The organism is Streptomyces sp. NPDC048521 (assembly GCF_043199855.1).
Taxonomy (GTDB): Bacteria; Actinomycetota; Actinomycetes; order Streptomycetales; family Streptomycetaceae; genus Streptomyces.
In genome coordinates this window covers 229,923-281,906 of sequence record NZ_JBICWR010000013.1, presented here as the reverse complement: position 1 = coordinate 281,906, position 51,984 = coordinate 229,923, and the positions used below count along the sequence as shown (strand labels likewise).

Here is a 51,984-nt window from a genome sequence, read left to right as displayed (position 1 = left end):
AAGCTCGTCGCGCTGCCCGGCGTGGGTTCCGAGACTGCAGGTCAGCTCCTGGAAACCGCCGGCGACAACCCCGAACGTCTCCGCTCTGAGGCGTCCTTCGCCCACCTTTGCGCAGCCTCACCCATCCCTGCGTCCTCCGGTCGCACTCACCGTCACCGGCTCAACCGCGGCGGCGACCGCCAAGCCAACAGAGCCCTGCACACCATCGTTCTGGTCCGCATGAAGTACGACCTGCGTACTCAGAAGTACGTCGCCCGACGCACCGCCGACGGCCTCTCCAAGAAGGAGATCATCCGGTGCCTGAAACGCTTCGTTGCCCGCGAGATCTACCGTCTGCTACCCCGCCCGCAACTCACCGCTGAACAACTCTGCCCCACATCTTGACGATCTATAGGAGCATCCTCATCGTCGACCGCCAGGGCCTGCCCCTGTCGATCGGCATCTCCGCCGCCAACCTCCACGACAGCCAGGCCCTCATCCCGCTGGTCCGCGGCATCCCACCCATCCGCTCACGTCGCGGCCCTCGACGCCGGCGGCCCGCCAAGCTGCACGGTGACAAGGGCTACGACTGCCGCCACCTGCGGCGATGGCTCGCTTCCCGCGGCATTCGGCACCGCCTTGCCCGCAAGGGCATCGAGTCGTCCCGGCGGCTGGGCCGACACCGCTGGGTGGTGGAGCGGACCGTGTCCTGGCTGTCCGGCTGCCGCCGCCTGCACCGCCGCTACGAGCGCAAGCCGGAACACTTCCTTGCCTTCACAGCCATCGCCGCGACCCTCATATGCCACCGCCGACTGGCCAAGTGAAATGGCGTCTAACGAGTTGGTGTGTGATAGCGGGTGAGGCGTGTTTGGCCTGGCCGTGGCCTGTTCTTAGGTGTTGTTGGTGCGGTCGGAGACGAGGCTGGCGATGGCGCGGTAGGTGTCGGGCAGGCGGTCGCGGCGGTGGGTCCAGCGCGTCAGTTGCTTCCAGCGTTTGTGGTCGGCGAGGGCGTGTTCGACGGTGATGCGGTCGGAGGAGTGTTCGTGGCGGTCGCGTTCCCACTGTTCGACTCTGCCGGGCAATGCTCCGGGCCGGGGTTTCTGGGCGGTGTGATCGCTTGCCCGCGGTGGTCGCGGCTCAGGCCCAGGTAGCCGTCGTCCAGGAGGACCTCGACATCGGGGAAGTGCTGGAAGCAGACGGCGATGCCTTCGTTGCGGGCGGCCGTGGCGTCGTGCATACGTCCAGGCCGCAGCCCATCGGTCCATAATGTGCGGCCCCGCCAGTCAGCGATGACGGTGGCCTTCATCGTGTTCTGCTTCTTCTTGCCCGAGACAAACGCACGGCGACCGCCGCGGTTGGCCTGCGGCCTGCGGACCTGGATCTCGGTGGCGTCCAGCCGCAGCTCGATGCCTTCGGCCTGAGCGTAGGCGAACACGTCGGCCATGGTCCGTAACCGCAGGCCGGGACGGTCGGGGACCGCGCACCCCCGCTCGGCCAGGAGCGTACGTATCTCTGCGATCGCACGGGTGATGGTCGAGCGGTCGACACCGAACAGCAGCCCCAGCACCGAGTGCGGCAGGTCGTGCCCCAGATGGATCAGCGTGGCCACCAGCCGGTCGACGAACACCAGCTGGTGGCGAGCGCCGGCTCCCGCGGCCCGTTTCCTGGCCCCACCTCGTGCAGCATGACGGCGGCCCTCGAGACCGGCCTGCCACGGCACCGCCAACTCCTCAACCAGGTGAGCGAAATGACGCCGAGAGATCCCAGTGAACAGCCGATGCGTCAGCACCGCACGATTGACCATGATCGCCACAACCGGATCATGCCACCTGCCTGACACGAAGCCTTACCCGCTATCACGCACCAACTCGTAAGACCGCCGCGAGCCCCACCACCGGCGTCAGCCGCCGCCACGGCCCGATCGCCGAGGGACTGGACTACCCCAGCCGCTTCGTCGGTGGGCCGATGACAGCCGAGCCGGCCACCGCCACCACGCCACCCCGCCCGTTCGGCGACCTGTCCCGCAGCAGTTCGCGGTCGATCGCGAAGCTGGTCGTCGACACCTGGGATGGAGGTACGTCAACGCGACAGCAGCGCGGCCAGGCCGCCGGGCTCCTCCTGGACCACCTGGCTGGTTACCCCGGCCTGACCCGGCAGGAACGGTGGGACGCCAGCCCTGTCGGGCAAGGACTGGCCGACGTCAACGACCTGGAATGCCGCCGCAGCCCCAGCGTCAAACTCACCACCGGCCTGCGAGCCCTGATCTGCCTGCGCGTCATCCAGCCGTCCCTGGTGGCCTTCCGGCGCCACCACATGACCGGCTTCGCAGCCCACTTCATCTCCGCCCAGAGCGACCCGCTGCTGGACGAGTTCGCCAAGCAGGTCGAGGTGCACCAGCACACCTACGCGCACCGCACCGAGGCTCTGTTCGACCTGTGCGTTCTGCTCGCCGTCCAGGGGGTCGCGCTGAGCGACGTCACGGCACCCGCGCTGCTGCACTTCGCTCAGGAGAACCGGCGGGCCTGGTCGGTGGTGGACCCCGGGAACAAGGCCGGGAACCGGCTCCGCGGCCAAGGTGTGTGGCACGTGCTCCACGCCACGGGCCACCTTCCGCCGACCGTTCCGGCAACGATGCGCGCCGCTCTCATGCGGGGCCAGAAGAGCGTCGAGGAGCTCGTCGACCTCTACCCGATCCGCAACCAGGCCGTTCGCGGGCTACTGATCGACTACTTCACCCGGCGCCGCGCGGACACCGACTACGCCACCTTGAAGAACCTGGTCCTGCACCTGGCCCACCACTTCTGGGAGAAGATCGAACGCCTCAATCCCGACCAGGGCGACCTGCGGATCTCCCCGGAGATCTACGCCGCCTGGCGGCAGATGATCGCCGTCAAGGACAACGGCGCTCCGCGCGCCGGGGCGGACAGCCTGGTGATCTCCGTCCGCAGCTTCTACTACGACCTGCACACCTGGGCCGCTCAGGAACCTGAGCGGTGGGCTACGTGGGTCGCTCCCTGCCCGGTCCCGCCCTCCGATCTGCACGGGCTCGGTGCTCGCCGCCGGCGGATCAATGAACGCAGTGCCGACCGCACCCGCCAGCGTCAGCCGCTGCTGCCGGTGCTCGTCGAGCACGTCGAGTCCCGCTACGACCACTTCCGTCAGCTGCTCCAGCTTGCCGAGGAAGCGGTTGAGGGAGAGACATTCACGTTCGCCGGCACCAGCTACACGCGCGTGCTGAGCGATGCCGATCGCAAGCTCAGCCGGCACACCGCACCTATTCCGCCACGTCTGCGCAACAACGACAGCGGCGAGATGATCCACATTGCCGCCGAGGAGGAAACCACCTTCTGGGACTGGGCAGCGGTGGAGACGCTGCGGCACTCCGGCGTCCGCGTCGAGGAGCTGTGCGAGCTCACCCACCTGAGCATCCGCCAGTATCAGCGGCCCGGTGGCGAAGTCATCGCCCTGCTGGTCATCGCTCCTTCGAAGACCGACCGCGAGCGTGTGATCCCGATGTCCGCCGAGCTCTTCCACGTGATCGCCTCGATCATCCGCCGGCACGCTCGCACCGGGCGGCCGATCCCGCTCGTGACTCGCTACGACCCGCACGACAAGGTCTGGAGTCCTCCGATGCCGTTCCTGTTCCAGCGGCAGAACGGCACGGTTCCCGCGGTCTCAACGTCGGCACGATCCAGAAGATGATCGAGCGATGCTGCCTCGCCCTCGCCGAAGTGCACCCCGGCTTCAAGGGGCTGAAGTTCACCCCGCACGACCTCCGCCGGATCTTCATCACCGAACTCGTCAACAGCGGCCTGCCGATCCACATCGGCGCGGCCCTGCTCGGGCACCTGAATGTCCAGACCACTCGCGGCTACGTCGCGGTGTTCGACGAAGACGTCATCCGCCACTACCAGGAGCACCTGGAACACCGGCGCCAGATCCGTCCCACCGACGAATACCGAGACACCACCTCTGACGAGTGGGCCGAGTTCGAGGAGCACTTCGACCGCCGCAAGGTCGAGCTCGGATCCTGCGGACGCCCCTACGGCACCCCCTGCCAGCACGAACACGCCTGCATCCGCTGCCCGATGCTCTACGTCAATCCCAAGATGCTCGCCCGGCTCTCCGAGCTCGAAGCCGACCTCCTGCAACGCAGGACGCAGGCCGAGGCCGAAGGCTGGATCGGTGAGATCGAGGGCATCGACCTCACCCTCACCTTCCTCCGCGCGAAGCGCGACGAGACCCAACGCCGAGCTCAGCGACCAGCCGTCCACCTCGGCATCCCCGCACGCCGCCGTCCGCAGGAGTCCGAATGACGCGCCCCAGAGCGATGCCTCGAAGCAACGAGCTGTCAGCTTGTCTTTTAACCTCTGAGGCTGTCGCGCTCGATGATGCTCACAGGGCGCCTGGTCGTTTTCCCGACATCATAGTGGGTCGTAGGGCGGCGGTTCTTCGAACCAAGTGGCCTTCCTGGTCCAGGTGTTGAGGGTTTCGGTGCACTGGCCGGACAGTGCAGGAGCGGGCGGAGGTTCCGAAACCCTCGGCGGACTCGGGCCGGGGTGAGCCGTGCGGGCTCGGCCGGCTTCTCCCAGGGGCGGCGGAGGTCTGCCGCGGCTTCACGGGTGAGCCGGAGCTGGGTGTGGGCGGCGATGATCAGCCACGTCCAGCGGTCTCCGGCCTCGGGGGTGCGGAGTTTCGGCCGGGTCCAGCCGAGCGTCTGCTTCATCAGCCGGAAGGTGTGCTCGATGTCGAACCTGCGCAGGAACGCCTGCCAGCGGACGTCGACGTCCTCGCTGCTCAGCCCGGTGGCCGACGACCACAGCCAGAGGGGCAGCGGGTCTCCACCACCGGGCAGGCGGTCGACCTGGAGTCGGATCAACGTGCCCTCGATGATGGGGAGTTCACCGGTGTGGTCGATCCATGCGGAGCGGGTGGTCAGCCTCGGATGGATGCGGTCCCAGGCCATCGCGCGGGCGGTGCCGTACCGGTCGGTGACCTGGACCGTCGCCGCATCCGGCTCGCCCCAGGTCTCCGGCTTGGCAAAGCGGAACTCCTTGCCGTGCTTCGGCGGTCGCCCGCCCTGGGGATAGGACAGGGCGTACTCCTTGGGCGAGGGCGTCGGCCGTCGCATGACGCGGTCGGCGCGCATCCGTCCCAGGACCTCGACCGGGAGGCCGTCGAGGAGGTGGGCCATGCGCGGGGCGTCGTAGCCGGCGTCGAAGACGATCAGGATGTCGCGGTCACCCGCCCGCCAGCGGCCCATCTCGATCAGATCCACGACCACCCGGCGGACCTGGGCGGCGGTGACCTCGGCGACGTCGTCGTCCGGCCCGAGACGCACGGCGTCCAGGAGCTGGCACCACGACGTCCGGCCGGATTCCAGGGCCGCGACGAACGAGTACGGCCAGCCGGGCACGAACTGGTCCGAGGACCGTCCGCTGCGGCCGTAGACGTGACAGAATAGACGATCCGCGCTGGTCGGCGCGTCCGGGCGGAGCCAGTTGCTCACGTCGACCGCGAGGACCAGGCGGCCGTCGGCGGCCTGCGGCATGGGCAGGCCGGCCAGCACCTGGCGCAGCCGGGGCACGTCCACGTTTCCGCTGTTGAGCGCGTCGTACATCGCGCCGTGTCCGCGCCGGTGCTCAGCCACCAGCGTCAGGTCGACCGGCGCCGTCACCGGTCCGTCCGCGCACAGCAACGCGTCGGCGAGGTCGAACAGCTCGTCCCCGCGCGCGGTCAGGCAGTCGAATAAGTCCTCCCGGAAGCGTGACGCTTTCGCGAACGCCTCCCCCGGAACATGATCAGGCAGCAAGGGCCCATCACCGCGACGAGATCCGCTGGCTGAAGACCGCCGCGTTCGCCCACATCGACTACCCGCACGCCCGCCAAGCCCTCCAAGTCGTGCGCTGGAGGCGGGACATGGGTACCGGCAAGCTGACGATCGAGCGGATCTACCTGGTCACGAGCCTGCCGCCCGGCGCGGCCACCGGCAGCCATCTCGCGACCTGGATCCGCGGGCACTGGCACATCGAGAACCAGCTCCACCACGTCCGCGACTGCACCTTCCACGAGGACGCCTCAAAGATCCGCACCCGCAACCTGCCCCGCGTCATGGCCGGCCCGCGCAACCTCGCCATCGGCATCCACCGCCAAGACGGCCACACCAACATTGCCGCCGCCCTCCGCCGCACCGCCCGAGACCACCAGCGGCCCCTCACCGCCCTCGGGCTGACCTGACGAACCCGGACACAAGATCACTTCTCAAAGACCCTCCTGCCGTAGCGCGGACATGACCGTGTCCCGGCCACCACGAGGGTGGCCGGGACACGGTCATCCCCTCGTAAGGCTACGGTGCGAGATCGTCGCGACCCTCAGTGACGGCAAGCCCGACCTCGTAACCGCAAGCCTTGAAAAGGGCCTCGCCGATCAACGCGAGGTTCTCCTCCGAGAGATTTTCACAGGTATAGCGGAGAGAAATCGGGAAATCCCCGTAAAGACTCATGGCCATCAAAAGGATCGCAAGATCCTCGCGCCACTCTCCGAGTTCCCCGGAGTCGATCGCTTCTTTAATCCGGCGAACATCGAATCCCGCCCAGACTTCATCATTCTCATCGACTCCCCCCTGCGCGAGATTCCGCAGCTCGGGGCTGTCGAGCCACACACTATGACGCGTCAGGAGCCAGACAGCCGCGTCAAGAGACCACAGCCCGTCGGTGCCGCGGCGAAGGGCAGCCGCGAACTGGTCGGCGGAAAAAGAAGAGAAATCAGGCATGTCAGCAGTGTAGCCGGTCGGGCAGTGTCCGAAGACCGGCCGACCGGCTACCTGCGGGGCTTTACAACCCTATTTCGTTGCTGTTACTCCGCTTCGCTCACTCCTCCATCCCGAAGAGGAACTGCATGATGCGCCTCCGGGAGGCGTCGGGAACGCTCCCGCCGAGTTCGGGATTCGGGTTACCCGCGATCGGCACCCGGAAGGCTCCGTCTTTCCCAGCACCGGAGATCTGGTACTTGACGTACGGACCCTGGTGGACCTTGTCCGCGCTGGTGCTCTCCGGATCGCCTGCCTCCATGAACAGCATCACGTTGGAATCGCCGGGCTTGAAGATCCGCGTGCCGCGTCCGCCTGTCGCAGAAGTGGGCTTCATCGGCGCGGTGAACATCCCCGCCTTTTCCGCCAGCTCAAGAATGTACTCCTCGCTTTGACCGCGAAGGTGCTCGGGGTCCATGAGCTTCTTCATCGCCTGGGCGGACGTCAGACCGGCGACCGAACTGGCAGCGGCCATGGGTTCGAGGCGATTACCGACTCCGGTGTCGACCTGGCGTAGGCCGAAGTCCTGCAGCGATGTCGCGTTGAACCGCGCCGCGGGACATTCGCTCTTCTTCACCTCTCCGCAGTACGTGTCCCAGAACAGCTCGCTCATCGCGGCCAGTCCCTCGGGCGTTTCCGCGCCGTTCGCGAAGAACCTGCTGTGCGACCGCACCTCGTCGAGCGCTGCGTTCCACGCCTTCTGCCCCTTGTCCGACAGATACGTGGGGGCTTCCGACTGGATCGAGAGGTTGATTTCCTCCGCTTCCTCGTGCTTGATCATCGGGGTTTCGCGGTAGACGCCACCGCAGATCCCCGTGACATCGCAGCTGGTGTGTCCGTCGATCTCGACGAAGCTGGTGGGGTTGCCACCGCCGAACGCGTACCGGTTACCGGAGTACGGGTCGACACCGAGGCCCATGTCCGCGAGGGCGCCGTTGTACATGTCCCGGGTGGTGAAGCGGTTCAGGCCGGGGTCGTAGTCGCGGAAGCCCATGTCGTAGGTGCCGGACTTGGCGTCCCAGCGCTTGGCGTTGAAGCGGTACGGGTTGTAGGCCTCCTTGGTGGGATCGGCCGCATTCGGCTTGTCGATGCCCGTGAACTCGGACTTGTCGTCGGAGCCGTAGGCCGTGTAGCCGTACGTCGCCTTCGTGTCGCCGTTGTCGTCCGTGAGGGTCTCGACGTCGGTGTGGCTGTTGTAGCCGTAGTAGCCGTCCTCGGTCGTGCCGTCGCCGTTGTACGTGATCTGCGACAGGCGCTCGCCCCACGGGCTGTACTGATAGGACTTGGTCAGCGTGCCGGCGACCTTCTCGTCCAGAACCTCGTTCGACAGGCCCAGGTACTCGAAGTCCGTCGTCTTGCCGTCTGCCGTCTTCGACGCGGTGCGGTCCAGCGGGTCGAAGGTGTACGTGGTCGACTTCATCGAGCCCGTGTCGTCCATCTTCTGCGACTCGATGACGTGGTCGAAGCCGTCGTACACGCTCCGGGAGATGATCTGCCCGCCCGATGTGACCGATTCCTGGCGGCCGAACGGGTCGTAGTTGTAGTTCGCCGTCGTGCCGCCCGCGGTGGCGGTCAGCAGGCGGTTGCGGTCGTAGTTGTAGGTGGTTGTCGTGCCCTCGACCGTCTGGCTGATGACGTTGGCGTTGTCGTCGTGGACGTAGCTCTCCGTGTCCGCGCCTGTGCCCGTCTTCACGGCCTTGGAGAGGCGGTCGGCCGGGTCGTACGTGTACTCCGTGGTGGACGACAGGTAGGCCGTGTGGTCGTCGGCGTTCATTTTCTTCGCCACGTCCTGCGCCTTGTTCCCGTTGGGGTCGTAGGCGTAGGTGTGCGAGGAGACGAGGGTGCCGTTGGCCTTCTTTTCCGTCGTCGACTTGACCGCCGCATCCAGGTAGTACGTGTAGTCAACGGTGTTGCCGTTGGCCTTGGTCTCCTGGAGCTTCTGGCCGCGGTCGGTGTACGTGTACGACGTGACCTTGGGTGAGACATCGGTGGCGCTCTTGCCGACCGAGACCGTCTTCACCAGTTCACGCAGGTCGTAGGTGTACTTGGAGAACTGGTCTGGGTGCGTGATCGTGTCCGGCTGGCTGTTCGCGTCGTAGGTGTACGACGTGGACTTCTTCTCCTGCCCGGACAGCGCTTCGGTCACCTTCTGGACCTGGTTGAGGCCGGTGTAGGCGATCGTGTACGCGTCGATCTTGGCCGTCGACGAGGTGTCGTCGATTTGGGTCAGGTTGCCGTTGAGGTCGTAGGAGTAGGCGAAGTTCTTCTTCTCGGTGTCGGCAGGGTCGCCGCTGGTGTCGCGGACGAGCTTGACGCCGTCCGCGACGACCATGCCGCCGCTGTTCTGGAACAGCTGCAGCTTGGCCGCGTTGCCCTGCTTGAAGGCGTACGAGCCCAGCGCGACCCAGGTGCCCTGGTTCGCAGTCGCGTTCTGGTCGATCGTCTTGTCGACCGTTCCAGTGGCGTGGGTCAGGGTGTACTTCGCTGCCGTGGCGGCGCCCGTCACCTTTGGGAACTTCACATACGCGGTGTACGTGCCGTCCTTGGGGATATTGAGCGTCCACGTATAGGCGTCGGCGCCAGCACCCGCCGCGTGGGTGGCGTGGTTGTAGCCCTGCTGTCCTGCGATGTCTGCGGACGTCCAGGTGCCGGTCTTCGCTGTGTTCTGGGTGTCGGAGTTGTCGACCAGGACGACCGACTTGCCCACCGGGACGCCGTCGTCCGACCGCGACTTCAGCGAGCCGTCGGGGTAGAACGACCAGGACATCGTGCGGTCCGAGGAGCCGCCCGCCGAGGTCAGGGTCCGCTTGGTCTGCTGGCCCACCTCGTTGTAGTCGTAGGTCGCGGTGATGTCCCACGCATCCGTGGACGACTTCACCCAGCCGTTGTCGAAATAGGCGTAGGTGGTGTCGTTGCGGACGGTTTCGCCGTCCGAGGGTGGCAGCGAGGTCTTCGCCACCCGGCCGACCTTGTCGTACGTCGTCTCCGTGTAGACGTTCGGGTCGTTGTAGCGGGGGTCCGCCGGGTCGTACGGCTGGTACTGCTTGACCGGCCGGTTCAGCTCGTCGTACGACGTGCGGGCGGTGAAGGCGTCGGTGGAGCCGGCCGCCGTCGCCCGCGGCGTGAGCACCTTGGTGGTGTTGCCGACCTGGTCGTACTCGTACTTCGTCGTGCGGTACGTGATCGACGTTGTGCCGTCGTGCGGGACCTTGACCTGGGTCTGCTTGCCGCGCTCGTCGTAGGTGATCGTGGTGGTGTTGTTCTCGGCGTCCGTGGCCGAGGTGACCAGGCCGTCCTTGTCGTAGCCCTTCTTCGTGGTCTTGCCGGCCGCGTCCGTGACGACCGTGACGCGGTGGTCCAGGTCGTAGTCGGTCTTGGTGGTGTAGTCGGTCGTGGCGGTGGTCGCGTTCTTCTTCGGGTCGATGACCTTGGTGACGTTGCCGACGTTGTCGTACTCGTAGGAGACCTTGTCACTGTTCGCGTTGACCACGGACGTGAGCTGGTAGATTTCGTCGTAGTTGTTCGTCGTGACGTAGTCGGTGGTGTCCGCCGTCGTCGCCGTGCCCTTGGGCTCGGTCGTCGTCTTCAGGTTGCCGACCTTGTCGTAGGTGTAGGTCGACGTGCGCGGGTCCGTGTTGTTGTTCGCCGGGGCGGTGGCCGACGTGACCTGGTCCGCGTTGTCGTACACCGCCGTGGAGACCGCGCCGTTGGGCGCCGTCGCCTTGGTGACGTTGTCGTTCTCGTCGTACACCGGCGCGGGAGCCGTGATCACGACACCTGCGTTCTGGTCCTTGGGCTGGGTGCCGACCAGCGGACGACCATAGACGTCGTACGTCTGCGTGGTCACCTTGTTGTTGGCGTCGGTGACCTGGGTGACCTGGCCCCGCACGTCGTACACGAACGTCGTCGCGTTGGCCTTCGCGTCGGTGATCGTCGCCGGGTAACCGGTCGGTCCGAAGCCGCTGTACGTCGTCGGGTTGCCGTTGGCGTCGGTCGCCTTGGTCAGTTCACCGTAGGTGTCGTACTCGTACTGCGTGGTGTAGTCGTCCGGCACCGTAGTGGTCGCGACGCCCTTGGGGTCGGTGACGGTCTTCAGGTTACCGAAGCTGTCGTACCCGAACTGCCAGGCGCGCCCCTCCGGGGAGGTCTTGCGGAACAGGTCCGCCGAGAAGCCGTCGGCGCGGGTCTGGTACTCGTACTTCGCCGCGTTCGCCGGCCACTTGGTGGAGTCGGTGACGCAGGTGGCCGTCTGGTCGGGCACGCCCGCCTTGTTGTTCTCCGCGTCGCGCTTCCAGAGCGGGTAGCCCGTCTTCTGGTCGTAGCAGTACGCGGTCGTGGCGCCGTTGTCCTCCTCCAGGTACGTGACGTTGTTGTCCGCGTCCCAGCTCATCTTCGTGGTCTGGGACTTGGCGTTGGTGGTCTGGACACCCCGCCCGAAGTCGTCCGTGACGTACTTCGTGGCATGCGTCTCGGCGTCCGTCACCGTCGTGTCGGTGAACTTGGTGTTCGCCGTGTCCGCCGCATAGGCGAAGCCCGTGTCGTAGCCGAGGCGGTCGGTGATCGTCTTCGTCCACCAGTGGTACTTCGGATCGTCGCCGGTCTGGGGCGCGTAGTACGCCAGCTGGGTCGCATGACCGCGCGGGTCGGTGGCCTTGACCAGCTTGACGTTCTTGTTGCCCTGGGTGGCGTCGTAGGTGAACTTGAAGTCCTTCGGCTGGCTGGAGCCGTCGCCGTCGGTGAACTGCCCCAGCAGGCCCTGCACCGTGTAGTAGAAGGAGATCTTGCGGCCGGAGATGTCCGTGATGGACTTCACGTGGTCGTAGATGTCCGGGTCGGTCAGGTTGGTGCCGGTGACCTTCGCGCCGGTGGTGTCGATGTAGCTGTAGGACGCGTCACCCTTCTTGTAGTAGTCGAGCGTCAGGGACTGCCGGCCCGCCGGGTCGGTGACGTAGGCGAGGAACTTCGCCGCCTTGCCCTGGGTCTTGTGCTGCTCGTAGGTGTAGGTCTGGGTGTTGCCGTTCTTGTCGACAACGGACGTCAGGTAGCCGTCGCAGCCGAAGTAGAACCGCGTGCCGTCCGGACGCAGCAGCGTCCACGCGTCCGGGACCGGGTCCTTGTCCGGGTTGCAGTCCAGACCCGCCTTCATCGTGACCTTGTAGTGGACGCCCGCAGGGGCCTTCCAGCTGCCGTCGGCCTGCTTGGTGAAGACGTGCGTGGTGCCGTCACCGTCGGGCAGGCGGATCTCGGTGGCGTTCTGAACCGGGTTGGGGTGGAAGTCCAGCTGTGCGCCGAGCCGGATCGGCCCGCCCACCTGTGCCGACCAACCCGCGCCCGCGCCACCCATCGTGTTGTCGGTGTCGAGGGAGTTGTACGCGAACCGCGCGAACGTCGCCAGACCACGGCCCGGGTTGGTGAACGCGTTGTACGACCACACGCTGTTGCCGGAGGCGAGGTTGTTCATCACCGTCGAACCGGCGCCCGTGTTCTTACCCGTGTAGGAGTAGAACTTCTCCAGTCCCAGCGCGTTGGAGGTGGGGTCCTCCACCGCCACGTTCTGCTTCAGGACCGGGATGCCGCCGGTACCGGCGGACAGCCAGCTGCCGTCGGAGACCTTCTTGACGTCCCAGCCGAGGACGTACTGGGTGCGCTTGCTGCCCGAGTCCGAGTTGATCGGCGTCTTGACCGTGGCCTGAATCGTCGCCGACTGGCCCGGAGAGAGCGCCGGGATAGCCGTCGAGGCCTGGTTGCCGCCCGTCGTCACGTCCGTGCCGTCGGGGAGCTTCCAGGTGTATGACAGGACCCGCTCACCGGACGCCCACGCGCTCGACGTGGTGTTGGTGACCGTGAAGTTCACCGTGTACGTCGAGTTCGGCGTCATGCGGGCCGGTGTGGTCGGCGCGTAGTAGGTGTCGTCCGTGGTGGAGTCGACGTAGATCACGCGCAGCAGCGGGCCGAGCTGGGGGTCGGCGGCCTCCGAGGCGAGGAACAGGGTGCGTTCCTGAGGGCCGGTGGAGGTCTCGTCCTTCAGCTTGATCAGGGCGCCGTGGTTGGAGGTCGGGGTCTTGATCCAGCCCTGGGTCAGTGAGGTGGCGTCCCACCAGTGGCGGCCCACCTCGGAGACCTGCGCGACGGTGTCGGAGACGGTCGCCGAGTAGTCGCCGCCCGCGGTGGTCCATGCCGTGCCGGTCGCGGCGCTGTTCCAGGTGGCCTGGGTTTCGTCGAAGTCCTTGGTCAGGCCGTGGAGTTCGTAGATCGCGCCGTCTGTGTCGGTGGTGGTCTCCGCGCCCCACAGGAACAGCCGGGACTCCAGCACCGTGGCCGTGGTCGGGATGGCGCTCGTGGCGAACTTCATCGCCGCGCGGGCCTTGCCGTAGGTGGTGGAGTTGTTGCCCACCTCCAGCCACTTCTGACCCACGCCGAAGGAGGCGATGGTGTCCTCGTTCGTGGTCGGCTGCCCCGAGGACAGGGTGGTGTCCGTGACCGAGGTGGTGCCCTGGATCAGCTGCATGGTGCGGCCCGCCTTGGGCACACCCACAATCCGGGTCGGAGAGCCGAGAAGCTGGCCGTCCTTGGTCTTCACCGCGAGCTGGTAGTAGTACGACCGGCCGATCTCCACCGACGACGAATCCGGCGTCGGGGTCGCGGTGGTGTCCGTGTACGCCGTCACCGACTTGTCGATCGGCGCCACCAGGGTGGCCGCGGACGGGGTGAACGACTGCTGCGTGGAGCGGTGCAGCTGGTACTCGACAATGTCCAGGTTCGAGTCACCGGTCGTGTTCGAGTACGCCTTCCACGACAGCTCCGGACCGGTGCCGTGGACCACGGTGGGCGAGTTCAGCGTGGTGCCGACCTTGCCGTACGTCACCGTGAGCCGCGGGATCGTCGCCGTCTCGCCGCCGTAGTCGCCGTCACCGGACTCGTACCGCGGGCCGCCGGTCGGGGCAGTCGCCGACTCGTCCGTCGCCTTGAGGACGAACCCGTTGTTGACCGAGGATCCGTTCAGCCACTGCTGGACGGTGTCGGTGACCGGGAACCTGTGCCACTGGTTGTACTCGCCGGTGTCCTTCACGATCGACGCCGGGTTCACCCAGCGCACCGCGTCCGCGATCACCGCCGTCGTGCTGCTGGTGTCCTTCAGGACGACCTTGCCGGCCGTTCCCTTGGCGAAGTTGATCTGCGAGCCACCGTTGAGGGAGGCCCACACCCCGTTCGTACCGGCCGTCTGGTTTACCGTGTACGTCGCGGTGGGATCACTGCTGGTCACCGTGTACGGGGCGGCCGTGGACCGGTCGGAGGCCTGCACATAGTGCGCGTCCACCCGGTAGGAGGCCGCCTCGGGCAGGTTCGGCTGCCAGGTGTACGTGTCCCCGAGGACCGCGTCCTTGTTGTACAGATAGTCGCCGTCGATGCCGTAGGTCGTCGACCCCGGCTTCCACGAGCCGACCGCCGCCGTCGTCCCCGCATCCCCGTCGTCCACCTGCACGCTGGTCCCGGACAGCTCACCGACCAGAGAACTGGTGTTGGACCAGGTCGCCGTCGACTCGGTCCACGATCCGGTCGCCCGGTAGGCGCCGATGGTGACATCGTTGGCGTTGGTGGTGTGCGCCTGGTCGAAGTACATCTCCAACCGGGCCGAGTCGATGTTCGTGCCCGACGGGATCTCGCTCAGCGGGAACTTGATCAGCGAACGGGCGATACCCGTGTCCGTCTTGCCCGCCGCCAGCTTCCACGTGGTGTTGAAGTTCGTCGACGCCTGGTCCGACAGGACCATCGTGTCCTGCGAGTCCGTCGGCGACGGCGCGATCGTGATCGTCGGGTCGATCACGACCGGGTACTGGCGGTCCTTGGACGCCAGCCACTTCGCGTCCGGGGTCACCGTCAGCTTCCAGGACGTGCCGTCCCGGGCCAGCCTCTGCGTGACCTTCGTGCTGTAGGTCCTGCCGAAGACGGACCTGTCCGCCTTCCTGGCGTCCGTCATGAACGGCGCCGGAATCACCATCACCGGCGTGTGCGGCAACTCGCCGTACAAGGCGACCGAGCCGTCCTTGCGCGCCCTCGGCGTCAGCCCGTCGGTGTCCAGGGTGAACGTGAACCGCACCGGGCCGCTGGGCGGTTCGGTGAGGGTGATGTTCTCCTTCACCCGGCCAGGTCCGACGCCGTACTCCAGATCGGCGCCGTTCACGGCGTCCTGGTAGGTGACCTTCGAGCCCTTGACCGTGGGCTTCAGCTTCCGGCTCGCTCCCTCCAGGCCCAGGGTGACCGAACGGCCGTCCGGTGCCTGGAAACGCACCAGCCGGCCTGCGTCGCCGCCGAACCAGCTGCGGCCCTCGTTGGTGGTGTTGGCGAACTCGAAGCCCTTCGCGTCCGTCCGGTGGACGGCCGTGTCGATCGGCTTCCAGGCCGCCTTCTTGCCCGAGCCCGAGCGATACGACGTCGGCACCGCCGACAGCTCCGCCTGCACCCGGCCGTCGGACAGCTGCCAGAACCGCGCCGTCGAGGTCCGCCGGCCCTTCAGCTCCCTGACCCGCCGGGCCTTCGGCGCCTTCTTGCCCTTCGGCAGCTTCTGCCGGTCGGCCACGTCCAGCTCGTCGTGGGACGGCGGCGCAGCGAGCTGGTGATCGTCGTCATCGTCGCTGAACCAGCCCTTGACGGTATCGACAATCCCCTTTCCGCCACCGTCGTCCGAATCAGACGCCGCATACGCGGCCTGCGGCAACGCGGTAGTCACCACCGCGGACACCACAAGGCACGCGATAAGCCTGCCCAATCTGGGTTTCACCACAACCCTTTCTTGTTGTCTGACGTCATAAACATCAACCCGGAACATCCGGCCAACTCCCCATCCGTGACAGGCCAGACGCACCGGCGGCGGAGGTTGTAACCATCTGGCTGACGGCATGTCAAGCAACTTCGCATATCACGAAAGATTCACCCAACACCCAAAAACGGCGCCCGGTTTGTCCACACGCTGGCGAACCCCATTCGGCGTCGTGTATAAGAGCCCGGATCCGTAAATTCCGGCGCACGTATACGAAGTTTGAGCGGCCGATTTCAAAGGGAATGTTCATGGGCGACGAAGAGCGGGAAAGACCAGCGGACGCTGCCGAGAGCGGGCAAGTCGGCGGGGATTCCGGGGCTGGTGGCCGGTCGCGCGCTCTTCGCCCCGAGCGCACCGGTCTCCTCATCGGTACTGCCCTGCTGGCCATCTGCGGCGGGCTCGTCCTGTACGGCGTGCTCGACAGCGGGGGTAAGCCGGCAGCCGAGCACAGCGTCCCGACCGCCGCCGTGACGTACGAAGTCACCGGCAAGGGCACCGCCGACATCGCCTACCAGGCCCGCAGCGAGGCCGGGCCCGCCGTCGTCGACCGTGCGGTCACCCTGCCGTGGAAGAAGACCGTGCACGTGCCGCTCGGCAAGCCGCCGCTGGTCCCCATCACACTCGGCGAGAAGGGCGGTCAGGCCAGCTGCTCGCTCGCCGTATGCGGCAAGCACGTCCAGACCGCCTCCGCCTACGGCACATTCGGCCGCGCCACCTGCCAGACCGAACTCGCCTCGGCGACGCCGAAGCAGACGGAGGCCGCCCGATGAGTGCCCTGCACCGCCACCCGGCGAGGTACGGCCGTGTAGGAGCCGACGAAGCCGGTCAGGGCGATCAGAAGGGACCCGAACCCGATGATCCCGAAGGTCACCCGGCGACCACGGGTCCACACGACTCGGCGGCGGCCGCCCCCGACCGCCCCCGCCTTCCCGAGATCGGCGGTGCGGGTGAGAGCCTCGCGTTGGTGGCCGGGAAGGCGGGCGTGCAGCAGGAGCAGCTGGCCGTCAGGGCCGCCGTCCGGCCAGTCGAGGGCGGTACGCAGATGCGTGTAGGTGGTCTGGGCGTCGGTCATGGTGGCGCAGTACACCGCCGCGCAGCCGCCCGAGCGGGCGACGCGGGCGATCTCCTGAGTGATCCGCTCCAGGCGGCTCTCCCGGGCGGGTGTGTCTTCGGGGTCGGCGCAGGAGGGGTGGCGCACCGGGTGGAGACGGAGGTCGGCGCGGCGGCGGTGGCGGTCGGCGTGGGCTTCGGCCGCGGCCGGGTCGATGCGGGTGAGTGAGGCGTCCGAGGCGGCGGCGTAGAGCCAGCCCGGGTAGGAGGGACGGCAGTCGAGGTGGGCGGTTGCGGGGTGCGCGTGGCCGGCGCCGTCGAGATAGCTGCGGACGAGTTGTTCGCTGATGTGGCCGGGCAGGGTCGCGGACAGCAGCACCACGGGGCAGGCCATGGCGCCCATCCAGTGCAGCAGCCGGGACAGTGCCTGCCGCATGAACGGAGGCAGGGCGTGGACTTCGTCGACGATGACGGTCCGCCCGCACAGGGCCAGCATGCGCAGCGCGTTGAAGCGGACCGGCAGGACGGCCATGAGGGCCTGGTCGTGGGTGGCGACGGTGAACTGGGCCAGCAGAGCCCTGTCCCAGCCGCGCAACCAGCCGTCGGGCACCGTCACGCGTTCCTCCGGCCGCTCCCCCGCGACCGGTCTCTCGCCGTCATCGTCGCCGTCGTCCCTGTCGGGCCAGTAGGCGTCGCTGGTGGAGGGTTCGTGGGCGGCCAGGCGGTGGTCGGTGTAGGCGGTGTTGTCGTAGCTGTGGCTGTGGACCAGGGAGACCGGGGCATGCTCGGGATGGTGAGCCGCGACGTAGGCCTCGAGCATGTCGTAGGCGGCATCGGTGGTGGCCATGGTCGGCAGCAGCCACAGGATGCCGGCCGTGTCCCCGCAGGCGTTGAAGATCCGTGCTGCCTCCAGCGCGGTGACACTCTTTCCGCCGCCGGTGGCGTCGGTGACCACCAGGATGCCGGGCCCCTTCTCCCCCACCTCGGCGGCGAGTTGCCCGATCACCGAGTCCTGCAGGGCGTTCGGCCTCTCTAGGCCGCCGTGGGCCTGGGTGAACGGCACCTGCGGCAGGATGATGCGGGTCAGCCCGGACTCCTCGACCACGCCGGGGGCGTCCCGGACCGGCGAACCTGCACGACAGCCAGGCCCTCATTCCTCTGGTGAAAGGCATACCGCCGATCCGCTCGACCTTCGCGGCGGCGCGGGCGTACGGGGCGTCCATGTCGGCGGCCACAGCAGTGCCGACGGCTTCAACAGCGGCCCCAGGTGCCCGACCAGTTGCAGCGCGCTGGCGCCCCGCTTCAGGTGCCATGGCTGGGCGGCCAGTGGCCAGCCTGCGCACCAGTGCTCGTAGCCGGCCATCCAGCTGAACAGGGGTGAGGACTTGAGGTTTCGCTGCGCCTGCTGCCACATGGTCCGCTCGTCGGGGTCCGGCCCCTGGTCGTTGCACAGCACGGAGATCTGCATCAGCAACCCGCCGGTGGGGGAATCATGCAGGCCGGCGCTGTTCCTGACGCCTTGTGCGTCGCCTTCTTCACCCGACAGCGGTGGGGTTCCACCGTCCCGCAGTGCCGCGATGCTCGCCGCCATGGCCGGCCGGCGTCCGCGCTGGTAGGTCATGATCATCCGCAGCCGTCCGCCGTCGTATGCCACGGTGCGGCCATCGGGCAGGTGGACGGTTGGCGGGTGCTCGTCCAGTTGCCGCGCCAGCTTCACCACGTTGTCCGTCACGGCTTTCGGGGTCCTGCCCACGTGGAACCGGCTGTCTCGCGCAGCGATCCATCGGGCGAAGCGCGAGAAGTTGGCCTCAGCGGCAAGGACGGGGCCATCGTTCATGGCCTTCATGCTGAAGACGGGGGGCATGACGGAGTCCAGCAGCATGCGGTCGACGTGGCCGTCGTAGCGGCTGCGGTAGACCGCACCGAGGGCGGTGCCCCACGAGATGCCGTAGAAGCTGATCTTCTTCTCGCCGAGGGCTGTCCGGATACGGTCGAGATCCATGGCCACCACGTTGGTCGACAGGCCGGTGATGAACGCGGGGTCGTACCCGACGCATCGCGCGTTGTATCTGGCGGTCTTCTGATAGCCCTGGCGGAACTGTTCCGCGGGAGTCGCCTTCGGGTCGGGGTCCGGACCGTCCTGCGCACTCGGATCGCACACCTTGCCTTCGCTGAACCCGACTCCGCGCGGATCGAACCCGATGAGGTCGTGGTCGACGCCGATTCCGGCAACGGAGGTCTCGCCCAGGATCGCCGGCATGTCCAGTCCGGGGTTTCCCGGTCCGCCGGGATTGATCACGAGGACTCCACGCCGCTTCTTCGGGGAGGTGGCCTTGATCCGGCTGACCATGAGGTGGATCTTCCGGCCCTGGGGCTGGGCGTAGTCCAGCGGGACCGTGACGGTGGCGCACTCGGTACGTCCGTCTTCGGGATCCCATTCATGGATGAGGGTGCGGCATGGTTTCCAGGACAGCGATGAGTGTTCCGTGGAGGCAGCGGCGGCCGCCGCATGATGCGGGCCTGCCGCTGCGGCGGGCGCGCCGGACGCGACGGACAGGGCTGAGGTGAGGGCCAGCAGCGTGCGGGTCAGCTTCCCAGTGATGATCATGGCGATGAAGGTGCTGTCCTTTCGTCGTCTGTCGCTTGCGCCTGGGGAGAAAGGGCGTTCGCCTCGTTCTGTTCGCCCGCTCCGCTCCCGTGACCGAAGCCTCCGGAAGGATGCGGAAGGGGCGCGGCGGGTGCGTTGCGCAGCAGGTGGGTCGTCGGCCTGCCGTGAGCGCGGAGGCGGGGTCGCCCTGGCCGGTCCTCGGGCCGGCCAGGGCCGGGCATGCCCCAATGATCTCGGCGGACGCCACCCGGTTGATCAGCTGAAAGGACGAACTGCAGCGGGGGTCCGGTCAGTCGATCGGTTGAGACCGGGCCGCCGACGAGCAAGCAACGTCTGCGCCTTCGCGGTCCCGGCGACGGCCGGTGATGCCGCGACTTCAGTCGTCCCGCCGAGTGCGGCGCCGTTCGCCTCTGCGTGCCCGCCAACAAGGGCACCGCTGCCGCGGACCGGCTGTGTGGTGCTGCCGACGGCGAGGCCGGGCAGCTCTGCGACGACCGGTGCCGCGGGTTCCCGGCGGTGCCGAGTCCTCGGCCCGCTGCCCGGCGGTGGCGGGACGGGACACCGCGCAACGGACGCGCTGGTCGCGGCCATGGCGGATGCCCGGACTCTCTCGCTCCGAGCGTAGCTCCGCGGGAGGCCGGTGTGTGGCCCCGTGTCTTCATTGCCGCTACCGGCCAGAGATCGGGACGGCGAACCTCCCGGTTCAAGCGCAATGCGGCATACCTGACTGGGAGTGGGCCGGCATCGCGGACCGAGAGCGAACCATCCGGGGCCCGCGGACCGTACACCTCACGTGGGGACCGACAGGACAGCCATCCGGGCCAGTCCGCCCCGATCGACAGGGAGTCGAACTGTGCAGGCTCACCGATCCGTGCCCGAGGACGAGCCCCCGCGGCCGGCCGAGGCGCCGGACCCGGGCTGGGTGCGTGTTTCAAGCTGCTGATCGGTGGCGAGGAACACCTGGCCCTTCGTGACGCAGAACGGCAGGCCGACGCCCCGAGGGACGTCCGGCACCCGGATAAGTTACCCGAAGACGTGACACGTGTTTACGAGACACCTAATTACGAGGAGCTTGACGATGCAACAGTTACTTGACTCTGCCGTACGGCGCTGCGCGGACCTCGCCGGCTCCCTCGCTCCCACCACCGAGCAACACCGGTCGCTCCCGGAAGAACTCGTCGCCGCGCTGGTCGACAGCGGGCTGATGCGGGCCGGGGTGCCGGCGTCCCTCGGCGGGCCCGAGCTGCCGCCGGACCAGGTACTCGGCGCCGTGGAGACGATCGCGCGGGCCGACGCCTCAGCGGGGTGGTGCACCGCCATCTCGGCCACCACCAGCCTGCTCAGCGCCTACCTACCCGCCGAAGGCGCCGCCGAGGTCTTCGGCGATCCACGCTCGGTGGCCGCGGGCGTGTGGGCACCCACCGCGTCGGCACACCTGGTGGACGGCGGTGTGCGGGTCTCCGGTCGCTGGGCCTTTTGCAGCGGAGTGTCCCACGCCGACTGGCTGATGGCCGGCTGTGTCCTCGCCGACCCGGGCACACCGGACGGATCGGCCCCCGTCCTGCGCGTGGTGGCCATGCCCACCCAGGAGCTGAAGATCCTGGACACCTGGCACACCAGCGGCCTGCGCGGCACCGGCAGCCACGACGTCGTGGCTGCCGACGTGTTCGTACCCGACCACCGCATGGGCTCGGTGATCGACGGGCCGCCCGCCGACGTCGCCGCGCTCCACCGCTTCCCCCTCTTCGGCTTCTTCGCCCTGTCGGTCGCCGCGGCCGCCCTCGGCAACGCCCGGGGAGCCATCGACGACCTCGTGGCCCTGGCCGCCGTCCGCCGCCCGTCCGGTTCGCGTAAGACGCTCGCCGAACGGGGTTCCACACAGACCGCGGTGGCCAAGGCCGAGGCCGCGCTGCGGGCCGCCCGCCTGCTGTACTTCCATTCGGTGGCCGAGGCGTGGGAAGCGGCCCGGCGACCCGAGCCGGTCTCCACCGACCTGCGGGTGGCCCTGCGGCTCGCCGCCAGCCACGCGGCCGGCACCGCCGCGGAGGTGACGGCGGCGATGTACGGCCTCGGCGGCGGCACGGCGATCTACGAGGACTCGCCGCTGCAGCGCAGGTTCCGCGACGCCCACACCGTGACCGCCCACATCCAGGTGAACGCAGACACCTTCGAGACCACGGGCCGCCACCTGCTGGGCCTGCCCATCAGTACCGACCGGCTGTGAACTCCAGGCCATACGCGGAGGAGCCCGCCCCGCAGCCGGCCGAGGGAAAGTTCCCGGTCCGACTCGACCGCCGTTGCCTCTACCCACTCCGGCGCACTCGCCACAGCGGACTCCCGCCACCTTCGGTCCGCCGGAGGCCGCCGCCGACTGCCCGATGGAGCCCTGTGGTGGTGGCAGTTCGCCGCAGGCGCCGGCAACGCCACCGCCGCCTACGGCCTGTCCCTGTTCCACACACGCCGCGGCGACCTCCGCGACGCCGACCACTGGTGGCACCAGCACGCCGTCCTGGGGCCGAGAGACGACAACTTCCCCCCCGCCGGTATGGGAGCACAAGGGCTGGCAGTGGTGTCCGGGTGGTCGGGCTCCGGGATGACTCCAGGATCCCCACCGCGGCCGTAACCCGGGGCCCTCGCCTACACACCGGTGATGGCACGGCGCCGGCCGGGGGTGCGGATGCCGGTCCGCCCCCGCTCTGCGGTACCGCGCGTCCGCACCGCCCCGCGGCAGTGGACGCCGTTGGAGGCGAGGCGTTCATGTTCGAACTTCGTCGGCAGGAAGCGTGTGCCGCCTGGATCTGCCGGAGCGCTCGTGTCGCCGTCACAGCTGGCCGACGGCTACCCCCATGGTGTCGCCGGCGCCGACGGTGATGGGGGTCACCGCGTCGGTCGCGGTGTTGATTGCGAAAACCGTCCCCTGGGGTGTCCCGTGGCCGTAGGAGCCGACCACATAGGCGCTCTTTCCATCGGGCGTGAGGGCCACCTCCGCGGGGCGGAAGTACCTGCCTGACCCGGTGCTCGGCGGGATGTCGCCGATGGGGACGGTCTTGGTGACCGTGTCGGTGTTCAGGTTGATCACGGACACCTTGCCCTGCCTGACCTTGGTGTCGACGCCGACCACGTAAGCCCGGCGGCCATTGGGGCTGATCGCCAGCCCGCCCGTGCCGGCATCAGGGATGGTGTGGACGATCTTCCGCTTCGCGAGGTTGACCACCGAGACGGCGCCGCTGTCCCCGGTCACGAAGAGGCGCTTGCCGTTGGGGGTGATCGCCATGCCCTTGGCCGGTTCGTTGAGGCGGATGGTGTCGATGACCTGGTTGGTGGTGGTGTCGATCACGGACAGGCCGCCCTTGTCGGACACGTAGAGACGATTGCCGCTGGGATTGATCACCACTTGATCGGGCCTGCTGACGTTGATGGTGGCGGAGGCCTGGTTGGTGGTGGTGTCGATCACCGACACCTTGTCCCCGTGGAAGGGATTCTGGACGGCCACGTAGGCGTGCTTGCCATCGGGGGCGATCGCTTCTCCGTAGAGGATGTCGGGAGAGAGTTCGTCCTTGTCGTAGGGGATGTCCTTGACGCTCTTCTTGGCGATGTTGACCGCCGACACGTACTTGAAGGCGTTGGTCACGTAGAGACTGGCGCCGTCAGGGGTAACCGCCACCTGGTCGGGGCCACCGCCGACTTCAGTGGCACCGATCCCCACGACGATGTTGGTCCTCGTGTCGATCGGGTACACGTGGCCGTCGTTACTGGTGACGTAGGCGAAGACCTGCTGGCGCGGCTTCGGCGGCTGCGGCTTCGGCGGGTGCGGGACGGCTGTGGCAGGCGCGGGTGCCAGCAGCGCCAGCCCTGACGCGATGGCCAATGCGGCGATGGTTCGCCGTAAAGCGGATCGCTGAAAGTGCACGTGGACCTCCGGATCGACGTGATGGTCTCTCGTGCCACCCGGTGTACCGCCGCGACCGACCGGCCGTCAGCCGATCTGTACGTCAGTCACCTGGAAGAGTGCCAGCCTGAGCATCACGCGACGAGGGATGGCACCGGTCCCTCGACCATCACCTTGACGTGATTGTCCGACCGTTGACACTGGCCTGGGTGAGCCGGCACCTGGAGGCCGGCGAGCGGATCGTCGGAGCCGAGGCGCTGCACGGCGGCGCCACCGCCGACATGCGGAGGCTGACCATCGGCACGCGGGACGGAGGCACCCGGCACCTGGTGCTGCCAGCATAAGAACGACCGCCCCTCGAAGTCGGCGACGCCGAACGAGCCGCGGAAGTCGTCCACTTCCGCCCGGTGACGGGCCTGCAGGGCCATGCGGGCCCGCGTCTCGCTCCAGCGTCCGTGGTCGACCACGTTGGTGATCCAGTAGCGGGCGCACCGCGATCCACCGCAGCTGAGGCGGGCGTGATGCGGGCCTCGCCGAGTGTGATGTCGCTGCCGGGGCGACCAGGTCGGGCTTCATGAGCCCGGGGTGCGTCTTGTCCGGCCCTGTCGCAGAGTAGTCCGCGATGGTCGGCGCACCTGGGGCACCGGAGCCGTGACTGTTCGAGGTGAGCTGTGCGGTGCCGTCGGCCGGGTGCCTCATCAGGTAGTTGAAGATCTTGCCGGCCTGGTCCCTGGTGTTCAGACAGAGCACCGGGAAGTCGTAGATGCTGTTGACCCGGAAGTTGCCCTGGGGGTCGAAGAGGACCATTGCCGCCGCACCCTTGGCTTTCAGCTCCTCCACCGCGCCGTAGGGGCTGTCCAGGGCGCAGGCGACCACCTTGCCCTTCACCTTCGCCGGGTCCAGACTGCCGGGCTCGCAGTACGCCGACCCCTCCTCCACTGTGCCGGCCTGCTCGCCGAAGACCAGCGGCAGGCACCGGCCACCGGGGAGCACGTCCAGCGAGGCCCCGGTGATCGAGGTGCCGTCGCCGAGCCGGACGGTTCCCTCGTTCACGTGGGTCACCGCCGCGCCGACTGTGGTGACCCACGGCTGGGTGTTGCTGACCGCGCCGCTGAAGCCGCTGTTGCCGGCCGCGGCCGTGACGAGGACTCCTCCCACCGTGGCGTTGAGGAAGGCCTTGCCGATCGGGGTGTTGGGCTCGCTGTCCCCCCAACTGGGTCCCGATCGAGTGGTTGAGCACCTGTACGCCGTCGGCGACCGCCGCGTCGATGCCCGCGATGATGTCGGCGTCGTATCCCGAGCCGCCCCAGAGGACCTTGTAGACGGCGATCCGCGCGTCCGGGGCCACACCGGAGATCGAACCGAAGTTCCGCCCCGAGATGGTGACGTTGTCGATGGGCAGGCCGGCCGCGGTGGACGCCGTGTGCGTACCGTGCCCGACCATGTCCCGGGCGGAGAGCACCTCACCCTCGGGCAGCGTGTCGCCCGACGCCGCGAGGAGCGTGTCGGCGAAGTACCGGGCGCCGACGATCTTGCCGTTGCAGTGCTGGGCAGCGAAGGTGTAGCCGGTCTGGCAGGTGCCGTGCCAGCCCGCCGGGGCCGTCGGCATCCGCTTGGCGAACGACGGGCTTTCCGGCCAGATCCCGGTGTCCAGGACGCCGATCACGACCCCGGCGCCGGTGCTTCTTCCCGGCTTCCGCGCGGCGGACTTCCGCGCGCTGGTCGCCGGCGAGCCGGTTGCCTGGGCGCCGGTGGCCGATGCCCTGGTCTTGGCTGTTCCGGCTGTGCCCGTAGCCGTGCCGGTCGGCGGCTGCGGCGTGGTGTCACCAAGGGACACCTGGCTAGTGAACCCCGCTTCGTCCTCGAAGCAGATGTAGCCCCCGCAGGCCGCCCGGGCTCTTTACCTCCGCCCAGGTCGCCTCCTTCCACGCGGTCACGGCCTGCTCGTCGCGCTCGGCGACCCGCCGTGCGGGCACCTGCGGGCTGAAGCCGAGCCGGTGCATCAGCCTCGTGGCTCCGGAGACGCTGTAGGAGACGTGGAACTTCCTGCCGATCAGCGTGGCCACCCTCGACGCGGTCCACGCCTGGTCCTCCACCCAGCCGTGGGCGGCCGGGCCCTCATCGAGGTACACGGCCAGTTTCTCCAGACAGCGCGGGGACAGCCGGCAACGGGATCCGCTCGGGCCGCGGGAAGCCAGAGCCTCACGACCACCGTCCCGCCACAACTGATGCCATTGGTAAGCCGACTTCACGCTCACCCGCAGCCGCCGTGCGACCTCCGGCGGCTTGATCTCCTGCTCGAACCACTCGGCCGCCTGTATCCGCACCGACTCCCGGCGCCGACGTCCCGCAGGAGTCAGCCCGCCCCCATCCGCATATCTCACACCACACGGATACAGCCGCCCACCCAAACCCATCAGGGGCTTCGCAAAGATTCACCCCGACGAGCCGAAGTCAGTAGCGTGCCCCGCGACCGCGACGGCTCCTTCGAACCGAAGATCGTCAAGAAGCGGCAGAAGCGCCTGCCCGGCGTCGACGAGATGGTCATCTCGCTGGCTGCGAAGGGCCTGACCACCGGCGAGGTGCAGGCCCACCTGGCTGAGGTTTATGGCGCCGAGGTCTCCCGCCAGACCATCTCCACCATCACCGACAAGGTTCTCAAGGGCATGGCCGAATGGCAGAGCAGCCCCCTCGATGCCGTCTATCCGGTCGTCTTCATCGCCATCCACGTGAAGATCCGTGACGGCGCGGTGGCCAACCGGCCCATCTATGTCGCCCTGGCCGTCACCGCCGAGGGCCGGCGGGAGATCCTGGGGCTGTGGGCCGGCGACGGCGGTGAGGGCGCCAAGCACTGGCTGCACATCCTCACCGAGATCAAGAACCGCGGTGTGAACGACGTCCTCATGCTGGTCTGCGACGGGCTCAAGGGCCTGCCCGAGGCGGTGGAAACTGTCTGGCCCCGCACCATCGTGCAGACCTGCGTGGTGCATCTGCTGCGGAGCTCCTTCCGGTATGCCGCGGGAAGAGTTCACACCGTTCCTGCGGTTCGACACCGAGATCCGCCGCATTGTCTGCACGACGAACGCGATCGAGTCGGTGAATGCCCGCATCCGCCGGGCGGTCAAGGCCCGTGGACACTTCCCCAACGAGCAGTCCGCCCTGAAGTGCGTCTACATGGCGATCATGTCCCTCGATCCCACAGGCAAGGGCCAGGCTCGCTGGACCATGCGTTGGAAGACCGCCCTGAACGCCTTCGACATTACCTTCGACGGCCGCCTGTCGGCGGTTCGTCAGTAGCCTCGACAACCACCCCAGTTACACCACTTGTTTGACAGTCCCCCGTCGCAGGTTCAAGCCGGCTGCTACGCCGGGCCCCGGCCGACGGTGTTCGGGCGTCTCTGCGGGGCGGGCACGGCGGCCGCCACTCGGGCGACGTACAGCGACGGAGTGACGGCCAAAGCGGTGCGAACTGTCAGCCCGAACAGTCGCGCGACCTCGTGTCCAGCGCCCGCCGGGCCTCGGCCACCACCTGCGGATCGGTGACGAAGTGGGTGTCCTCCAGGGCGGAGGCTGCCGAGGCTCCGAGAGGTACCCACGCACCGCCGCGCCGGGGTTCGGCCCGGGTCTTCGCGGAGAGGTGCACCGCGGCGACCCCTGTGGCCACGAGGGCGGGGATATCGGCGGTGCGCACGCCGCCGCCTGCCATGACCTGCACACCAGGTGCGGCAGCAATCATCGCTGCAAGGGTGGTCAGCCCGGCGGCCGCGGTGGCCGCGCCACCGGAGGTGAGAACCCTGGTGATCCCGAGCGCGGGGAGCAGTGCCGCAGCGGCGGCCGGGTCGGCGCACTGGTCGATCGCGCGGTGCAGGGTGACGTCCAGGGAGCGCCCTTCGCCGCGTGCGGCGTCATGGGCGGCTTCGGAAAGGCGGGCGACGGTGCCGATGTCCAGGGAGCCGTCCGGGGTCAGCGCGCCGACGACCACGCCGGAGGCTCCGGACGCGATGACGGAGCGCACCTCGGCGACCATCAGCGCGATCTCCTCGGCGTCGTACACGAAGTCACCGGGACGGCACCGCACCAGGGCGTGCACCGGCAACCCGACGGCCGCGACCGCCACTACCGAGGCCGCCGACGGGGTCAGGCCGCCAAGTTCGAGTCCGGTGCACAGTTCGACCCGGTCCGCACCGTGGTCGCGGGCAACACGGGCACCGGTCGGAGAGGTGACGGCGATCTCGAGGGCGGCCGACTGCGCACCGGGGCCGCCCGGGGTGCCGAACGGCACGCCGGGCCCGTCTTGGTGAGGGGCGGGGGCGCTGCGGCCGGTCACTCGTCGTCCCCGGTGAGCGGCTGGTCGGAGGCCGGGATGATCCGAGCCGTCAAATCCGGGTCGGGCATGTCGCGGTCGAAGGGGAACATGGGGCGGCGGATGCGGTGGTGGCCGAGTCGAACGAGGTCCTGGTCGACACCGCCCGGCGTCAGGGCCATCTTCCACGCTGCGGCCATGTCGAACAGATCCGGCTCCAGGTAGCCGATCTTCACGATGACGATGTCGGCGGAGCGGGGGTCGAGGTCCAGGTCGGTGAAGTCGTGTTCATGGTGGTAGGGCTTGCGCAGCCGGGTGAGGATGGCGTACACGCTGCCGAGGCGGATCACGACCTCGGTCTCGGCGTCGCGGTCGCCGTGCCGGATCGCGTGCACCACACCGGTGAGGGTGACCGGGCCGGCGTGCCGGTCGTCCACCTCGGCTCCGGCGGTGACGGTGACGGTGGCGCCCACGCCGGCGGCGACCGCGATGTCGACGGCGGCGGGGCCTGGCACGGAGGCGTACAGGACGGTCGGGCCGTCGTCCGCCTGGAACTCCGGGCGCTCCAGCAGCCGGGTCAGGCCCCAGGTGACGTCGCCGGCGCCGCCCGCGGTGGGGTTGTCGCCGGTGTCGCTGATGAAGTACGGCCGGTGCCGCGAGCGCAGGGCCTCATCGAGGAGGTCGTCGAAGGCACCGGTCGGAGCGACGAAACCGAAGTCGTGACGGGCCTGCCAGAAACCGCGGGCGAGGCGTTCGGCGCCGGCCGACGCGGCGTCCCGGTCGGGGCCGGTGACGACGACGGCCGCGCGGTTGCGGGGTTCGTCGGCCCAGGCGTAGCCGACCCATATCGCCGCGTCGGTCACCCCGTCCATGGCCTCCACCTCGTCAACTGCCGCGTACACGCTCTTGGCGGGCTCGATGCGGGTGGAGGTCTGCTCTCCGGCCAGCAGCACCGGGACCGGCACCCATGCCTTCACCGGGCGGGGGGCGCCGGAGGCGAGCAGGTCGACCAGGTTGCGGGCGGCGCGTTCCTTGGTCTGCATGTGGTCCTCGTGCGGGGCCATCCGGTAACAGGTGATGAGGTCGCTGCGGTGGGCGAGTTCGCGGGAGACGTTGCCGTGCAGGTCCATGGAGGTGGAGACGAGCACGTCGGGACCGACGGTGGCACGGATGCGTTCCAGCAGGACAGCCTCGGCGTCCTCGACGCCCTCCACGGTCATCGCGCCGTGGATGTCGTACCAGAGACCGTCGAGCCGGGGCAGTGCGGCGAGGCGGTCGACGAGTTCGTCGGTGAGTGCGGACCAGGCTGCGGCGGTGACCATGCCGCCGGGCAGCGACTTGCCCACCAGTGCGCCGTGCCAGTGGGCGGCCTCGCGCAGTTCCTCGCCGGGGGCGAGGAAGGGGTAACGGTCGAGCACGTCGGCGCCCCGCGAGGGGTGGAAGGCGGGCGCCTCGGTGCGGGCCGGGGAGAAAGTGGACGACTCGATGCCGAGCCCGGCGATGGCGATGACCGGGCGGGCGGTGGCGGTGCGGGATTCCGGCATGGCTCCTCGTGCGGGGTGCTGATGCGTCAGGGGATGCGGTGTGCGGTGGGGCTGAGCTGTTCGGTGCCGAGCCCGGTGCCGCCGATGTTGCGCACGGCGTGGGCCATGGCGCGTTGCAGGGCGAACTGTCCGGCCCCGACGACTCCGGCGTCGGCGCCGAGGCTGGCCCGTTCGATGGTGAGGTGCTCGGTGACCAGCGGGTGGCAGCTGTCGTAGAGCTGGCTGCGGACGGCGGCGACGAAGGGTTCTAGGGTGGAGAGAATGCCGCCGAGATAGACGGCGTCCGGGTTGAAGAAGTTGACGTTCGCGGCGAGGACCTGCCCGAGGTGTTCTCCGGCTCGTCGGACCGCGCGGGTGGCCTCGGGGTCGGCGTCGGCGGCGAGGCGTACGACGTCCTCGGGGCTGCTGACGTCGGCGCCGCGCTCCCGCAGGATGCGCACCAGTGCGGCGCCGGAGGCCACGGTCTCCAGGCAGCCGGTCTTGCCGCAAGAGCAGGGGATGTCTGCGGCGCCGTCGATGCGGATGTGGGTGATGTCGCCGGCAGCGCCGGTCGCGCCCCGGTAGAGGCGGCCGTCGACGATGACGCCGGCGCCGATCGCCGAGCCGATCTTCACCATGATCGACTGCTGGTGTTCGGCGGGCCGTACGGCGTGCTCGCCCATCGCCATAGAGTTGGCGTCGTTGTCGACCGCGGCCGGGACGCCGAAGCGTTCCTCCAGCCAGGCGGCGACCGGGAAGCGGTTCCACCCGGGCATGCGCGACGGCAGCACGACGGCTCCGAGGTCGATGTCGACGGGGCCCGGCAGGGACAGGCCCACACCGCACAGCCGGTCGCGTCCGCGTTCCTCCGCCAGGGCCTCAAGGGTCTCGGCGAGCCGGCGCAGCGCCTCCTCGGGACCGTCGGCGATGACGAACGGCACGGTGGAGACCTTGTCCAGGCGGCCGCCGGGCAGCACCACGCCGATCCGGGCGTGCCGGCCGCCGAGGTCGGCGGCGACGGCGAACGCGTCGGTGCCACCGAGCCGCAGGACCTTGCGGGGGCGCCCGCCGGTGGACGACTGGGTGCCTTCCTCGGCGATCAGCCCGCGCTCGACCAGCTGGCCCACGGTGAGGGAGATGGTCGAGGGGGCGGCGCCGAGCAGGGCGGCGAGTTCGGCGCGTGACGAGGCCTGGCCCGAGGCCACGAGTTCCAGGACCCGGGCGGCGAGGGAGGAAGTTCCCTTCGCGGGCTGGCGGTTCCGCGCACTTATTTCAGTCATGTACGAAGTAACTTCCGCAACAGTGGGTGTGGCGAAGACACTACGCCCGCACATCGCGAACGTGAACCGCCTTCCGGACGGTACCGCCTTGGCTCATAGCGCACCGAAAGGGGACAAGAGCGGTAATTCCGAAGCGTGGACGCAGACTTGTGGGGTTAATTCGAGCTCGCAGGGACTTACTTTTTACTGATTCTTGTTTGTTTGATCGTCGTGTGGGACGTTGACTGGCGTGCACGCAGCGCCGATCCCCGCGGCGCCCGCCCCCGGCCCGCACCGGGGGCCCATCACGGGGTCTTCCACTCCGAGGAGAGTCATGTTCCTTGCTCGCACGGCGACCGGCCGCCGCTGGGCCCTCGTCGCGGGTGCCGCCGTCACGTCCGGCGCTCTGCTCACCGCCTGTTCCGGGGGCAGCACCTCGTCGTCCGCCGGACACTCGACGGACACCATCAACTACGCGCTCCCGGCGAACTTCACGCCGAACTGGATCCTCCCGATCGGCACGGCCTCGCACCTCAACACCAACAACTCCTCCATATCCCAGTCCCTCTGGGAGCCGCTGATCGCCTACGACGGATCCACCGGCCAGGTCGGCTGGAACAAGGCCAACTCCATCGCCACGGCCGCGGACTTCGCCCGGGACAGCAAGAGCGTCACGATCACCCTCGGCAACCGGCACTGGAGCGACGGAAAGCCGATCACCGCGCGCGATGTCGAGTTCTGGTTCAACCTGGTCAAGGCCAACAAGGCCGACTGGGCAAGCTACAGTCCGGGCAAGGCACCGGACAACTGGACCTCGCTGAAGATCGTTGACGACACGCACCTCACCATCACGTTCGACAAGTCGTACAATCAGCAGTGGATGCTCGCCAACGAGTTGAGCATGATCCGCCTGATGCCGCAGCACGTCTGGGACAAGACCAGTGACTCCGGTGCCGTCTCCGACCTGGACCGCACGCCCGCCGGCGCCAAGAAGGTCTGGACGTTCCTCAACAACGCCGCCAAGAACATCTCCGGTTACGCCACCGACCCGCTGTGGAAGACGGTCAGCGGTCCGTACACCCTCAAGTCCTTCTCCACCGCCGGCAGGGTGGAACTGACCGCCAACGCCAAGTACGACGGCGGGGGCAAGGCGAACATCAAGAACGTCAACCTGCTGCCGTTCACCACGACCGACGCCGAGGCGAACGCTCTGCGGGCCGGCACGGTCGACTACGGCTACATCAACGCCACCGACCTCAGCCAGGAGGCCTCCTTCAAGGCGAAGGGCTACACGGTCAAGCCGTGGGCGGGCTGGGCGATCACCTACATGCCCTACAACTTCAACAACCCGGCCATGGGCGCCGTCTTCAAACAGCTCTACGCCCGCCAGGCGATCCAGATGTCGGTCGACCAGACCACCCTGTCCAAGGTGGTGTTCAACGGAACCGCCGTCCCCACCTACGGTCCGATCCCCCAGGGGCAGAGCTCTGACTTCGTCTCGCTGGAGCAGAAGAACAACCCCTACCCGTTCGACACCGCCAAGGCGAAGCAGCTGCTGACGTCGCGCGGCTGGACCGAGCAGAACGGCACCATGGTGTGCGCGGACGCGGGCAGCGGTGACGACCAGTGCGGCTCGGGCGTCGCCAAGGGCACCAAGTTCCAGATCCAGGTGCTGTCCCAGTCCGGTTCGACCGTGACCGACAACATGATGAGCGCCCTGCAGTCCTCCTTCGCGAAGACCGGCATCAAGTTCACCATCAAGACCGCCCCGGTGAACTCCGTTCTCGCACAGGCCGGTCAGTGCACCTCCGGTGAGTCGGGCTGCAAGTGGCAGCTGTCCTTCTTCGGTACCGCGGGCAGCTGGTACTTCCCGGCGTACCCGAGCGGCGACGCGCTCTTCCAGACCGGCGGCGGCTCCAACTTCGGCAGCTACTCCAACCCGGCGGTGGACAAGCTGATCACCGGGACCACCACCTCCGAGTCCACCGCGGCCGTCCAGAAGTACAGCGCCGCGCTGGCCAAGGACCTGCCGGTCATCTGGCTGCCGGAGCCCGACTACCAGGTCTCCGTGGTCAAGAACGGACTGGGCGGTTTCGCCCAGGACTCGCTCGCCAACTTCCACCCCGCCATGTGGAAGTGGACGAACAAGTGAGCCCGGCCGGTGATCCCGCGCACCCCTGAGCCGAAGCGACCGGAAAACACATGAGCACTCCCTCGTTCCTGATCAGACGCGTCCTCCAGGCCGTCGCGGTGATCGTCATCGTGACGATCGTGGTGTTCGGTCTGCTGCACGCCCTGCCCGGAGGTCCCGCCCGCGGCATCCTCGGCCCGCAGGCCACGGCGCAGCAGATCGCCCGCTTCAACCACGAACAGGGCCTCGACAAGCCCCTGCCCGTGCAGTACCTCTACTACCTGAACCAGCTGCTGCACGGTGACCTCGGCACCTCGTACACCCTGAACGCGCCGGTCTCCCGGCTCATCGGGGAGCGGCTGCCCAAGACCCTGGTCCTGACCGTCCTGTCGGCCGTCATCGGCCTCCTCCTGGCGATCCCCCTGGGGATGTGGCAGGCGGTGCGGCACAACAGGCCGGTGGACTACGTCATCACCACGCTGAGCTTCATCGCCTACTCCACGCCCGTGTACTTCCTCGGGCTGGTCCTCGTGCTGGTGTTCAGCCAGGTGCTGCCGTGGTTCCCGTCCCAGGCGCCGCAGGGGGACTCGCTCGCCCAGGTGCTCTCCGACCCACAGGCCCTGGTGCTTCCGGTGGTCGCCGGCGCCGCTTCCATGATCGCGGTGTTCAGCCGCTACATGCGCGCCGCCACCCTGGAGAACCTCTCCGAGGACTACGTCAGGACGGCGCGGGCCGGTGGTTCCGGCTCCCGCGCCATCCTGCGGCGGCACGTCTTCCGCAACTCCCTGACCCCGGTGGTCGCCATGCTCGGCTATTACGTGCCGGTGCTCTTCGGCGGTGCGCTGGTCGTGGAGCAACTCTTCAACTACCCCGGTATGGGCCTGCTGTTCTGGTCCGCCGCGCAGGCCTCCGACTACCCCGTCCTGCTGGGCTGCGTGCTGGTCATCGCCATCGCCACCGTGGTCGGCACGCTGCTCGCCGACATCGTCCAGCGGATCATCGATCCCCGAGTGAAGGCAGGCCGGGCATGAGCGCCGTCATCCAGTCGGCCACGACGCCTGGTACGCCCGGCACCCCCCGTGAGACCTCCGGCACCCGGCTCGCCGTGCGGCGCTTCCTGCGCAACCGGCTCGCCGTCGCCGGACTCGGCGTCGTGGCCTTCTTCGTCCTGTTCTGTTTCGTGGGCCCGCTGGTCTACTCGACGGACCAGACCCACACCACGCTCCAGCAGGTCAACCTCTCCCCGAGCGGGGCGCACTGGCTCGGCACCGACGCCGTCGGCCACGACGAGCTGGGCCGGCTGATGTACGGCGGCAAGGTGTCGCTGGTCGTCGGGCTCGCCGCGGGCGTCCTGGCCACCGTCATCGGCACCCTGTGGGGAGCGGCCGCGGGTTACGCCGGCGGCTGGATCGACGCGGTGATGATGCGGATCGTGGACGCGGGCATCGCCATCCCCGCCCTCTTCATCCTGCTGGTGGTCTCCGCCATCACCACGCCCGGTCCGGCCGGCCTGATCCTCATCCTCGGCCTGGTGTCATGGCTGGTTCCGTCCCGGCTGATCCGGGCCGAGACCCTCAGCCTGAAGAACCGCGACTACGTGCTGACCCTGCGGGCCATCGGGGGCACGCACGCCCGCGCGATCCTGCGGCACATTCTGCCGAACTCGGTCTCGACGGTCATCGTCGCCACCACCTTCCAGATCGCCGACGCCATCCTCCTCGTCGCCTACGTCTCCTACCTGGGCCTGGGCGTGCAGCCGCCGGCCACCGACTGGGGCGGCATGCTCTCGGCGGGACTCACCGCCGCCTACTCCGGCTACTGGTGGCTCATCCTGTCGCCCGGCCTGGCCATCATCCTGGTGGTGTGGGCGTTCAACGCGATCGGGGACGGGCTCCGTGACGCATTCGACGTGAGGGGACGCGGATGACCGCCACCCGGACCTCCGCCGCCCCGGCGGCCGAGCCGATTCTCGAACTCGACGGCCTGGACGTCGTCTTCAGCACCGAGTCCGCGCAGGTGCCCGCTGTTCGGGGCGTGTCCCTGCGGGTCCGTCCCGGAGAGACCCTCGCCCTGGTCGGCGAGTCGGGCTCCGGGAAGTCCACCGTCGCGCTGGCCGCGATGGGGTTGCTGCCCGGCAACGCCCGTGTCACCGGCCGGGCCGTGATCGCCGGCACCGACATCGTCGGCGCCGGCGAGGACGGGCTCGCCGCGCTGCGCGGCCGGACCGTCTCCATGGTGTTCCAGGAACCGGCCACCGCACTCGACCCGCTCACCCGGATCGGCAAGCAGATCGCCGAGGTGATCCGCAACCACCGCGACGTCTCCGCCAAGGACGCCGCCGCTCAGGCGGTCGACCTGCTGCGCAGGGTCGGCATCCCCGATCCGGACAAGCGCGCGGCCGCCTACCCCTTCCAGCTCTCCGGAGGCCAGCGCCAGCGGGTGGTCATCGCCATGGCCATCGCCAACGACCCCGCCCTGCTGATCGCCGACGAGCCGACCACCGCGCTCGACGTCACCGTGCAGGCCGAGATCCTCGACCTGCTGCGCAGGCTCGCCGCCGAAACCGGCACCGGCGTGCTGCTCGTCACCCACAACATGGGCGTCGTCGCCGACTTCGCGGACCGGGTCGCCGTGATGTACCAAGGGCGGATCGTGGAGACCGGCCCGGTCGAGGACGTACTGCTGCACCCGTCCCACGACTACACGCGACGGCTGCTGGCCGCCGTGCCCCGGCTGTCAATCGCCGAGGCCGGCAGGCCCGAGCCGGCCGGCGGGGCCCGCCCGGACGACGAGCCCGACGGCGGGAGCGCCACCGCGCCGGTCGTCGAACTCCGCGACATCTCGGTGGTGTTCGGGCGCGGCAAGCGCGCGGTGCACGCCCTGGACGGGGTCTCGCTCGCCGTCCGCCCCGGCGAGACACTGGGCCTGGTGGGCGAGTCGGGCTCCGGCAAGTCCACCGCGGCACGGGTCGCACTCGGCCTGATCCCGCCGACGTCCGGCACCGTGTACCTGTTCGGTGCCGACCTGGCCCGCACCCGTTCGCGTGCCCGCCGGGCGCTGCGGTCCGGCATCGGCGTGGTCCTCCAGGACCCGGTCGCCTCGCTCGACGCCAGGATCACGGTCGGCGAGTGCGTCGCCGAGCCGCTGCGGGTGCACCGCCGTGAACTGTCCGCCCGGGACCGGCGCGGCAGGGTCGAAGCGGTGCTCGACCGGGTCCGGCTGCCCCGCGACATCGTCCGCCGTGCCCCCGGCGAACTGTCCGGCGGTCAGCGTCAGCGGGTCAGCCTGGCGCGCGCGCTGGTGCTCGAGCCCCGGCTGCTGGTCGCCGACGAGCCCACCAGCGCGCTCGACGTGAGCGTGCAGGAAACCGTACTGGAGGTCATCACCGAACTCCAGGACGAGCTGGGCTTCGCCTGCCTGTTCGTCTCCCACGACCTCGCCGTCGTCCAGCACTTCGCACGCCGGGTCGCCGTCATGCGGGCCGGGCGGATCGAGGAGCAGGGCTCCACCGGTGAGACGCTGCTGCACCCGGAGACCGACTACACCCGGCGGCTGCTGGCCGCCGTGCCGGTGCCCAACCCGGTGATCCAGCGCGGGCGCAGAGCCGAACGCCTGGCCACCCTGGCGGCCGGAGGCACGGAGGCCGAGGCGTGAGCGAGAGCGACCGCACGCTGTTCGCCGGCGTGGACATCGGCGGGACCACGACCCAGGTGGTCCTGTGCGACGACGATCTCACGGTTCTGGACCGGGGCGAAACGACCACTCCAGCGGCCTCCGGCGGGCAGGCCATGGTCAACGCCGCGCTCGGCGCCCTCGCGCCGCTGCTGCGGCGCACCCCGGGTCGGCTGGGCGGCGCCGGCGTCGGCGCGGCCGGGGTGGTGGACTCCGCCGCAGGCCGCATCCTGGTGGCCAGCGACTCCTTCCGCGGCTGGTCCGGCTTCCCGGTCACCGCCGCCGTGGAGGACGCCCTGGGCGTACCGGCGTTCCTCGACAACGACGTCAACGCGTTCCTGAGCGGCGAGGTGTCGTCGGGCGCGGTCCGGGGCGAACCCGATGTCCTCGGCATCGCGCTGGGCACGGGCGTGGGCGGCGCTCTGTGGACGGGCGGCCGGCTCTTCGCCGGACCGCACGGCGCGGCCGGCGAGATCGGGCACATCCCCGGGTTCGGCGACCTGCCCTGCACCTGCGGAGCCCGTGGTCACCTGGAGACCCTGGCCTCCGGACGTTCCATCAGTGCCCGGTACGCGGAGCGCACCGGCCGCCGGCTCACCGCGCGAGAGGTCGCCGACGCGGCCGGGTACGGTGACGAGGACGCCCTGGCGGTGTACCGGGCCGCCGGTGCCGGGGTCGCCCGGGCGGTCGTCATGACAGCGGGCCTGGTGGACATCACCACGGTGGTGATCGGTGGCGGCGTCAGCCAGGCGTGGCACCTTCTCGAGCCCGCCCTACGGGCCCAGCTTTCCGAGGAGCCCCCGGTCAGTGGTCACCCGGTCCGCCTGGTCCGTGCCCGGCTCGGCGCCGACGCGGTACCTGTGGGCGCCGCCGTCCGCGCTCGCCTGGAGACGACGCCGGGTGCGGCGGTGCCGTCGACATCCGAAGGCCGCCCGGGGCGGAGCGGCCCCGAGTCGTCCCCCCGGGTCGGCAGCCGTTCGTGATCGCCCGACGCCGAGCTCGTGAGGGCCATGGTCGCGCGGTCCTCCTCCGGGGGAACCATGGCCGCCTGCGCCGCATCGTCGCCGCGGGCCCGTCCGGGCAGCCCTGGCTGCCCGGACGGTCAGCGACCAGCGGGGAAAGGGGTTCGAGCCACTGCGAAGCGGTGGGTGATGGTGTCCGGATCGGCGTCCCAGCGGGAAGAGGTGGCCATGGTCCTGATGCTGAAGCCGCCGAGCGGTTTCGTTCCGTTGCGATAGCCGGGCACGAAGTAGAAGTTGTGGTTCCAGGTGGCGTCGGCGGAAGGCGAGCCGACGCCTCTCAGGCAGTGTGCTGCCGTGATGACAGTACTGCGGTTGGCGCTGGTGACGACCGTCGCGGTGCAACTGCCGTCGTAGCCGTCGGAGAAGGTGAAGAACAGGCGGCCGACGTTCTTCTCTACTGCCCCGCCGTGTGTCCACACCCAGGCGCGGCGGTGGCCGCGGATCACGTGAAGACGTGATGGTAGGGGACGTCCCACTCGCTGGGGAGGCGCGGGTAGAACGTGTAGATCCCCCTCCCGGTGAAGTCTCCGCCCCAGTTGTGGGTGACGCGCACCTCGCTGTCGGTCGGTCACATCAAGAGGCAGGACGGTTTCTGCCCACGCGTGCAAGCCCCGCGCTTCCAGCCCGGCTCCGGAAAGCAGGCTGAGAGAAGGTCACCTACATGAGGTGATGCCTGACTCGGAGCGTCGGCGGTGGATCCACGGCTGGCGTCGCGGGCCGTCCCGCCACGCGGAGCTGCCGCGCTCGGAGACACGTCGGCGAAGGCCGAGGCGAACGTCCCGCAGTGCTCCGTCGGTCGTGTCGGTCGTTGTGCGAGCGGGGAGCCTGGGGACGCGTGCGGGAGGCAGACCAACCCACCCGCCGTCCGGTGCGGGCGCCCGCTCTCGCGCGGTGCCGTCCGCGTCGGCTGACCGTACTGGCCGACCACGCGCCCGATCGGTCCACCACACTGGAGCGGGCGGCAGCAGCCGCGTACGCCCGTCTGAACCTGGTGGCGTCGGGGCCGGTCGTTGGTGGTACCGGTCAGAGACCGGACGCTGCGGTCGGGTTCCAGGTCGCTATTGTGCGCGGGGCCGCTGTGTACGTTCCATCAGTTCCGGGCTGAGCAGGGAAGTGACGGGTGCCATCATGTTGGCCACCTTCAGGAAGGCCGTGCCCAGGACCGGGTCGATCGCCGCGGAAGCGCGGAACTGGTCGAGGTAACTGTTGACCTCCTCGTCCTGGGGCCCGCGCTCGCCCTCGACCTCGGGAAACCGCAGGTCGCCGCCGGTGGCGAGGGACCACGGTTCGGCGAGCAGCGTGGCCGCCGCCGCGAAGAACCGCGGTGCCAGGTCTTGCCGACCGTGTTCCGCAAGCAGGGACTGGAGCAGCTCGGCCTCCATGACCGCCACCGTCACACCCTGACCGTAGATCGGATTGAAGCTGCACAACGCGTCACCGACGACGAGAAATCCGCCGAGGTGACGGTCGAGCTTGTCGAAATGGTTGAGGGTGCTCTCCGGGTAGCGCATCTTGACGGGTTCGTCCACGGGCGTAGCCGAACGGAGCACCTCGGCGGCGTCCTGTCCCGCCAGGGCCGAGGCGAATTCGATCATCCCGGCGTCGTCTGTGGGAGGTTCCTCGCCGAGCAGTCCGGCCAGCAGCACCGCGAAACGGTCGGCCTCCTGCCGGACCACCACTGCGGCGCGGGGCTGCCCGGGAAAGGGAACGACCGTCGCCCCGAGCCGTCCGTCCAGCAGACCGGGCTCCTGCTTGTAGTGCCGCGTCACATAGACGACGTTCGTCCTGACAGCCGTCTGCTCCGGGACCGGGTAGCCGAACTCGCGGAGCCAGGGCAGGGCGCGGGAGCCGCGTCCGGCCGCGTCCACCACCAGTTCCGCCGGCACGGTCTCCTCGGCTCCCGAACGCCCCCGCACCCGTACGCCGGCCACTCGGTCGCCGACACGGACCAGGCCGTCGACCTGGGTTCCGTCGACGAGGGAGACGTTCGGCAGGGCTCGGACGCGATCCCGGATCATCTCCTCTATCCGCGGCCTGCTCACACCGAAGCCGCGCAGGCCGGACGCTGCTTCGGCCATCCTGTGGCCGTCGAGGAACCAGGTGAAGTCCGCCTGCGCGTCACCGCTGGGGACGCCGGCTGCGGTCATGGCGTCGATGAAGCCGGGGAAGAGACCGTCCAGTCCGACGGCGCCGCGGGTGAGCAGCGCGTGTACCTGACGGCCCTGCGGTACGCCGCGGCGGGAGACGGTCTGTGCCGGGAACGTGTCCCGTTCGAGCACGGTCACATGTGTGTACGACGAGCTCAGTGCGCGCGCCACCAGGATACCGGCGACGCTGCCACCGATGACGACCGCGTGACCGACGGAAGAATCCGATTGCATTGCCATGCTAATGGGACGACTTGCAATGGATCTTTGTTCACTGTTCGCCAGTGTTGTCCCTCAATTCGGCGCGCGAGTCCTAGTACTGCAACGGTGCTTGTTCTGATTGCTGGGCAGTTTTCAGGGGCTGTGTCCGCGTCGTTTGTAGTGGCTGATGCGGGCTTGGTGCTGGCGTCGTCGGCGCCAGATTGACCAGTGCAGGATGTGGTCGACCGGGGTGGGGCGGCGGTCGGTGAGGCGGGTGATCAGGCGTCGGATTTCGGCGATGCTGAGGTGGATGAGCTGGGAGGATCCGTTTCTGCTTTGTCCATGTCCAGCTCTCGGGCCCGCAGGACGGTCAGGCAGGCGTGGGCGGCCATGGCCAGGGTCATGTGGCGGTGCCAGCCGGGGTAGCGGCGGACTTGGTAGTCGTCCAGGCCGCACTCCTGCTTCGCGGTCTGGAAGCATTCCTCGACTGCCCAGCGGCTGCCCGCGATGCGGATCAGCTCGTCCAGCGTCGTGTCGGCGGGACAGTAGGCGATGTAGTAGGAGATCTCCTCGGGCCTGCTCACACTGCGGCGGGCAAGGACCCAGTGCCGGCGGTCCTCGCGGCGCCAGGGCCGCACCTCGACACGTGCCCAGTCGAAGATCCGCCGGCCATGGGCTCCTTCACCGCAGGAACGGCGCTTCCATTTCTGCCGCGGCAGGCCGGGAAACAGGTCGTGGACGGGGTGGTCGACGGACCAGCGGGTGACAACGGTGTCGTGCCGGGTGGTGGCCATGACGTGGAAGACGTCCGCTTGCTCCAGCTCGAACCGCCAGCCCTTGCTGTAGCCGTAGGCGGCGTCCGCCGTGACCCAGCTGAAGGGGATCTCGTCGGCGATGGCCCGGCGGACCATCGCCTTGGCCATGGCCACCTTCGTGGCGAAGGCGACACTGTCGTCGATGCCGGCCCGGCGGCAGCGGTCCCGGTCGTCCGTCCAGGAGGTGGGCAGATACAGCCGCCGGTCGATCAGCGTGCGTCCGCGGCCGGTGGCGTAGGCGAGGAACACACCGATCTGGCAGTTCTCGCTGCGGCCGGCGGTTCCGGAGTACTGCCTTTGCACGCCGGCCGAACGGATGCCCTTCTTCAGGAACCCGGTGTCGTCGACGATCAGGACGGCCTCGCGGTCTCCGAGGTGTTCCACGACGTAGTCGCGTACGTCGTCCAGGACCTCATCGGCGTCCCACTCGATCCGGTTCAGCAGCCTGTGGATACGATCGGGACCCGTGTGCCCGGCCTCCTCCGCCAGCGTCCAGCCGTTCTTCCGCTCCAGCGGCGCAACCAGCCCACGCATATAAGCCAGCGCCGACTGACGCGGCTCCTCCCGGTTGAACCGGTGCACGAACCGCTCATGCAGAGCACCCAGTTCCCCCGCCCACAACCTGACATCAGCAAGGTCCCCACCCATAACCACACCAACGACCGAGCTGGCCAGCAGTCACCGCAAAGACCGTTGCAGTACTAGGGCCCGTCTTCAAACGGATCTTGCCCAGAGTAGGAATGACGCGAGCGTGACCGCCGCTTCGTAGGAGGTGGCGGTCTCTTCGTATCGGGTTGCGATACCGCGGAATTCCTTGAGCCGGTTGAAGCAGCACTCAACGATGTTGCGCTGGCGGTAGATCTGCCGGTCGAACACCGGTGGTCGCCCGCCGCGGCGGCCGCGGTTGTGCCTGTGTCGCTGCTGGTCGGTCTTCTCCGGGATCGTTTGCGCGATGCCGCGTCGGCGCAGGTAGGCGCGGAAACCTCGGGAGCTGTAGGCCTTGTCCGGCGGAGCCCCTCCGGGGAGCCCTCGCCGACCTGGACACCCTTCGTGCCGGCGCCGCCCGGGCCGACGGGGTGATCCACCTCGCGTTCGACCACGACTTCAGCAGCCCCGACACCCTCGCGAAGTCGGTCGCGGAGGAGGGTGCCGCCCTCGCGGCCCCCGGCGAGGAACTCGTCGGCAACGACCGCCCCCTCGTCACCTGCTCGGGTACGCCCTACGTACCCGGCCGCGCCTCCACCGAGGCCGACCCGCTCATGACCGAGGGGCCGGTCGGCGGTCGCGGTCGTGCGGTCACGTCGGTCCTGGGCCTGTCCTCGCGCGGGGTCCGCAGCAGCGCCGTGCGCCTGCCGCGCACGGTTCACAAGCAGGGCTCCGGCGGCTTCGCCGGCATGTTGACCGACATCGCACGGCGCACCGGAGTGTCCGGTTACCCGGGTGACGACGCACAGTGTTGGCCAGCCGTGCACGCGCTCGACGCGGCAGTCCTCTTCCGGCTCGCCCTGGAACAGGCGGAAGCGGGTACCTCCTGGCATGCCGTGGCCGACGAGGGGGACAAGGTTCGCGATATCGCCACGGTCATCGGCCGACGGCTGGGCCTGCCGGCCGAGTCGGTATCGGCGGAGACCTTCGGCCCCCTCGGCCAGATCTTCGCGAGCGACCAGCCTTCGTCCAGCGCGTACACCCGGCAGGCGCTCGGCTGGGAGCCCAAGCACCCCAGCCTTCTGGAGGACCTGGAGAACATCCAGCCCTGACCGGCGACCGGGACGTTCGGGCAGGCCCCCTGCCGAAGCGATCCCCCGTTCGCGCCCCTGATCCGTGAATCTCATGGCTGGGTGAGGATGCGGGCCCACAGGAGTTCGAACGGAGCTCGGCCGTACATCGCCCTCTTCAGAGCTTTCACCCGGTTCATGTGACCTTCAACGACGCCGGAACTCCTCGGGAGGGTGAGGCCGGCGGTGACAGCGTCGAGGTCTTGACGGAGGAAGCCGGCGAAGCCCTTCATGGGCTTCGGCGCGTCCTGCTCGGCCTGCCGGATCCACTCCAGCAGCAGGTATCCGCGCTGGTGGCGAACCAGGTCGGCGAACGCCCGAGCGAGGTCGCAGGCCCGGGTAAGGTCCGGGCAGGCAGGGCCGGCCCGACGGCTCCTTCCGGCCCGAGTGGAGTCTCAGTGCGAGCTATCCGATCAGGCACGTGTTGCGGGCGACCGACGTGATGGAGGGCCGCTCCGAGGCTCTGACCGCGCGACGGATATGAGCCGCCCAGCGGGTTCGGGAACGCTGCGTCTCCTACCTGCAGCGCACGGCCCTGCCGGTGGGCGGCTTGGCCCTGCGGCCGAACGACCCCCTTCCCGACCTATCGAGCACCGCCTACGCCATCAGCGCACTGGCCACCGTGAACGTCCCCCGAACAATCCGGGAGCCGTCCCTCGAGGCCCTCCTCCACGACCACGGCGCCTGAACGGACTCGGTGTGCCTGCCTACCTCGGGGAGCAGGCAACCGTGGACTACATCACCCTGCTCAGACGCCTGTGGTCCGGGGAGACGGTGTCCTACCACGGGCCGGCCGGCGACTACCCGAGCATGCGACTGCACTTCCAGCACGGGACGCCCCCGCCTCGGCTGGTCCTGGGAGTTCTGGGACGGCGATCCTGTGCCCTCGCAGGCGAGCACTGCGACGGCGTCCTCCTGCCCCCATTCCTCCCACGGCAAGGAGTGGCCACGGCGTCCAGGATCATCCGGGACGCTGCAGAACGGACCGGACGTCCCCCGTCCGCGGTACGGATCTACGCGACCGTCATCGTCGCTCCTGGACAGCCTGAGAACGAGACCGCAGTATCGGGCGGCAAAGCGGTGATCTATGTGCAGACCTCACCGTTCGGGGACCGCCTGGCAGAACTCAACCGCTGGGACACCGCACCGCTCCTGCGCATGCGCGCCCACCCCACGATCACGTCATTGCGCGGCGGCACGGCGGACCATCAGTACCATCCCAAGGACCACGTGGAGGTCAGTGCCCTGCTTCCGTCGTCCTGGATCCGGGAGTCGACACTCACCGGCAGGCACGCGGACTGCGTCCGGGACCTTCACGACTACCTGGATGCCGGGGCCGATGAACTGGTACTGCACGGCACCGACATCGAAGAGATCGACCGACCGATCGGCCTGTTCGAGGAGCCGCAGCAACAGCCGCCCACCATGTGAGGCACTCCCGGAACTCCCGCGCAGAGAGCGTGCACCGCGGCGGACGCGAGCATTGTCCGCTGCCGGTACCAGGCCAGGGTGGACAGCCGGTTCACCGGCACCCTGGAGAGGTTCACCCACCCCAGCGCGAACGTGGAGAGGTCCTCCACGCGCTCCATGGCCAGCACCATCGCGGTATCCGTCGTCCTGGCAGCGTCGTCAGCCAAGCGGCGACACGCTGAAACCGTCCGCAGAACCCATGCGGGCCTGGGTGGCGGTCCCTCGTCATTCTCGCCGTCATCGGTAAAGAGAGCCGATCACATTCGGTGACCACGGCTTGCCAACAACGCTGCGTGGTCACACCCGGTGTCCGTCCGTACGGTGGGGGCATGACGACGTCCTCCGCCCCTGAGCCGGTGCCGGTGCCGACCCGGATGCTGCTGCCCGGGGACCAGGAGTGGTCCCGGCACCGGACACCCGACGGCTGGACGTACGAGGTTGGCCTACCGGCGTACCGTAACGGCCCTGGGATGCGGGCGTAACGCTTGACGGTGTTCAGGGCCAGGTCCAGGCGGCGGGAGCGGTCCAGCAGGCCGACGCCCTGGCCCAGGAGCGCGTGGACTTTGTGCCAGCGCTCGCGAGTGGTCTGCTCTCGGATGCCGCCGGGGCGGGATGGATTGATGGCGGCCCAGCACGGGGCATGGGTGCGGACCTCGGCTTGGACCTTGTCGCACAGGTTGCGCCATACATGCCGGCGATCACTGACCTGTACCGCGTCCGGCAGGGCCTGGCGGATGGCGTCGGCGTAGGTGGCCGAGCCGTCCCGGCACACGACCTCGAGGCTGGGACGAAAGCGCAACCAGGCGGTCAACGCCGGCTCCAGTACCGACATGACGTCCTCGACGGCTGCCTCACCTGGCACCGGCCTGCCCAAACCATCATGACGACATCACGCTTCAAGGTCAGTAGTCGACGACCTCGATCGTGACGCCGAAATGACGCCGCACGTCTTCGGCGAACTCCTGGCTTCCCCGTGGGGGAATCACGTGATGCCACCAGGCGAGCGCCTCTGGGTCGGCAAGCTGGATCCCCACGGTCGCGATCTCGCGGAACCGTTCGTCCACGGCCCGCACCGCGCGCGAGAAGTCGTCAAAGCCCGGCAAGCTCCGCAGCGACTCGTCCGCGAGTCCTTGCTCGATGGCGTCGCGTACCCAGAGGTCGTTGATGTACTCGGGAAGCACATCGTCGTAGCCCGCCGCGCACCCGTTCACGAACCCCCGCCACGACGCCAGGTCCCGAAGGGCGGAAGCGCCCTCACGGCGCCCTGCCGCGAGCTGGACGCGCTCGTACGCCTGGAGGAATTCAGTTCCGATGACCAACCCTCAACACCTTCCAAAGGTACTGCCTCGGCGAACTGTCACTCGATGAACACCCCGCCGAACTGCGCCTGCTGCGCTTGCATGTAGGCGTCCAGATCCGTGTCGGGGCGGAAGAAGGTCATGATGTTCCCCCGGTTGTCCAGAATTCCGAAGTAGCCGGTTTCGCGGTCCATCCGGAACAGCGTCCCTTCCTCCGAGACCAGGTCACCGCTGCGCGGGCCTCCCGACATGAACCGGCCGGCCGCTTCCTTGTACGCCTTGAATCCCCCAGGACCGTTGAACTCGGACATGTCCGGCGTGTGGTGGCCCTTCGTCCCTGTCCATCTGCCCTTCCCGTTCAGTTGCACACCGAAGGTGTGCTTCATGTAGTGCGTGAAGGCCGCCATGGAGTTCCTGAAGGTCGGTACGGGTCCACAGGTCGAGTTGTGGACGAGCACCGGAGTGTCCCCGGCCAGCACATAGTACGTGTGCAGGTCGTCGACGGTGAGGTTGTACGTCCGCGCCCGCTGGGTAAAGGCACGGTTGCCCGTGACGACGGCCGTGTCGCCCTTCTCGGTGCGCAGGGTCATGCCCGGGGAGAGTTCGCCGGCCGGGACCCAGTCGTGCCGGGACGGTGACCAGAAGGGGTGTTCGTGGGTGGCGGTGAGCTTCTCGACGCCGTCCTTGGTGGCGATGGACAGTTCGTTGAAGTATTTGTCCCCATCGGTCCGAATGAGCCGCGTGACCTTCTTCGGTGCCGTCCTACCGGTCTCGGGGTCGGTCGCCAGGACCTTGTCGCCGAGCTTGACGTCCTCGATGTTCTTGTTGGAGCCGTCGGCCATGAGGACATGCGTGCCGGCCAGGAAGCACTTGCAGTCGACAGCCTTCCCGAGCTCTGCGACGTCGTCCGCGTACTTGCCGTACTTGCCGAGCTTCAGAAGCTTGAAGGCCTTGCCCCACGGCAGGTCCAGTGCCAGCGGGCCGCAGTTGCCCCAGCTGACGTCGTCCTTGCATTCGGCCGCTTGGTCGGTGTCGAAGACGAAGAAGTTGAACAGGTCCTTCGCCTGCTGCTTACGGCGGTTCTCGCCCAGCGGGGCGATGCCGTTGTAGATGCCGTACTTGCCGACCGTGACATAGGTCTTGGCCCTGAAGCGCCCTGCGGTGTGCGTGTAGGTGAACAGCGTCGAGCCGTCGGAACGGGAGGTCGTCTTCTGCTGGACCATGTGCTGGGTCCAGTGGCCCTTGTCGTCCTGGGTGAACCACTCCTTGGTGCCCGGCGGGCAGCCGCCCATCTCGCAGACGCCCACCGGGCGCAGACCGTCGGGGTCGGAGGTGGAGACGGGGCTGTTGCGGGCGTAGGTGTAACCGTTGATCTGGAGTGGGTCGGTGATGTCGATGACCGGGTCGGCGGACAGGAAGCGGCCGGCGTTCTGGTCGTACTCGCGGGCCCCGATGTGGGTCAGGCCGGTGGTCGTGTCGTCGATGCCGGTGCCGAGGTAGCCGCGCTTGTTGGGCCAGGCGGCCGGCTTGGTGCCGCGGACCTCGCCGTACGGCTTGAAGGCCCGGCGGGTGACGGTCTGGCCGGAGGCCACGTCGACGGAGGTGTTGGCCGTGCCGAGGTGGTCGGCGAGCAGGACACTGAGCTTGTGGCCGGTGGTCGCGCCGTTGGTCGTGGTGCGCACGACGGTGGGCGCGCCGGTCTGGGTGTAGGAGCGCGAGGCGCGGGTGATGGTGCCCGTCGCGTTCGTCGTCAGTTCCGTCTCGCCCAGGTACAGGGTTGTTCCGGAAGCCGAGTTCTCCAGGATGCGGTTGCCGTCGGCGTCGTAGACGTATGTCGTCTTCTTGCCGTCGTCGGTGATCGAGTCCAGCTTGTTCTCGGGCGACCAGACCAGGTTCTGGGTGGTGGCGGCCAGGTCCCGCACCTCGGTGTTGCCGGTCGCGTCGTAGGTGTAGACGCTTCCCTTGCCGGTGGGGTTGGAGGTGATCGAGGTGGCCGTGTGCGGCTGTGTCCTGGCACCGCCGGTGCCCGTCTTGCCGTAGCCGTAGGTGAACGTGACGTTCTTCGTCGCGTCGGCCGTGTCGTGCTCGGTCATGGTGGCGCGGTTGGCGAGCCAGTCGAAGGTGAAGGACTGGCGGTAGGCCGTGCCGCCGGTGGAGACGGTGGCGGCGTCGGGTGCTGCGGCGGCGAGCGTGGAGGTCAGCGTTGCGTCGGGGCTGGTGGCGTCCGTGGCCTCGTCGGGGGCGTCGGCGACGGGGCCTGAGGAGGGCGCGTAGTCGGTGCGGTAACCCCAGGTCGTGCCGTTGGCCGCCTTGCAGCCGGTGCCGTTGCCGGTCGGCGTGACCTTGGACGTCCAGGCGTGCACCAGTTCGCCGAGGACGTCGTAGGTGAAGCACTGGGTGTCCCAGGTCTCCCCTGCCGCGTCTGCCAGCTTGCGGGCGTTGGAGGTGATGGTGCCGGAGGCGTCGTAAGAGTAGTAGCCGTCGGTGATCCGGTGCGGCCCGGCTGTCTCCCGGTCGGTGACCGTGCGCTGGAGCCGGCCGGTGTGCGGGTCGACGAAGTTGGTCGTCCACACGCGGTAGGGCTGGGTGGCGGAGACCGTGCGTAGTGCCTCGCCGTAGGGCGAGTAGGTCGCGTCGGACGTGTACCAGGCCAGGCCGGAGGTCGACTCGGGAAGTCCATCGGCGTCGTATCGGGTGACGACCTTCTCGCTCGCCAGTCCGCCCTTGGCCGGCAGTGTGGCCGACAGCGGCTTGCCCGTCGGCGTGTACGTGTAGGAGTACGCGTATGTGCCGGAGAGGCCTGTCGTCATCGAGTTCGCCGGGATGACGGTCTCGGTGCCGGTGACGTGGTACTCGGAGTCGTAGCCGGTGACCCGGTTGACGTAGTCGCCGTCGGCCGTGTGGCGGATGGAGGAGCTGGGCTTGCCGATCCCGCCGGGCGCGTCGTCGTAGGTGTATTCGCGGACCGGGCTGGCGGTCGCGGAGCCCTGCCGCACGTAGCGTGGCCGGCCGAGCGGGTCGTACTCGGTGAAGATCTCCTGTTTGCGGGCGTTGAGCACATGGTTGGGACGGTCGGCGTCGTCGTACCAGGTGCCGGTCGTGCCGGTGTCGGGGTCGGTGGTGGAGGTGATCCGGCCGCGGGCGTCGAAGACGTAGGACCAGACGTTGCCCGCGGGGTCGGTGACCTTGTTGCGGTTGCCGCGGTCGTCGTACTCGTAGGTGGTGGTGCGGCCGGCAGCCGAGTCGGGGTCCTGCTTGCTGTAGTGCTTGACGGAGGTCACGCGCCCGAGGGCGTCGTAGTAGGTCCGGGTCCTCGGGAGGGTGGAGCCCGCCGGGTCCACGTACGTGCTGGTGTCGCTGTAGCTGGTGTACGTCGCGTACTTGTAGTCACCGCCGTGGTAGGTGGAGGCGCGGACCTCGCGCTCCAAGCCGTCGTAACGGTGCTTGACCCAGTTGTGTATCAGTGACTTGGACTTGGGGGCGAACAGCTCGGTGGCGGGCTCTCCCTTCGCCAGGTAGCCGCCGGTCTTCTCGTCGACGAGGCCGTGGTCGTCGTAGGAGGTGTCGCTGATGATCCGGCCGGGGCCGTGGGCCTCGCTCTGCTTCTGCACCTCGCGCTGGAGACCGTCGTAGAGGGTCACCTCGCGGGCGTAGGTGCCGTCGTCCTTGAGTGTCTGGACGGTGACGGCGGCCGGGCGGTTCTCGTCGGGGGTGGCGACCGCCATCTGGTAGGAGATCTGCACGGAAGGTGACCGTCCGACGACGGACGAGCGGGACGGGGACCAGCCCTTGACCAGGCGGCCCAGCGCGTCGTACTCGTCGCGGGTGACCCGGCCGTTGGGGTCCGTGACTGTCAGGGCGAGGCCGCGTCCGGGGTCGTAGGTCGTGGTGGTGGTGTGCCCCTTGGCGTTGATGGATTCGACTTCGGTGACCGGGCCGCCCTCGTCGCCGGGTGTGTACCGGGTCTCGGTCGTGCCGCTGCCGGGAGCGGTGACGGTGCGCACCCGGCCGAGGGGGTCGTACGTCGTCTTGACGACGAAGGAGTACGCGGTGCCGGCGCCGTCGGTCTCGGCCTTGGACGTGACCAGGCCCTTGGTCGGTGTGGCTCCGTAGGTCAGGTCGTCATAGGTGTTGCGGACCGCCGACTTCAGCTTGGTGGTGGGGTCGGCCGTGGCCTGGGCGGCGCAGCTGGTTCCGGTGACGCGTTGTTCCTTGGGCAGGCCGATGAGCCAGGCTGAGGTGTTGTGGACGTATGTCGTGGTGGTGCACGTCTGGTCGGAGAGGGTTTCGCCGGTCCCGCCGGGCTTGACGACGGAGGTCTCCTCCTGAAGCGGCAGACCGTAGGTGTCGTCGTACGTGGTCAGCGTGCGCACCGCGCGCCAGCTGTCGTCGACGGTCTGTATCGCGTCCGTGCGCTTGACGCCGACCCGGTGCGCGAGCAGCGGCTCGCCGGCCGTGCCGTCCTCGTTCTCGCGTGGGCGGGAAGCGGTCTGCTGGGACTCGGGGAAGTTGAGGATCCGCTCCTTGGGGTCCTTGTCGTCGGAGTCGGCATAGGTGAGCGTCTCGGCCGTCATGCCTGCGAACTGCGGTTCGTCGTCGGCGAGGAGGGTGTGGGCGCCGGTGGAGTCCTTCACCGTGCCGCCGGTGCCCTGGAAGTAGCGGGTGACTGTGTACGACTGGGGGTTGACGTCGCCCACCTCGGACGTGGTCTTGCTGCCCTTTCGGACGGAGACCTGCTGGTAGCCCTTCCAATCGCTGTAGGTGCGCAGCGCCGGGCGGGTGAACTCGTCGTCGCTCCTTGCCCAGGCGGGACCGGAGTAGGCGTAGGTGGTGACGACGGGCTTTCCGTGGGAGGTGACCTTGTCGGTCTCGGTGACGGAGGCGACGACGTACTTGTTGAACCAGGACTTCCTCGGTGTGCGTTCGTCGCCGTCCGGCGACCAGCGGACCGGGTAACAGGTCCCGTTGGCCTCGCCCCTGTCCTCGGCGGGCACGCTTGCACAGCCGCCGGTGTACTCCACCTCGATGTCACCGCCGTACTCGGTGGAGACGGTGCCGATGCGGGGCCGGGTGAAGCCGGGGCGCTGGTCGTTCTTGCCGGTCAGGACCAGGTTGGGCAGCTGGCGGTCCTTGAGGCGGGTACGCAGCGGGGAAGTCGCGCCGACGGTGTACTTGGAGAAGCTGACGCCGTCCTCGGACTGGGGCGTGCCGGTGGTGTCACCTGGGGCGTACCCGGTGCGGGTCAGGGAGTTCAGCCACAGTCCGGGGGAGGTGTCGTACCAGTCGTCCGGAAACGACTGGTGCAGCGTGTACTTGTCGACCGGGCCGAGGCCGGTCTGCCCGGCGCGCGCCGCCTTGGTGGTGACGGTGTCCAGGCGCAGCTGGGTCCAGAAGGAGGGGAAGGCCGGGCAGAGTTTGGAGGTGGACTTGCAGTTGAGGTTGCCGGGGGTGTCCCACCAGGGGCGGTAGGCGCCGGGATCGTCGGTCTTGGCGAAGTTGGCGGGGTCGCAGGCTGTGGCGGACTTCAGGCAGCGCTGCTCGACACCGAACTCGACCTTTGCGGACGGCTTGGTCAGGTCACTGCGCATGCCGTACTCGATGACCGTCGGATAGGCGTAGCGGTCGTACTGCTCGGGCGACTTGAACTTCTTGCGGACAGCGTAGTAATTGGTCTCCTGCTTCCAGGAGACGACCATCGTGTTGCCGTGCACGTCGACGACCTTGTCGAGGCCCCAGCGCCAGGCCTGCTGCTTGCCGGCTCCGCAGCGGGAGTCGGCGAAGGCGGCGGCGTGGCAGGGTTCGCCCGGGTGGTTGCCGAAGACGGGCACTGTGGAGACGGAGTGGGAGTCGGCGTGGCCGCCGCCGACCTGGTTGAGGCCGTAGTAGTACTTCGTGCCGTCCCGGGTCGTGACGACCCAGTACTCGCCGTTGTCGTCGTCGTTGCCGGCGCCGACCTTGTGCTCGACGCGCGTGCCGTCGTCCTGCTGGAGGCGGTAGGTCTCAGTGTCGGTGTCCGGGTTGCTTCCGGAGGCGGCGGCGCGGACCAGCTCGGTGGTCCGGCCGTTGAGGGACATCACCGCGTTGTAGGACACCCAGCACAGGTCGGACGTCTTGTCCTTCTTGGCTGTGTTGTTGGGGGTACCGACGTCGAGGGTCTTGCGGTCGTCCTTGCAGCTGCGGTACCGGCGCTCGACGTAACCCGGGTCGTAGCCCCAGCCCTCGCCGATCCAGGAGGCCTGGGGTGAGGAGACCGCGGTGCGGCCGTCCACGGTCTGGGAGTTGTACTCGAAGGACACCTTGGGTGCGGGTCCGGCGGGCGGTGCCGGCACGGTCAGGGGGTAGGACCAGGTGAAGGCGCCTGAGGATCCGGCCACTTCCCACTTGCCGTCGGAGGCGAGCGGGGTCGCCGCGAAGGAACCGCCGTCACCGGATCCGGAGTCGACGGCGCCGACGACCGCGGTGTCGCCGGCGGCGGTGGGCGTCACGGACGTGGAGGTGCGGTAGGCGGCCTGGAACACTCCACCGCCCTGCGCCGGCCGGGCCTCGGCGGACGCGGGGGTCACGGTGCCGTCGGCGGCCGGGTCGACGGTGGCGGTGAGGGACTTCGTAGCCGTGTCGTTGTTGGTTTCCAGCTCCTCGTACGTCTGGCAGGCCTCGTCGTCCGGCGTGGTCAGGTAGCACTCGGGGAACTGCACGAAGCGCAGCCGAGACGCCCAGTCGGCGCCGTACAGGTTCTCGAACCTGGTGTAGTCGAGCTTGACGGAGACGGGCACGGCGCCGCCGACCGGGGCCTGCACCGTCAGAAGGGCGCCGTCCACGCCCTGGCCGACGGCGGAGGCACGGTCCGGAATGGTCACCTGCCACGTCCCGGTGGGCGCCGGTTGGTCGGGGGCCTGACCGAGGCTGACGGGCAGCGTACCGACCGGGGTCAGGGCGGCCGGCGCGGCCGATGCGGTGGAGCCCAGTGAGGTCGGCGTGGTCGTGGCGGCGCCGAAGGTCACCGACCCCGTTACGTTGGATGGGGGCGTCACGGTGCCGGCTGGAGCCTGGGACAGATCGTCCGGAATTTTGCCCTTGAGGGTCTCCAGATGCGGTGAGAACACCTTGCCCGGGACGGGCACCTCGCTCTCCAGGTGCTCCAGCTCGACCGTTTCCCGCCCTGTGACGTCCTGGGCCGAGTTGGGGTCGGGCGGCAGCGCGGACGACTGCGCGGGCA

Annotated in this window: 29 protein-coding genes and 9 pseudogenes (1 of these 38 cut by a window edge); 18 read left to right on the top strand and 20 right to left on the bottom strand. The window is 68.7% G+C overall.

The annotated features are described in order from the left end of the window. Positions 1–384: IS110 family transposase (locus ACGFRF_RS28490; RefSeq protein WP_393744642.1), on the top strand; the 384-nt coding region annotated here is incomplete at its 5' end. Positions 385–401: 17 nt separating this feature from the next. Next, positions 402–803 (top strand): annotated as a pseudogene (locus ACGFRF_RS28485) (IS5 family transposase); the annotation flags it as partial. 66 nt (positions 804–869) lie between these two features. Here ACGFRF_RS28485 and ACGFRF_RS28480 read toward each other — a convergent pair. Continuing rightward, positions 870–1,783 (bottom strand): annotated as a pseudogene (locus tag ACGFRF_RS28480) (transposase family protein). A gap of 161 nt (positions 1,784–1,944) precedes the next feature. Between ACGFRF_RS28480 and ACGFRF_RS28475 the strand changes: the two are divergent. Together ACGFRF_RS28475 and ACGFRF_RS28470 are read left to right on the top strand one after the other, a co-directional pair. Then, on the top strand, positions 1,945–3,681 hold the full coding sequence (locus ACGFRF_RS28475; RefSeq protein ID WP_393744640.1) for a site-specific integrase: 1,737 nt from the start codon (positions 1,945–1,947) through the stop codon (positions 3,679–3,681). After that, complete coding sequence (locus tag ACGFRF_RS28470) at positions 3,678–4,295, top strand: site-specific integrase (protein ID WP_393744638.1); 618 nt, start codon at positions 3,678–3,680, stop codon at positions 4,293–4,295. The genes ACGFRF_RS28475 and ACGFRF_RS28470 overlap by 4 nt, the downstream gene beginning before the upstream one ends. 47 nt (positions 4,296–4,342) lie before the next feature. Here ACGFRF_RS28470 and ACGFRF_RS28465 read toward each other — a convergent pair whose 3' ends face one another. Then, positions 4,343–5,791, bottom strand: a complete 1,449-nt coding sequence (locus tag ACGFRF_RS28465) for an NF041680 family putative transposase (protein WP_393744636.1) — start codon at positions 5,789–5,791, stop codon at positions 4,343–4,345. A gap of 107 nt (positions 5,792–5,898) precedes the next feature. Between ACGFRF_RS28465 and ACGFRF_RS28460 the strand changes: the two genes are divergently transcribed. Next, the gene (locus ACGFRF_RS28460; protein ID WP_393744635.1) at positions 5,899–6,216 is read left to right on the top strand and encodes a transposase; all 318 of its coding nucleotides are present in this window, start codon (positions 5,899–5,901) and stop codon (positions 6,214–6,216) included. Positions 6,217–6,325: 109 nt separating this feature from the next. Here ACGFRF_RS28460 and ACGFRF_RS28455 read toward each other — a convergent pair whose 3' ends face one another. Continuing rightward, entirely contained in the window at positions 6,326–6,751 is a 426-nt protein-coding gene (locus ACGFRF_RS28455; protein WP_393744633.1) for a hypothetical protein, read from the bottom strand. Positions 6,752–6,848: 97 nt separating this feature from the next. Next, positions 6,849–14,558, bottom strand: a complete 7,710-nt coding sequence (locus ACGFRF_RS28450) for a DNRLRE domain-containing protein (protein ID WP_393744688.1) — start codon at positions 14,556–14,558, stop codon at positions 6,849–6,851. Positions 14,559–15,853: 1,295 nt separating this feature from the next. Between ACGFRF_RS28450 and ACGFRF_RS28445 the strand changes: the two genes are divergently transcribed. After that, on the top strand, positions 15,854–16,375 hold the full coding sequence (locus ACGFRF_RS28445; protein WP_393744631.1) for a hypothetical protein: 522 nt from the start codon (positions 15,854–15,856) through the stop codon (positions 16,373–16,375). On the opposite strand, the gene ACGFRF_RS28440 is transcribed toward ACGFRF_RS28445, so the two are convergent. Both ACGFRF_RS28440 and ACGFRF_RS28435 read right to left on the bottom strand, forming a co-directional pair. Next, positions 16,297–17,760, bottom strand: a complete 1,464-nt coding sequence (locus ACGFRF_RS28440; protein ID WP_393744629.1) for a hypothetical protein — start codon at positions 17,758–17,760, stop codon at positions 16,297–16,299. The genes ACGFRF_RS28445 and ACGFRF_RS28440 overlap by 79 nt on opposite strands. A 654-nt stretch (positions 17,761–18,414) precedes the next feature. Continuing rightward, positions 18,415–19,005 (bottom strand): annotated as a pseudogene (locus ACGFRF_RS28435) (alpha/beta fold hydrolase); the annotation flags it as partial. Positions 19,006–20,341: 1,336 nt separating this feature from the next. Between ACGFRF_RS28435 and ACGFRF_RS28430 the strand changes: the two are divergent. Further along, complete coding sequence (locus ACGFRF_RS28430; protein WP_393744627.1) at positions 20,342–21,487, top strand: acyl-CoA dehydrogenase family protein; 1,146 nt, start codon at positions 20,342–20,344, stop codon at positions 21,485–21,487. A 597-nt stretch (positions 21,488–22,084) separates the two neighbouring features. Here the strand turns inward: ACGFRF_RS28430 and ACGFRF_RS28425 are convergent. Beyond that, positions 22,085–23,131 carry a YncE family protein gene (locus ACGFRF_RS28425; protein WP_393744625.1) on the bottom strand — a complete coding sequence of 349 codons (1,047 nt, stop codon included), beginning with the start codon at positions 23,129–23,131 and terminating at the stop codon, positions 22,085–22,087. Positions 23,132–23,346: 215 nt separating this feature from the next. Here ACGFRF_RS28425 and ACGFRF_RS28420 point away from each other — a divergent pair. Beyond that, positions 23,347–23,487, top strand: a pseudogene (locus tag ACGFRF_RS28420) (aminoglycoside phosphotransferase family protein); the annotation flags it as partial. Positions 23,488–24,407: 920 nt separating this feature from the next. Here ACGFRF_RS28420 and ACGFRF_RS28415 read toward each other — a convergent pair. Further along, positions 24,408–24,818: pseudogene (locus ACGFRF_RS28415) on the bottom strand (S8 family serine peptidase); the annotation flags it as partial. A gap of 175 nt (positions 24,819–24,993) precedes the next feature. Beyond that, positions 24,994–25,479, bottom strand: a complete 486-nt coding sequence (locus ACGFRF_RS28410) for a winged helix-turn-helix domain-containing protein (protein ID WP_393744623.1) — start codon at positions 25,477–25,479, stop codon at positions 24,994–24,996. Between the two features lie 135 nt (positions 25,480–25,614). Between ACGFRF_RS28410 and ACGFRF_RS28405 the strand changes: the two are divergent. Then, positions 25,615–26,449 (top strand): annotated as a pseudogene (locus ACGFRF_RS28405) (IS256 family transposase); the annotation flags it as partial. Positions 26,450–26,624: 175 nt separating this feature from the next. Here the strand turns inward: ACGFRF_RS28405 and ACGFRF_RS28400 are convergent. From ACGFRF_RS28400 to ACGFRF_RS28390, 3 genes are read right to left on the bottom strand one after another with little or no spacing between them, the layout of a single operon-like run. Further along, positions 26,625–27,434 (bottom strand): copper homeostasis protein CutC, encoded by an 810-nt coding sequence (locus ACGFRF_RS28400; RefSeq protein WP_393744621.1) that lies wholly within the window; start codon positions 27,432–27,434, stop codon positions 26,625–26,627. Between the two features lie 41 nt (positions 27,435–27,475). Then, complete coding sequence (locus ACGFRF_RS28395) at positions 27,476–28,999, bottom strand: M81 family metallopeptidase (RefSeq protein ID WP_393744619.1); 1,524 nt, start codon at positions 28,997–28,999, stop codon at positions 27,476–27,478. Positions 29,000–29,025: 26 nt separating this feature from the next. Next, the gene (locus tag ACGFRF_RS28390; protein WP_393744617.1) at positions 29,026–30,258 is read right to left on the bottom strand and encodes an ROK family protein; all 1,233 of its coding nucleotides are present in this window, start codon (positions 30,256–30,258) and stop codon (positions 29,026–29,028) included. Between the two features lie 313 nt (positions 30,259–30,571). Between ACGFRF_RS28390 and ACGFRF_RS28385 the strand changes: the two genes are divergently transcribed. From ACGFRF_RS28385 to ACGFRF_RS28365, 5 genes are read left to right on the top strand one after another with little or no spacing between them, the layout of a single operon-like run. After that, on the top strand, positions 30,572–32,389 hold the full coding sequence (locus ACGFRF_RS28385) for a peptide ABC transporter substrate-binding protein (RefSeq protein ID WP_393744615.1): 1,818 nt from the start codon (positions 30,572–30,574) through the stop codon (positions 32,387–32,389). A gap of 50 nt (positions 32,390–32,439) precedes the next feature. Next, on the top strand, positions 32,440–33,399 hold the full coding sequence (locus tag ACGFRF_RS28380; protein ID WP_393744613.1) for an ABC transporter permease: 960 nt from the start codon (positions 32,440–32,442) through the stop codon (positions 33,397–33,399). After that, positions 33,396–34,295 carry an ABC transporter permease gene (locus tag ACGFRF_RS28375; protein WP_393744611.1) on the top strand — a complete coding sequence of 300 codons (900 nt, stop codon included), beginning with the start codon at positions 33,396–33,398 and terminating at the stop codon, positions 34,293–34,295. The genes ACGFRF_RS28380 and ACGFRF_RS28375 overlap by 4 nt, the downstream gene beginning before the upstream one ends. Beyond that, positions 34,292–36,022, top strand: coding sequence for a dipeptide ABC transporter ATP-binding protein (locus tag ACGFRF_RS28370; protein WP_393744609.1), 1,731 nt, complete (start codon positions 34,292–34,294; stop codon positions 36,020–36,022). Before ACGFRF_RS28375 ends, ACGFRF_RS28370 begins: the two co-directional genes overlap by 4 nt. Before the next feature lie 17 nt (positions 36,023–36,039). Then, positions 36,040–37,023 (top strand): ROK family protein, encoded by a 984-nt coding sequence (locus ACGFRF_RS28365; RefSeq protein ID WP_393744686.1) that lies wholly within the window; start codon positions 36,040–36,042, stop codon positions 37,021–37,023. A 119-nt stretch (positions 37,024–37,142) separates the two neighbouring features. Here ACGFRF_RS28365 and ACGFRF_RS28360 read toward each other — a convergent pair whose 3' ends face one another. The 4 genes from ACGFRF_RS28360 to ACGFRF_RS28345 form a co-directional block, all read right to left on the bottom strand. Then, positions 37,143–37,508, bottom strand: coding sequence for a trypsin-like serine peptidase (locus tag ACGFRF_RS28360; RefSeq protein ID WP_393744607.1), 366 nt, complete (start codon positions 37,506–37,508; stop codon positions 37,143–37,145). Positions 37,509–38,120: 612 nt separating this feature from the next. Continuing rightward, positions 38,121–39,443, bottom strand: coding sequence for an FAD-dependent oxidoreductase (locus ACGFRF_RS28355; RefSeq protein WP_393744605.1), 1,323 nt, complete (start codon positions 39,441–39,443; stop codon positions 38,121–38,123). Positions 39,444–39,688: 245 nt separating this feature from the next. Further along, complete coding sequence (locus ACGFRF_RS28350) at positions 39,689–40,873, bottom strand: IS701 family transposase (RefSeq protein ID WP_393744603.1); 1,185 nt, start codon at positions 40,871–40,873, stop codon at positions 39,689–39,691. Positions 40,874–40,939: 66 nt separating this feature from the next. Continuing rightward, the gene (locus ACGFRF_RS28345) at positions 40,940–41,179 is read right to left on the bottom strand and encodes a hypothetical protein (RefSeq protein ID WP_393744684.1); all 240 of its coding nucleotides are present in this window, start codon (positions 41,177–41,179) and stop codon (positions 40,940–40,942) included. Between ACGFRF_RS28345 and ACGFRF_RS28340 the strand changes: the two genes are divergently transcribed. Further along, the gene (locus tag ACGFRF_RS28340; protein ID WP_393744601.1) at positions 41,104–41,982 is read left to right on the top strand and encodes a 3-beta hydroxysteroid dehydrogenase; all 879 of its coding nucleotides are present in this window, start codon (positions 41,104–41,106) and stop codon (positions 41,980–41,982) included. The two genes, ACGFRF_RS28345 and ACGFRF_RS28340, sit on opposite strands and share 76 nt — an antisense overlap. Positions 41,983–42,053: 71 nt before the next feature. Here ACGFRF_RS28340 and ACGFRF_RS28335 read toward each other — a convergent pair. Next, positions 42,054–42,338, bottom strand: a pseudogene (locus ACGFRF_RS28335) (transposase); the annotation flags it as partial. Between the two features lie 173 nt (positions 42,339–42,511). Between ACGFRF_RS28335 and ACGFRF_RS28330 the strand changes: the two are divergent. The 3 genes and pseudogenes from ACGFRF_RS28330 to ACGFRF_RS28320 all read left to right on the top strand — a co-directional run. Continuing rightward, positions 42,512–42,688, top strand: a pseudogene (locus ACGFRF_RS28330) (hypothetical protein); the annotation flags it as partial. An 11-nt stretch (positions 42,689–42,699) separates the two neighbouring features. Then, complete coding sequence (locus tag ACGFRF_RS28325; RefSeq protein ID WP_393744599.1) at positions 42,700–43,431, top strand: TIGR03857 family LLM class F420-dependent oxidoreductase; 732 nt, start codon at positions 42,700–42,702, stop codon at positions 43,429–43,431. A 368-nt stretch (positions 43,432–43,799) separates the two neighbouring features. Continuing rightward, a complete protein-coding gene (locus tag ACGFRF_RS28320) occupies positions 43,800–43,952 on the top strand; it encodes a hypothetical protein (protein ID WP_393744694.1) in 153 nt (50 codons plus the stop codon). On the opposite strand, the pseudogene ACGFRF_RS28315 reads toward ACGFRF_RS28320, so the two are convergent. The 3 genes and pseudogenes from ACGFRF_RS28315 to ACGFRF_RS28305 all read right to left on the bottom strand — a co-directional run. After that, positions 43,931–44,290, bottom strand: a pseudogene (locus tag ACGFRF_RS28315) (transposase); the annotation flags it as partial. The gene ACGFRF_RS28320 and the pseudogene ACGFRF_RS28315 overlap by 22 nt on opposite strands. An 82-nt stretch (positions 44,291–44,372) precedes the next feature. After that, complete coding sequence (locus tag ACGFRF_RS28310; protein ID WP_393744597.1) at positions 44,373–44,789, bottom strand: hypothetical protein; 417 nt, start codon at positions 44,787–44,789, stop codon at positions 44,373–44,375. Positions 44,790–44,827: 38 nt separating this feature from the next. Further along, positions 44,828–51,984, bottom strand: the 3' portion of a protein-coding gene (locus ACGFRF_RS28305) for a polymorphic toxin-type HINT domain-containing protein (protein ID WP_393744595.1). 28 nt of this gene lie beyond the right edge of the window; only the last 7,157 of its 7,185 coding nucleotides appear in the window; its start codon lies off the right edge, out of view; the stop codon is at positions 44,828–44,830.

Coding starts and splice junctions, on each gene's coding strand:
- ACGFRF_RS28475 (WP_393744640.1), top strand. CDS start 1,945: ATGACAGCCGAGCCGGCCACCGCCACCACGCCACCCCGCCCGTTCGGC.
- ACGFRF_RS28320 (WP_393744694.1), top strand. CDS start 43,800: ATGACGACGTCCTCCGCCCCTGAGCCGGTGCCGGTGCCGACCCGGATG.
- ACGFRF_RS28390 (WP_393744617.1), bottom strand. CDS start 30,258: ATGACTGAAATAAGTGCGCGGAACCGCCAGCCCGCGAAGGGAACTTCC.
- ACGFRF_RS28460 (WP_393744635.1), top strand. CDS start 5,899: ATGGGTACCGGCAAGCTGACGATCGAGCGGATCTACCTGGTCACGAGC.
- ACGFRF_RS28445 (WP_393744631.1), top strand. CDS start 15,854: ATGGGCGACGAAGAGCGGGAAAGACCAGCGGACGCTGCCGAGAGCGGG.
- ACGFRF_RS28430 (WP_393744627.1), top strand. CDS start 20,342: ATGCAACAGTTACTTGACTCTGCCGTACGGCGCTGCGCGGACCTCGCC.
- ACGFRF_RS28450 (WP_393744688.1), bottom strand. CDS start 14,558: ATGGTCCTGTCGGACCAGGCGTCGACGAACTTCAACACCACGTGGAAG.
- ACGFRF_RS28470 (WP_393744638.1), top strand. CDS start 3,678: ATGATCGAGCGATGCTGCCTCGCCCTCGCCGAAGTGCACCCCGGCTTC.
- ACGFRF_RS28385 (WP_393744615.1), top strand. CDS start 30,572: ATGTTCCTTGCTCGCACGGCGACCGGCCGCCGCTGGGCCCTCGTCGCG.
- ACGFRF_RS28350 (WP_393744603.1), bottom strand. CDS start 40,873: ATGGGTGGGGACCTTGCTGATGTCAGGTTGTGGGCGGGGGAACTGGGT.
- ACGFRF_RS28455 (WP_393744633.1), bottom strand. CDS start 6,751: ATGCCTGATTTCTCTTCTTTTTCCGCCGACCAGTTCGCGGCTGCCCTT.
- ACGFRF_RS28375 (WP_393744611.1), top strand. CDS start 33,396: ATGAGCGCCGTCATCCAGTCGGCCACGACGCCTGGTACGCCCGGCACC.
- ACGFRF_RS28370 (WP_393744609.1), top strand. CDS start 34,292: ATGACCGCCACCCGGACCTCCGCCGCCCCGGCGGCCGAGCCGATTCTC.
- ACGFRF_RS28395 (WP_393744619.1), bottom strand. CDS start 28,999: ATGCCGGAATCCCGCACCGCCACCGCCCGCCCGGTCATCGCCATCGCC.
- ACGFRF_RS28380 (WP_393744613.1), top strand. CDS start 32,440: ATGAGCACTCCCTCGTTCCTGATCAGACGCGTCCTCCAGGCCGTCGCG.
- ACGFRF_RS28355 (WP_393744605.1), bottom strand. CDS start 39,443: ATGCAATCGGATTCTTCCGTCGGTCACGCGGTCGTCATCGGTGGCAGC.